This window comes from Kineothrix sp. MSJ-39 (assembly GCF_018917935.1).
In the GTDB taxonomy this organism is placed as follows: domain Bacteria; phylum Bacillota; class Clostridia; order Lachnospirales; family Lachnospiraceae; genus CAG-194.
Window position 1 is genome coordinate 1 of record NZ_JAHLPN010000005.1, and the last position, 56,016, is coordinate 56,016.

Annotated in this window: 68 protein-coding genes and 1 pseudogene (1 of these 69 only partly in view); 11 read left to right on the forward strand and 58 right to left on the reverse strand. The window is 43.8% G+C overall.

Going from position 1 to position 56,016, the window contains the following annotated elements:
- The first annotated feature begins 206 nt into the window (after positions 1-206).
- The 5 genes from KQI22_RS04635 to KQI22_RS04655 all read left to right on the forward strand — a co-directional run bounded on the left by KQI22_RS04635 (position 207) and on the right by KQI22_RS04655 (position 3,759).
- Entirely contained in the window at positions 207-1,352 is a 1,146-nt protein-coding gene (locus KQI22_RS04635; protein ID WP_216550921.1) for a M56 family metallopeptidase, read from the forward strand.
- A gap of 1 nt (position 1,353) precedes the next feature.
- On the forward strand, positions 1,354-1,767 hold the full coding sequence (locus tag KQI22_RS04640; RefSeq protein WP_216550922.1) for a BlaI/MecI/CopY family transcriptional regulator: 414 nt from the start codon (positions 1,354-1,356) through the stop codon (positions 1,765-1,767).
- Positions 1,768-2,170: 403 nt separating this feature from the next.
- Positions 2,171-3,088, forward strand: a complete 918-nt coding sequence (locus KQI22_RS04645) for a M56 family metallopeptidase (RefSeq protein WP_216550923.1) — start codon at positions 2,171-2,173, stop codon at positions 3,086-3,088.
- Positions 3,085-3,327 (forward strand): hypothetical protein, encoded by a 243-nt coding sequence (locus KQI22_RS04650; RefSeq protein ID WP_216550924.1) that lies wholly within the window; start codon positions 3,085-3,087, stop codon positions 3,325-3,327. Before KQI22_RS04645 ends, KQI22_RS04650 begins: the two co-directional genes overlap by 4 nt.
- Before the next feature lie 15 nt (positions 3,328-3,342).
- Positions 3,343-3,759, forward strand: a complete 417-nt coding sequence (locus KQI22_RS04655; RefSeq protein WP_216550925.1) for a BlaI/MecI/CopY family transcriptional regulator — start codon at positions 3,343-3,345, stop codon at positions 3,757-3,759.
- 654 nt (positions 3,760-4,413) lie between these two features.
- Here the strand turns inward: KQI22_RS04655 and KQI22_RS04660 are convergent.
- The 3 genes from KQI22_RS04660 to KQI22_RS04670 all read right to left on the reverse strand — a co-directional run bounded on the left by KQI22_RS04660 (position 4,414) and on the right by KQI22_RS04670 (position 7,343).
- The gene (locus KQI22_RS04660) at positions 4,414-5,667 is read right to left on the reverse strand and encodes a C40 family peptidase (RefSeq protein ID WP_216550926.1); all 1,254 of its coding nucleotides are present in this window, start codon (positions 5,665-5,667) and stop codon (positions 4,414-4,416) included.
- 152 nt (positions 5,668-5,819) lie between these two features.
- Complete coding sequence (trxB, locus tag KQI22_RS04665; RefSeq protein ID WP_216550927.1) at positions 5,820-6,740, reverse strand: thioredoxin-disulfide reductase; 921 nt, start codon at positions 6,738-6,740, stop codon at positions 5,820-5,822.
- A gap of 138 nt (positions 6,741-6,878) precedes the next feature.
- A complete protein-coding gene (locus tag KQI22_RS04670; protein WP_216550928.1) occupies positions 6,879-7,343 on the reverse strand; it encodes a ferritin-like domain-containing protein in 465 nt (154 codons plus the stop codon).
- 196 nt (positions 7,344-7,539) lie between these two features.
- Between KQI22_RS04670 and ymfI the strand changes: the two genes are divergently transcribed.
- Positions 7,540-8,259, forward strand: a complete 720-nt coding sequence (gene ymfI / locus KQI22_RS04675) for an elongation factor P 5-aminopentanone reductase (RefSeq protein WP_216550929.1) — start codon at positions 7,540-7,542, stop codon at positions 8,257-8,259.
- 2 nt (positions 8,260-8,261) lie between these two features.
- On the opposite strand, the gene KQI22_RS04680 is transcribed toward ymfI, so the two are convergent.
- The 11 genes and pseudogenes from KQI22_RS04680 to KQI22_RS14115 all read right to left on the reverse strand — a co-directional run.
- Positions 8,262-9,194 carry an alpha/beta hydrolase gene (locus tag KQI22_RS04680; protein ID WP_216550930.1) on the reverse strand — a complete coding sequence of 311 codons (933 nt, stop codon included), beginning with the start codon at positions 9,192-9,194 and terminating at the stop codon, positions 8,262-8,264.
- Entirely contained in the window at positions 9,191-9,862 is a 672-nt protein-coding gene (locus KQI22_RS04685) for a DUF6320 domain-containing protein (protein ID WP_216550931.1), read from the reverse strand. The genes KQI22_RS04680 and KQI22_RS04685 overlap by 4 nt, the downstream gene beginning before the upstream one ends.
- Positions 9,849-11,138 carry a hypothetical protein gene (locus KQI22_RS04690; protein ID WP_216550932.1) on the reverse strand — a complete coding sequence of 430 codons (1,290 nt, stop codon included), beginning with the start codon at positions 11,136-11,138 and terminating at the stop codon, positions 9,849-9,851. The genes KQI22_RS04685 and KQI22_RS04690 overlap by 14 nt, the downstream gene beginning before the upstream one ends.
- A gap of 18 nt (positions 11,139-11,156) precedes the next feature.
- A complete protein-coding gene (gene hydF, locus KQI22_RS04695; RefSeq protein WP_216550933.1) occupies positions 11,157-12,365 on the reverse strand; it encodes a [FeFe] hydrogenase H-cluster maturation GTPase HydF in 1,209 nt (402 codons plus the stop codon).
- Positions 12,366-12,389: 24 nt separating this feature from the next.
- Positions 12,390-13,808, reverse strand: coding sequence for a [FeFe] hydrogenase H-cluster radical SAM maturase HydG (hydG, locus tag KQI22_RS04700; RefSeq protein WP_216550934.1), 1,419 nt, complete (start codon positions 13,806-13,808; stop codon positions 12,390-12,392).
- Positions 13,809-13,942: 134 nt separating this feature from the next.
- Complete coding sequence (locus KQI22_RS04705; protein WP_216550935.1) at positions 13,943-14,785, reverse strand: bacteriohemerythrin; 843 nt, start codon at positions 14,783-14,785, stop codon at positions 13,943-13,945.
- 119 nt (positions 14,786-14,904) lie between these two features.
- Positions 14,905-17,586, reverse strand: coding sequence for a translation factor GTPase family protein (locus KQI22_RS04710; protein ID WP_216550936.1), 2,682 nt, complete (start codon positions 17,584-17,586; stop codon positions 14,905-14,907).
- Between the two features lie 58 nt (positions 17,587-17,644).
- The gene (gene tsaA / locus KQI22_RS04715) at positions 17,645-18,322 is read right to left on the reverse strand and encodes a tRNA (N6-threonylcarbamoyladenosine(37)-N6)-methyltransferase TrmO (protein ID WP_253293510.1); all 678 of its coding nucleotides are present in this window, start codon (positions 18,320-18,322) and stop codon (positions 17,645-17,647) included.
- A 47-nt stretch (positions 18,323-18,369) separates the two neighbouring features.
- A complete protein-coding gene (locus KQI22_RS04720; protein WP_216550937.1) occupies positions 18,370-19,149 on the reverse strand; it encodes a class I SAM-dependent methyltransferase in 780 nt (259 codons plus the stop codon).
- Between the two features lie 122 nt (positions 19,150-19,271).
- Positions 19,272-19,889, reverse strand: coding sequence for a GNAT family N-acetyltransferase (locus KQI22_RS14110; protein ID WP_216551039.1), 618 nt, complete (start codon positions 19,887-19,889; stop codon positions 19,272-19,274).
- Between the two features lie 129 nt (positions 19,890-20,018).
- Positions 20,019-20,963: pseudogene (locus KQI22_RS14115) on the reverse strand (NUDIX domain-containing protein); the annotation flags it as partial.
- Between the two features lie 179 nt (positions 20,964-21,142).
- On the opposite strand from KQI22_RS14115, the gene KQI22_RS04735 reads away from it, so the two are divergent.
- Positions 21,143-22,471 (forward strand): sensor domain-containing diguanylate cyclase, encoded by a 1,329-nt coding sequence (locus KQI22_RS04735; protein WP_216550938.1) that lies wholly within the window; start codon positions 21,143-21,145, stop codon positions 22,469-22,471.
- A 52-nt stretch (positions 22,472-22,523) separates the two neighbouring features.
- Here the strand turns inward: KQI22_RS04735 and KQI22_RS04740 are convergent, their stop codons facing one another.
- The 10 genes from KQI22_RS04740 to KQI22_RS04785 all read right to left on the reverse strand — a co-directional run bounded on the left by KQI22_RS04740 (position 22,524) and on the right by KQI22_RS04785 (position 30,664).
- On the reverse strand, positions 22,524-23,216 hold the full coding sequence (locus tag KQI22_RS04740; protein ID WP_216550939.1) for an LrgB family protein: 693 nt from the start codon (positions 23,214-23,216) through the stop codon (positions 22,524-22,526).
- The gene (locus KQI22_RS04745; protein WP_216550940.1) at positions 23,209-23,583 is read right to left on the reverse strand and encodes a CidA/LrgA family protein; all 375 of its coding nucleotides are present in this window, start codon (positions 23,581-23,583) and stop codon (positions 23,209-23,211) included. Before KQI22_RS04745 ends, KQI22_RS04740 begins: the two co-directional genes overlap by 8 nt.
- 27 nt (positions 23,584-23,610) lie before the next feature.
- On the reverse strand, positions 23,611-24,978 hold the full coding sequence (locus tag KQI22_RS04750) for an MATE family efflux transporter (protein ID WP_216550941.1): 1,368 nt from the start codon (positions 24,976-24,978) through the stop codon (positions 23,611-23,613).
- 93 nt (positions 24,979-25,071) lie between these two features.
- Positions 25,072-25,470, reverse strand: a complete 399-nt coding sequence (rpsI, locus tag KQI22_RS04755) for a 30S ribosomal protein S9 (RefSeq protein WP_216550942.1) — start codon at positions 25,468-25,470, stop codon at positions 25,072-25,074.
- 28 nt (positions 25,471-25,498) lie between these two features.
- Positions 25,499-25,927 carry a 50S ribosomal protein L13 gene (rplM, locus tag KQI22_RS04760; RefSeq protein WP_022004211.1) on the reverse strand — a complete coding sequence of 143 codons (429 nt, stop codon included), beginning with the start codon at positions 25,925-25,927 and terminating at the stop codon, positions 25,499-25,501.
- Positions 25,928-26,130: 203 nt separating this feature from the next.
- Complete coding sequence (locus tag KQI22_RS04765; RefSeq protein WP_216550943.1) at positions 26,131-27,075, reverse strand: Rpn family recombination-promoting nuclease/putative transposase; 945 nt, start codon at positions 27,073-27,075, stop codon at positions 26,131-26,133.
- Positions 27,076-27,264: 189 nt separating this feature from the next.
- Positions 27,265-28,041, reverse strand: a complete 777-nt coding sequence (gene truA, locus KQI22_RS04770; protein WP_216550944.1) for a tRNA pseudouridine(38-40) synthase TruA — start codon at positions 28,039-28,041, stop codon at positions 27,265-27,267.
- Between the two features lie 20 nt (positions 28,042-28,061).
- Positions 28,062-28,877, reverse strand: coding sequence for an energy-coupling factor transporter transmembrane component T family protein (locus KQI22_RS04775; protein ID WP_216550945.1), 816 nt, complete (start codon positions 28,875-28,877; stop codon positions 28,062-28,064).
- A 67-nt stretch (positions 28,878-28,944) separates the two neighbouring features.
- Positions 28,945-29,796, reverse strand: a complete 852-nt coding sequence (locus KQI22_RS04780; RefSeq protein ID WP_216550946.1) for an energy-coupling factor transporter ATPase — start codon at positions 29,794-29,796, stop codon at positions 28,945-28,947.
- A 1-nt stretch (position 29,797) separates the two neighbouring features.
- Complete coding sequence (locus KQI22_RS04785; protein ID WP_216550947.1) at positions 29,798-30,664, reverse strand: energy-coupling factor transporter ATPase; 867 nt, start codon at positions 30,662-30,664, stop codon at positions 29,798-29,800.
- A gap of 162 nt (positions 30,665-30,826) precedes the next feature.
- Between KQI22_RS04785 and KQI22_RS13800 the strand changes: the two genes are divergently transcribed.
- Positions 30,827-31,798: a M15 family metallopeptidase gene (locus KQI22_RS13800; RefSeq protein WP_253293511.1), complete on the forward strand. Its 972-nt coding sequence runs from the start codon at positions 30,827-30,829 to the stop codon at positions 31,796-31,798.
- 48 nt (positions 31,799-31,846) lie between these two features.
- Here KQI22_RS13800 and KQI22_RS04795 read toward each other — a convergent pair whose 3' ends face one another.
- From KQI22_RS04795 to KQI22_RS04960, 34 genes are all read right to left on the reverse strand, one after another.
- Entirely contained in the window at positions 31,847-32,383 is a 537-nt protein-coding gene (locus KQI22_RS04795) for a bL17 family ribosomal protein (RefSeq protein WP_216550948.1), read from the reverse strand.
- Positions 32,384-32,513: 130 nt separating this feature from the next.
- Positions 32,514-33,473 (reverse strand): DNA-directed RNA polymerase subunit alpha, encoded by a 960-nt coding sequence (locus tag KQI22_RS04800; RefSeq protein ID WP_022003874.1) that lies wholly within the window; start codon positions 33,471-33,473, stop codon positions 32,514-32,516.
- A 70-nt stretch (positions 33,474-33,543) separates the two neighbouring features.
- Positions 33,544-34,137 carry a 30S ribosomal protein S4 gene (gene rpsD / locus KQI22_RS04805; protein ID WP_216550949.1) on the reverse strand — a complete coding sequence of 198 codons (594 nt, stop codon included), beginning with the start codon at positions 34,135-34,137 and terminating at the stop codon, positions 33,544-33,546.
- Between the two features lie 96 nt (positions 34,138-34,233).
- A complete protein-coding gene (gene rpsK, locus KQI22_RS04810) occupies positions 34,234-34,629 on the reverse strand; it encodes a 30S ribosomal protein S11 (RefSeq protein WP_022003876.1) in 396 nt (131 codons plus the stop codon).
- A gap of 42 nt (positions 34,630-34,671) precedes the next feature.
- Positions 34,672-35,040: a 30S ribosomal protein S13 gene (gene rpsM / locus KQI22_RS04815; protein WP_022003877.1), complete on the reverse strand. Its 369-nt coding sequence runs from the start codon at positions 35,038-35,040 to the stop codon at positions 34,672-34,674.
- Between the two features lie 258 nt (positions 35,041-35,298).
- A complete protein-coding gene (rpmJ, locus tag KQI22_RS04820; protein ID WP_178922805.1) occupies positions 35,299-35,412 on the reverse strand; it encodes a 50S ribosomal protein L36 in 114 nt (37 codons plus the stop codon).
- 81 nt (positions 35,413-35,493) lie between these two features.
- Positions 35,494-35,712 (reverse strand): translation initiation factor IF-1, encoded by a 219-nt coding sequence (gene infA, locus KQI22_RS04825; RefSeq protein WP_016293483.1) that lies wholly within the window; start codon positions 35,710-35,712, stop codon positions 35,494-35,496.
- Position 35,713: 1 nt separating this feature from the next.
- Positions 35,714-35,989 (reverse strand): hypothetical protein, encoded by a 276-nt coding sequence (locus KQI22_RS04830; protein WP_216550950.1) that lies wholly within the window; start codon positions 35,987-35,989, stop codon positions 35,714-35,716.
- Positions 35,990-36,032: 43 nt separating this feature from the next.
- The gene (gene map / locus KQI22_RS04835) at positions 36,033-36,788 is read right to left on the reverse strand and encodes a type I methionyl aminopeptidase (protein WP_216550951.1); all 756 of its coding nucleotides are present in this window, start codon (positions 36,786-36,788) and stop codon (positions 36,033-36,035) included.
- A 2-nt stretch (positions 36,789-36,790) separates the two neighbouring features.
- A complete protein-coding gene (locus KQI22_RS04840) occupies positions 36,791-37,435 on the reverse strand; it encodes an adenylate kinase (RefSeq protein ID WP_022003881.1) in 645 nt (214 codons plus the stop codon).
- Between the two features lie 103 nt (positions 37,436-37,538).
- Complete coding sequence (gene secY / locus KQI22_RS04845; protein ID WP_216550952.1) at positions 37,539-38,858, reverse strand: preprotein translocase subunit SecY; 1,320 nt, start codon at positions 38,856-38,858, stop codon at positions 37,539-37,541.
- The gene (rplO, locus tag KQI22_RS04850; RefSeq protein ID WP_022003883.1) at positions 38,858-39,298 is read right to left on the reverse strand and encodes a 50S ribosomal protein L15; all 441 of its coding nucleotides are present in this window, start codon (positions 39,296-39,298) and stop codon (positions 38,858-38,860) included. Before rplO ends, secY begins: the two co-directional genes overlap by 1 nt.
- A gap of 21 nt (positions 39,299-39,319) precedes the next feature.
- Complete coding sequence (rpmD, locus tag KQI22_RS04855) at positions 39,320-39,505, reverse strand: 50S ribosomal protein L30 (protein ID WP_216550953.1); 186 nt, start codon at positions 39,503-39,505, stop codon at positions 39,320-39,322.
- 13 nt (positions 39,506-39,518) lie between these two features.
- Positions 39,519-40,028, reverse strand: a complete 510-nt coding sequence (gene rpsE, locus KQI22_RS04860) for a 30S ribosomal protein S5 (protein ID WP_216550954.1) — start codon at positions 40,026-40,028, stop codon at positions 39,519-39,521.
- Between the two features lie 17 nt (positions 40,029-40,045).
- Complete coding sequence (gene rplR / locus KQI22_RS04865; protein ID WP_022003885.1) at positions 40,046-40,414, reverse strand: 50S ribosomal protein L18; 369 nt, start codon at positions 40,412-40,414, stop codon at positions 40,046-40,048.
- A gap of 17 nt (positions 40,415-40,431) precedes the next feature.
- A complete protein-coding gene (gene rplF, locus KQI22_RS04870) occupies positions 40,432-40,974 on the reverse strand; it encodes a 50S ribosomal protein L6 (RefSeq protein ID WP_216550955.1) in 543 nt (180 codons plus the stop codon).
- A gap of 53 nt (positions 40,975-41,027) precedes the next feature.
- Positions 41,028-41,429: a 30S ribosomal protein S8 gene (gene rpsH / locus KQI22_RS04875; protein WP_022004014.1), complete on the reverse strand. Its 402-nt coding sequence runs from the start codon at positions 41,427-41,429 to the stop codon at positions 41,028-41,030.
- 25 nt (positions 41,430-41,454) lie between these two features.
- Positions 41,455-41,640 carry a type Z 30S ribosomal protein S14 gene (locus tag KQI22_RS04880; protein WP_022004013.1) on the reverse strand — a complete coding sequence of 62 codons (186 nt, stop codon included), beginning with the start codon at positions 41,638-41,640 and terminating at the stop codon, positions 41,455-41,457.
- Between the two features lie 14 nt (positions 41,641-41,654).
- Positions 41,655-42,194, reverse strand: coding sequence for a 50S ribosomal protein L5 (gene rplE, locus KQI22_RS04885; RefSeq protein WP_022004012.1), 540 nt, complete (start codon positions 42,192-42,194; stop codon positions 41,655-41,657).
- A gap of 23 nt (positions 42,195-42,217) precedes the next feature.
- The gene (gene rplX, locus KQI22_RS04890; protein ID WP_216550956.1) at positions 42,218-42,538 is read right to left on the reverse strand and encodes a 50S ribosomal protein L24; all 321 of its coding nucleotides are present in this window, start codon (positions 42,536-42,538) and stop codon (positions 42,218-42,220) included.
- Positions 42,539-42,548: 10 nt separating this feature from the next.
- Entirely contained in the window at positions 42,549-42,917 is a 369-nt protein-coding gene (gene rplN, locus KQI22_RS04895) for a 50S ribosomal protein L14 (protein WP_022004010.1), read from the reverse strand.
- A gap of 28 nt (positions 42,918-42,945) precedes the next feature.
- Positions 42,946-43,203, reverse strand: coding sequence for a 30S ribosomal protein S17 (gene rpsQ, locus KQI22_RS04900; RefSeq protein WP_022004009.1), 258 nt, complete (start codon positions 43,201-43,203; stop codon positions 42,946-42,948).
- 25 nt (positions 43,204-43,228) lie between these two features.
- Entirely contained in the window at positions 43,229-43,438 is a 210-nt protein-coding gene (gene rpmC, locus KQI22_RS04905) for a 50S ribosomal protein L29 (protein WP_216550957.1), read from the reverse strand.
- Complete coding sequence (gene rplP / locus KQI22_RS04910) at positions 43,428-43,865, reverse strand: 50S ribosomal protein L16 (protein ID WP_216550958.1); 438 nt, start codon at positions 43,863-43,865, stop codon at positions 43,428-43,430. Before rplP ends, rpmC begins: the two co-directional genes overlap by 11 nt.
- Entirely contained in the window at positions 43,865-44,521 is a 657-nt protein-coding gene (gene rpsC, locus KQI22_RS04915; RefSeq protein ID WP_216550959.1) for a 30S ribosomal protein S3, read from the reverse strand. The genes rplP and rpsC overlap by 1 nt, the downstream gene beginning before the upstream one ends.
- 11 nt (positions 44,522-44,532) lie before the next feature.
- On the reverse strand, positions 44,533-44,919 hold the full coding sequence (gene rplV, locus KQI22_RS04920; RefSeq protein WP_216550960.1) for a 50S ribosomal protein L22: 387 nt from the start codon (positions 44,917-44,919) through the stop codon (positions 44,533-44,535).
- A gap of 21 nt (positions 44,920-44,940) precedes the next feature.
- Positions 44,941-45,222, reverse strand: a complete 282-nt coding sequence (rpsS, locus tag KQI22_RS04925; RefSeq protein ID WP_216550961.1) for a 30S ribosomal protein S19 — start codon at positions 45,220-45,222, stop codon at positions 44,941-44,943.
- A 15-nt stretch (positions 45,223-45,237) separates the two neighbouring features.
- Positions 45,238-46,083: a 50S ribosomal protein L2 gene (gene rplB, locus KQI22_RS04930; RefSeq protein ID WP_216550962.1), complete on the reverse strand. Its 846-nt coding sequence runs from the start codon at positions 46,081-46,083 to the stop codon at positions 45,238-45,240.
- Positions 46,084-46,155: 72 nt separating this feature from the next.
- Complete coding sequence (rplW, locus tag KQI22_RS04935) at positions 46,156-46,455, reverse strand: 50S ribosomal protein L23 (RefSeq protein ID WP_022005371.1); 300 nt, start codon at positions 46,453-46,455, stop codon at positions 46,156-46,158.
- Positions 46,455-47,075 (reverse strand): 50S ribosomal protein L4, encoded by a 621-nt coding sequence (gene rplD, locus KQI22_RS04940; protein ID WP_022005370.1) that lies wholly within the window; start codon positions 47,073-47,075, stop codon positions 46,455-46,457. Before rplD ends, rplW begins: the two co-directional genes overlap by 1 nt.
- A gap of 25 nt (positions 47,076-47,100) precedes the next feature.
- Positions 47,101-47,784 carry a 50S ribosomal protein L3 gene (gene rplC, locus KQI22_RS04945; RefSeq protein WP_216550963.1) on the reverse strand — a complete coding sequence of 228 codons (684 nt, stop codon included), beginning with the start codon at positions 47,782-47,784 and terminating at the stop codon, positions 47,101-47,103.
- 148 nt (positions 47,785-47,932) lie between these two features.
- On the reverse strand, positions 47,933-48,253 hold the full coding sequence (rpsJ, locus tag KQI22_RS04950) for a 30S ribosomal protein S10 (protein ID WP_022005368.1): 321 nt from the start codon (positions 48,251-48,253) through the stop codon (positions 47,933-47,935).
- 661 nt (positions 48,254-48,914) lie between these two features.
- Positions 48,915-50,471, reverse strand: coding sequence for a sodium/proline symporter PutP (gene putP, locus KQI22_RS04955; protein ID WP_216550964.1), 1,557 nt, complete (start codon positions 50,469-50,471; stop codon positions 48,915-48,917).
- Between the two features lie 167 nt (positions 50,472-50,638).
- On the reverse strand, positions 50,639-52,996 hold the full coding sequence (locus KQI22_RS04960) for a leucine-rich repeat protein (RefSeq protein WP_216550965.1): 2,358 nt from the start codon (positions 52,994-52,996) through the stop codon (positions 50,639-50,641).
- 300 nt (positions 52,997-53,296) lie between these two features.
- On the opposite strand from KQI22_RS04960, the gene KQI22_RS04965 reads away from it, so the two are divergent.
- The 3 genes in view from KQI22_RS04965 to KQI22_RS04975 are tightly spaced (at most 49 nt apart) and all read left to right on the forward strand, a layout consistent with a single transcriptional unit that may run on beyond the window.
- Positions 53,297-54,352, forward strand: a complete 1,056-nt coding sequence (locus tag KQI22_RS04965; RefSeq protein ID WP_216550966.1) for a PD-(D/E)XK nuclease family transposase — start codon at positions 53,297-53,299, stop codon at positions 54,350-54,352.
- A gap of 35 nt (positions 54,353-54,387) precedes the next feature.
- Positions 54,388-55,269, forward strand: coding sequence for a class I SAM-dependent methyltransferase (locus tag KQI22_RS04970; protein ID WP_216550967.1), 882 nt, complete (start codon positions 54,388-54,390; stop codon positions 55,267-55,269).
- 49 nt (positions 55,270-55,318) lie between these two features.
- Positions 55,319-56,016 carry the 5' end (the start) of an alpha-amylase gene (locus tag KQI22_RS04975; RefSeq protein ID WP_253293513.1) on the forward strand. The gene runs 745 nt beyond the window's last position, so 698 of the gene's 1,443 nt are visible here — the first part of the coding sequence; its start codon is at positions 55,319-55,321; its stop codon lies off the right edge, out of view.

Sequence of the window (56,016 nt, forward strand, 5' to 3'; positions counted from 1 at the left end):
CGCTTTATAATCGTAGAGATTACAACAATTTCCCTATGCACCCATTAAACTGGAAAACTCCCAAACAAGTGCTTATGGATTATCTTGCGTCAATGTAACACATGTTTGACAAACCTACATTTCTTGTTATCTTCCTGTTTTTATTGTTTTTTCAGTTCTTTCTCACTATAATCTTATTAGATAATATGAAAAGAAGGTTTTTCGACATGGCTATGGCTGACACACTCAGATTACTGATCACGATTTCCGTATGCTGCTGCATCACCGGATTTCTGATGTGGCTTTTTTTACTATATAATAAGAAAGCTTCCATTCGCATACTCCTGCTTTGTAGCAGTCTGCTCATTATTCGTTTTCTATATCCTTATGAATTTCCATTTACACATTCTTTTTATATCACGAGAGGATATCCAGAGCTGAATGAATTTTTTAGCAAGACGCTCCCACTCAGCAGCACCGGACTTTCTGTAGCAGGTATTCTACTTGGCATATGGATCGTCGGAAGTCTTTGGAACGGTTTCCGGTTTTTGCGGCATTACCTTGCATTGCAAAAATCGATTTCCCTGCTTCCTGCCTGTACAAATGAAATAATTCTTTCCCAGCTTGACCGGATTCTGGAAGAAAAACATTTTAAAAGATCCGAATTTTCCATTAAGGAAAATGACACGCTGGAATCTCCTTTTGTAACCGGCTTTTTTCATCCGGTCATTGTAATTCCGGGATTGTCTCTATCAGAGAAAGAATGGTATTTTATACTATCCCACGAAACCGCTCATTACAGACACGGTGACACCTTATACAAGATACTCATTGAAATACTGCTCATTGTATTCTGGTGGAATCCTCTCTTTTATGTATTTCGCCATAAAATATCTGTCTGCATCGAGCAATCCGCCGATCTGCTTGCCATAGAAGATCTGTCGGCTTCTGAAAAACTGGACTATCTGGAATGCCTCTTGAAGGTCGCCCGCCAAAGCCAGCATAACCCTCTGCTTACTTCTGCAATACCCGCCTTTGACGGTTACGCAGATTCAGAGCTGCAAAAGCGCTTTGCCTGTATTACCAAAAGTATTTCCAATGGTGCTGCCTTTGGAAACCGTATCACAAAATACGGCTTTATAGCAGCCATGCTTCTAGCCACTTTTCTGTCTTACGGCATTATTGTAGAACCAAGTTCTACGGAGATACCGGCCGACGAACCGGACTCCTTCACGATACATACGGACAACAGTTATGCAGTCAAAATAAACGATTCACTTTTTGAACTATATGTAAATGATACACTGATAGGAACTTTTAAAGATCCGGAAAATCTGCCGGAAATACCCATTTATGAAAAGGAGACCAGATAATATGCCTAAAAAAAACCCCTTTCAAAAAATTACAAACCGCGAACTGGAGATCATGCAATTTTTATGGCATGCAGACCATCCGCTCATTGCCTCAGAAATTGCGGCTATGAAACCGGATCTGACTGTCAACACTGTACAATCCGTCCTTCGCAATTTACTGAAGCACAAATATATTGAAGTAGCAAAGATCGTATATAGCGGTACTGTTCTGACACGCAGCTACAGACCGCTTATCACGGAACAGGAATTTGGTATTGATCAGGTGATCCAGGATTTTCATTCTTTCAAAGGACTGTCTCTGTCACATCTTGTGGCAGGTCTTTTAAACGAACCGGTTCCGGCTTCTGAAATTGATGAGCTGGAGGAAGTAATTAGAAAACAGCGGGCTCTGTTACAGGAAAATCAATCTGAATAGTAAAGATATGTACAGGCATTGGTTTTGGAGCCAATGCCTGTTGTATTATAGGATTTAGATATTTATATTATATTTACATTATTGTTACAAGGTTTGTTTTTTTATTATCAGAATAATTTTAGTTTGATTATTCTACGCATACGTATTATAATTTTCCCATAGCAGGAAAAGAAAGAGGTGATATATGGACGATTATGTTCGGCTTTTGATAATGATTTCTATTTGCTGTTGTATTGTCGAGTTTTTGATGTGGTTATTTTTGAAATGCTATAAGAAGGCTTCCATCTGGATACCACTACTCTGTACCACCCTTCTTTTGATACGATTTCTATATCCACACGAATTTCCATTTACACATTCTCTATATTTAACCAAGGGATATCCCACATTAAACCGCTTTTTTATGTTGTCCATTGTAGTTGGTAAAATTCACTTTTCCATTGCACACATCATAATAAGCATTTGGATACTTGGCATTATCGTGTCGGCTTTTCTCCTGCTCTTTCATTATTACAGACTGCACAGACTCATTCACCAGTTTCCCGCTGCACAGGATATGGTCGCTCTTTCACAGTTTGATCGTATTTTGAAAGAAAGGCATTTTGCGAGTTCCAGATTCCGTGTCAAGGAAAGCAGTGCACTCAGCTCTCCTTTTGTGACCGGATTCATTCATCCGGTAATCGTTGTTCCGACACTTGCATTGTCAGAAAAAGAATGGTACTATATTTTATCTCATGAAGCGGCGCACTATCTGCATGGTGATACTCTTTACATGTTACTGATTGAGCTGCTCCGTGTTATTTTCTGGTGGAATCCACTGTTTTATCTGTTCCGCAGAAAGATAGGTATTTACATGGAAGAATCCGCAGATCTGCTAGCAACTGAACATCTGAATGCTATTGAAAAGATGGAATACCTGGAATGTCTGGTCAAAGTAGCAAAACAGAGTATACATAACCCTCTGCTTTCTTATACCGGGCTTGCCTTTGACGGTTATGCAAAGTCTGAATTGATGCAAAGATATCGAAGTGTTATGGCTAGTATTGATACACCAAAAACTTCCCAGAAAAAGCATGGTCAATATGGATTCATTGCTATGATGCTTCTTGTTACCTTTTTGTCCTATAGTATTATTATAGAGCCGGATTCTCAGCCTGTTAATGAACCAAATACCTTTTCTATACCAACAGAAGGTAGTTATGCTATTAAAGCAGGAGACTCTCTTTATGAACTCTATATAGACAATACATATATAGGTACTTTTGAAGATCCGGCGAATTTACCGGATATACCCATTTATGAAAAGGAGGATTTACCATGAAAAAAACACTTTTTGCATTACTGATCTGTGGCACTCTGACGGTGTCTCTTCCGTCTCTATGTGTCACCAGCTATGCAGCCCCTGCTGTAACAGGAGATACAGCCGTTGAAGCTGCTTCTGACGTAATTGCCAGAGCACCTATGACAAGATGGTACTACAAAACAATCAACGGTCAGATTTACAAAAGATTATATGATTGCACTCATGAGAAATGGCTTACTGATTGGATCAAATGTTAGAAAGGAATAATAATCATGCCAAAGAAACAACCTTTTCAGAAAATTACAAACCGTGAGCTGGAGATCCTGCAATTATTATGGCATACAGATCATCCACTCATCGCATCTGAGATTGCTGCATTGAAACCGGATCTGACGATCAATACGGTACAGGCGGTACTGCGGAATCTGTTAAAATACAAATATATTGAAGTCGCAGATATCGTATACAGCGGAACGGTTCTGACACGTAGTTACAGACCTGTGATCACAGAACAGGATTTCGGTGTCTCTCAGGTGATCCGTGATTTCCATTCGTTTGACGGACTTTCCGTACCACGTCTGGTAGCAGGCTTATTAAACGAGCCGATTACATCAGACGAAATCTCACAGTTGGAAACTATGATTGCCCAGCAGAAAGAGCGTCTCAAACAGCGTGAATCTGAAAAGTAGGATAACGACAACTGAATACAGTTTTTTATTTGACGCACGTCAAATATGATTCAAATGCATGAAAGCATGATAAAATGCTCCGGGATTTTCCCGGAGCATTTGTTATTACATCCAGCTCTTATACTACCAAGTTCGTCTGATACATACTGTGGTATTTCGTCTATTTTTCGGATATATAGGCTATCCTGTGCACATTTTCAATGTGTCAACTCCAGGAACCTCATTTCATCTTTTGCTCATTACTTGCACCATTTGGTATGTTATTTTGTTCATTATTTGCACCATTTTGTATGTTATTTTTATTATTATTTGCACCTTTTCGTATGTTACTCCGTAGCGGCACAGCTATGCTGCTTCTGTTTTTCTCTCCGTGAACCCCAGCCCATGCATAATCACCTGAGGTGATGGGCTGGGGCTACATCACGCATCTTTGATGCATGACATTGTACGCTCGGTTGAAATCAAATGCCGGCTTCGTCGTCGCTTGATTTCCTTACCTCGCTACAGAGACGAAACACGCTTCGCGAGTTTCGCTCTGATTAGCGGTCGTCAAATGCACCGCATAAATGCGTGCATTTTCCTCGTCGCCATAACAAAAAAGGAGCAGTTACCATGTGGTAACTGCTCCTCAGCATTCATCTTATTTTATTCAGATTAGAAAATTCTTCTGACTGCAAGTACGCTTCTGTAATCTGCATTGGAAACCTTGATACCGGTTGCTGCTGTAGAAGCATGTACGATCTGTCCGCCACCGATGTAAAGACCAACGTGACCACTGTAGCATACCAGATCGCCAGGCTGTGCATTTGCAAGACCGCCTACATCATAACCACAGCTTCTCTGTGCACCGGAAGAATGTGGAAGGCTGACACCGAAGTTAGCGTATACGCTCATTGTAAAACCGGAGCAGTCTGTTCCGTTTGTCAGGCTTGATCCACCATATACATATGGGTTACCGACAAACTGGAGTGCGTAGCTTGCTACGCTTGCGCCTGCACCGCCGCCGGATACAGATGCGGAAGATCCGCTTCCTGAAGAGGACTTACCGCTCTTCTTGCTGGCTGCTGCATTGGCTGCTTTTCTTTCTGCTTCTTCCTTTGCAAGTCTGGCTTCTTCTTCTGCCTTGGACTCAGCTTTTACAAACTCTGTATGAAGCTCCACAAACTCTGTGGATACATATCCTTCACCTTCTTCGATCGGAACCTTTACCCAACCGTCCAGATCATCTTCCTGTAATACGGAAAGATCATCTTCCAGACCAACCATACCAAGTACGGCCGAATCAACTGTAGGCTCTTCTCTTACGAATAATGTAGTTGTTGTAACGGTTGCGATTCTGTTACCAACTTCTTTGGCAAGTGCAATGGCATCTTCTCCTGTCACGCAGTACTCTGCTTTGACATAACCTGTTACACTGCCTGATGTGATCTGATACCAGCCGCCGTCTGCCTCTGATACGAAATCACCAACGGACTTATTATACAGCTTGCCGACGATCTCTGCTTCTTCGCTCGGCTCCTGTCTGACATTGACATAATCATTACATTTTGCAATAACGAGATTTGCGTATTGTGCTTCTGCACTTTCTGCAACTGCATCTTCACCGGAAATTGTGATGTCTGCCTGCTCTTCTGCAACTTCCGCTGCAACATCCAGAACTGTTTCGCCGCCTGCTTCTGCTTCCTGCGGCTGTGTTGCCTTTTCCAGATTATCTGCTACGACTGCACCTGCTGTCAGCTTCAGATCTCCATTGGAAGCAACTGTAACGCTGCTGCCGTTTAATGTAGCTGCTGCTCCTGCAGTTGGTAATGTGCTTGAAAGAGATGAAGCAGATACCGGAATTACTGTATTTATTGTCATTGCAGCCGCAAGTGCGAATGCAACCATTTTTCTGTTTTTGTTTAACATACTTCCTCCAAAATTGTTGAGTATTTCTTACATTTGTTACAAATTTGTTAAATCTGTAATAAAATATAACACCATATAAGGCACTTGTCAACCCGATTGGAGAAAATGGGCAAAATTTCCTTTAACGATTAAGTTGGCGTATTTGCGCGGTTTTACAGAGTGAACAGATCCTCCTGTACGCTTGTTACCGCATTGGCACCGTCTGCCGCCGCCGTTAAGATCTGGCGCAGTGCTTTTGTCCGGACATCCCCGGCCGCGTAGATGCCTTTTACGGATGTTCTGCAGTCTTCCCCTGCGATCAGGCAGCCTTTTTCATCCTGCTGAACAAGTCCTTTTACAAAATCCGTATCCGGAATCGTACCGACTGCAATGAAAACACCATCTACCGGAAGCACTTCTTCTCTGTTTTCTTTATTATAGAAGAGTGTCACCTGTTCTACCTGTTCCTCCCCCGCAATTTCCTTTACCTCTGTGTTCCAGAGTACTTCCACATTGGAAAGAGCAAGCATATGCTCCTGCAGCAGCTTTGCTGCACGCAGGTTGTCTCTTCTGTGTACCAGATATACCTTCTTACAGAAACGTGCCAAAAAGATCGCATCTTCCACAGCCACATCACCGCCGCCAACGACTACGACTGTACGGTTTCTGAAAAATGCACCATCACAGGTGGCGCAATAAGAAACCCCCATGCCTGCCAGTTCTTCTTCTCCCGGAACATGCAGCTTTGCATGATGCGCACCTGTAGCGATCAGAACCGTCTTTGCTTCCATACATCCCTGATCTGTTTCCAGAATCTTTGTCGCGCCCTGATCTATTATATTTTTAACCTCTGCAGTCCGGATCTCCGTGCCCAGATGCAGTGCATGCTCCTTAAACTTTTCACTCAGGTCAAACCCGCTGATTTCAGGAAGCCCCGGGTAATTATCTACTTCATAGGTCGTCAGAACCTGTCCACCGCTGATACCGGTCTTTTCTAAAACAGAAGTCTTTAAACCCGCACGCTGTGCATAGATGGCTGCTGCCATGCCTGCAGGGCCGCTTCCGATAATTAACAGATCATATATTTGTGCCATAACTTTTATCCTTTCGCTTATATCATTCCTACATGTTTCTTACTCAACATGTATTATATTACCATACATTTTCCAAAACGAAAACACATCATAAAATAAACCGGTGCCCCATCAGGAAGCACCGGCAAACTGTACGTTTTATGCCATGGCATTTGCCATTTTGTATTTAAACAGCATCTCTGCATGATTCTGTTCTTCGATCTGGATGTCTGCGAGCAGCTTTCTCACACACGGCTCTGCAAACACAAAGACATTTGTATTGTATTCGCCCGATACAAGCTTCTCCGTTCCGATCGCATCCGTTGCCAGAAAGCTGTCGCTTTCCTTATCCTCCGGGCTGCTCATGGAAGTGTAGGTTGCCTTTGGGTTATAATTTTTGCCGTCCGCATCGTTGCAGTCACAGTCCGGGCAGTTACCGGAAAGCAACTGTCCAAGAGAATCAAAATGTTTTTTCTCTTTTATATGCAGCTGATGGAACAGATCCTTTAACACCGGATCCTTGGCTTCCTGCTCATAGCGTTTGTATTTTTCCATACAGCTTTTTTCCTGTGTCTGCAGATCCTCGATCGCCGTCTTTTCTTTTTCTTTTAATGTTACATTCATACTCATGTCTCCTTTTCTTCTTTTACTTTCAGTATGTCTTTTTTGCTGGAAAAATATGCAAGGGAAATGCCGGAAAAGTATCTCTTTTACAAGTGACAATCTATACCGGATGATGTAAACTGTTTATATAAATGATGTAAACTGTTTATATAAAAAAAGAAAAGATTATTGACATTATCATAGAGGAGAGATTACTATGCCAAAATATGCTTTTATCACAGGTGCTTCCCGCGGTATCGGAGCTGCGATCGCGCATGAGCTTGCCGCACAGGGATACCACCTTTATCTGACCTGTCTGACAAACGGCAGAAGACTGCAGTCCCTGGCAGATGAGCTTTCACAGACCTACTCCGTTTCCTGTCAGTGTTTTGTCGGGGACATCGGAGATTACAGCTTTGTAGAGCGCTGCTTTTCAAAAATTGATTTCCTGGATGTCCTTGTTAATAACGCAGGTATTTCCTATGTCGGACTGCTATCCGATATGGAAGTCAGCGACTGGGATCAGGTCATGCACACCAATCTCTCTGCCAGCTTTTATACAAGTAAGCTGGCAATCCCTCTGATGCTGAAAAAACACGAGGGCAAGATCATCAATATTTCTTCTGTCTGGGGAAATGTAGGGGCTTCCATGGAGGTCGCCTATTCTGCCTCCAAAGGCGGACTGAACAGCTTTACGAAAGCACTTGCCAAAGAGTTAGCGCCAAGTAACATTCAGGTCAATGCACTTGCCTGCGGTGTAATCGATACGGATATGAATAAATGCTTTTCTGTTGATGATATGGAGATCCTGAAAGGAGAAATCCCGGCAGACAGAATCGGAACGACGCTCGAAGCTGCCAAAATGGTCAGCATGATCATTCATTCCCCTTCGTATCTGACGGGACAGATCATTACTATGGATGGTGGCTGGCAATAGCCTTACATACCGTCTACGACAGTAAAGAAGTGTTCTACTTCCTGCCACGCCCTTTTGGATTCCGGCAGATGCATCATCGCCATTTGGAATACGTGGAACATTCCCTCGTATTCCGACAGGCGCACATGTACGCCCTGCCCTTTTGCCTTGGCTGCTACCTGCCGGGAATCGCTGAGCAGCATTTCGTAAGTACCGACCTGAATCAGCATCGGCGGGAAACCGGTAAAATCTCCGAACAGCGGAGACAGATACGGATTTTTCGGATCGTGATCCTGCCTGTAATCTGTATTATAGATCAGACTGTCCCTTGTTTTGCCAAACAGGGGATCTTTTTCATAATTCTCATCATAAGACGCACCACTCGCCGTCATATCCGTCCACGGCGACATGGCAACGATTCCTCTCGGCAGTTTTCTGCCATGATCCTTCAGATAATGACAAAGCGCCATGCAAAGCCCCCCACCCGCGGAATCCCCACCAAGATAGATCTGGTCTTCCGTAAAGCCTTTTACTTCCCGCAGCCAGTCATATGCCGTCATGGCATCTTCAAGAGCCGCCGGGAACGGATTTTCCGGTGCAACGCGGTAATCTATGGAAAGCACATCCATTCCTTTTCCTGCCTCCGCATATAATACGGCAAAGTTTCGATAGGTATTATGGATCTTCCCCACATAACCGCCGCCATGCAGCTGCAACAGAACACGGTCTTCTCTTCGCCCTTCCGTTTTAGTCAAATATTCCATGGAAAAGAGCGGCAGACGGATTTCTTCCATCTCAAATCCCGCCGGGCATCTCCACGGCGGCTCTACAATCTTCTTTCGCATCTCTCCATTTTTAAATTTCTGTCCGATCAGGTGATCGCTTGTTACCCGTGCGATCAGTTCCCGTACAAGCTGACCTTTGAAGCTTGCTTCTTCTTCTGAAATTTTGATCATATGTGAAATCTCCTCTTTAATTCATTCTTTGCTCTTCGGTCACCGAACAAAATGGTTCCTAAAAACAATATGCCGCTGCTTACGACTGCGACCATGCTCAGAAGCGGTCTTGTTACAATATGCAGCGCATACAAAAGTATCTGGATATCTGCGATCACGATCATGCCAAGCTGCAGCAGGATATAGCTTTGCCAGTTCTGCATATTGACGATCATCAGCACGATAATGCCTGTATCCACCAGCAGAATCGCACAGGGGATGGCATAATTGACCGACCAGCCGCGATAGCCCAGAATATGATCGATCAGCACACAGAGCAGGATCGCTGCCAGGCTCTGCACCATGATCTTCATCGTATGCCCCTCATCCTGATTGAAAAGCGTGTAACGCAGTGTCAGCAAAAAGTAAAAAATACCTGCGTCACAGATAACCGACCACATCAGACCCGTGTAGGTCAGGTAATTGATCACACCAAGCAAAAGTATGGCGATCAGGGAAACAAACAGGCAGATCCGCATCAGGAATCTGTACTTTTTCTGCGGAATGGAAACCTGCGGATACATAGGCTCTGTCTGCTTTTCATCCACCTTTTCGAGTACACTTCTGCAAAACGGACAGACACTTGTCTGATCCAATATTTGAATTTTACACTGTTTACAATACTTCATAGGCTTCTCCATTCGTTTCGATGGTCACCGGTACACCCAGCTCCGACAGCGTGCGGAAAAAACACTTCTGGATCGACTGATCCTTTAACTTGGAGCTGATCGTATACACAAGTGTATCTCCATAAGAGCTGATGCTGCATTTCATATTCTGTCCCTTTGTCATGGAAAGCACGACATGCATTTTATCGATATACGGCCGGTAATCTTCCCGGATCTGCAGACTGCCTACATTCGTCACGGTAGAGGTATTGGCAAGTGCAGAACTGCGGTATACCCATTTCATGGCAAGATTTTTCACAAACAAAGGCACCATACGCAGCATCAGGTTTTTCTGGTTTGATACATTATAAGAGATCAGGCTGTCCATATTTTCCTTGGTGATCTGCTCCTTCAGACTCTCGTCGATCTTGGCGATCACTTCTTCCACCGTATAGTTTTCCCTGTCAGCCCGCAACACTGCTGCTGTCATGCCAAAGAAATTCTTCGTTGTGATCGAACCGTAAAACGGACGCAGATTGACCGGTACACAAATACTGATCGGTTTTTTATAGGGCTGGCTGTGCAGATGCTCTTTATAGATGCTGTAAGCAAAAATACCGGTCAGGAATGTGTTGATGCTGACACCATACTCCTTTGCTTTTGCCTTCAGGATCGGTATATTCAGGTAGCCATGGGTAACTGATAGTGCCTTTGGCGGCAGGAACTCCCCCGTCAGGCGGACTGCACGCTCTGTTTTATACTTTTTCTTATACTTCTTGCCGGTATAATTTTTGATATAACTGTCTTCTTTATTCAAAGAGGTATCACTGCACAATTCATCGCCCAGCTTTTCCATCAGATCATCGTGTGTCAGGCGCAGATATTCATAAACCAGCTCCCGCAGGAAGGTAATCCCTCCCATGCCATCTGTCAGGACATGGAACACCTCCAGATTGATCCGCTTTCGATAGTAAGTCACACGAAACAGATAATTGTTGTTCTGATACACCGGAATGTACAGACACGGATAAGTATCTTCCTTCCTTACTCTTGGTGCAGGCCGGTTATTCGTTTCAAAATAATACCAGAACATGCCTCTGCGCAGTCTGACATGGAATACATCAAACTTCGGAAGCACTCGGTTTAATGCTTCCTGCAGCTTTTCTTCTATGATATCTTCTGTCAGTGTCACGGAGATCCGGTAAACACTGCTCATGCTTTCATTGGCAATGACCGGGAAAAGCAGTGCGGTATTATCCAGCTTGTCCCATCTCATTTCTTTTTCTGTCAGGCTCATTCTTTTTCTCCTGCTCTTTTAAATAATTTCTGTCTGAAATACAGCCAGGCTTCTTTTCAGAATACCATTCATATGGGCGATCGCCATGCCATAGTTAGTCATGGGTACCCCTGCCTGCAAGCAGGCTTCTTTGCGGTACTGCATTTCTCTTTCATTCAGCATACAGCCGCCGCAGTGGATCACAAGCGCGTATTTCGTCAGATCCTGTGCAAACTCCGTTCCACTCGTCCATGTAAATGTCAGTTCTTTTCCCGTGTGTTTTTTCAGCCATGCAGGCAGCTTCTGCGTTCCGATATCGCCGCATTGCCTGTGATGGCTGCAGCCTTCGGAGATCAGCACCTGATCGCCGTCCTTCAGACGGTCGATACAGCCTGCTGCGGCTTTTGCCGTCTCAAGCTGACCTTTATATCTGGCAAACAGCACGGAAAATGACGTAAGCGGCATTTCCGGCGGTACAATTTCCTTGACGTAGCCAAATGCCTGGCTGTCCGTAACAACCAGGGCAGGCTTTACATGGGAAAGTGTTTCAGCAAGCTCTGTTTCCCTCGTCACAACTGCGATCATGCCATGATCCAACAAATCTCTGAGCACCTGCTGCTGTGGCAGGATCAGACGTCCTTTCGGTGCTGCTGCATCGATCGGTGTTACAAGCACAACCAGATCTCCTGCCTGCACCAAATCACTGACGATCGGCTTTTCACGGTTTAGAGGCTGTGCCAGCTTTCCGATCATATCTTTCAGTTCTTCTATATTTTTCTTTTCTCTGGCACTGACCAATATTTTCGCCATCTCCGGCGCAAAATGCTTCCATTTTTCAACATCCTGTTCAAATGCCAGATCGATCTTATTGATCGCCAGTATGGTCGGTACTTTTCTTTCCTGCAAAAGTGCAAGCAATTCCTTTTCCTGCTCCGACGGTTCTTTGATCGCACTCATGACAACGACCGCCACATCCGTCTTGCGCAGGATCTGCTTTGTCTTTTCCACCCGAAGCTTCCCAAGCTCCCCTTCGTCATCCATACCCGGCGTGTCGATGATAAGCACGGGGCCGATCGGCAGAAGCTCCATGGATTTTTGCACCGGATCGGTCGTCGTTCCGAGCACATCCGATACGACAGACAGTGCCTGTCCGGTCACTGCATTCACAAGGCTTGATTTGCCGCTGTTTCTTCTGCCGAAAAAACCGATATGCACACGCTGCGCGCTGCTTGTATCATTCAGTCCCATACCTGTCACTCCTTTTTTTCTTTATCAGAATCTGAAATCACGCTGTCCGTTTTCGATATTGACCAGATTCTTTTCTACGATCTCACGTACCTTTTCCCGCGGGATATTGGCAAGCTGCTCCCGGATCAGCTTTTCTCCTTTTTCTCTCGTTTCCGGAGAAGCATAATCGATCAGGTATTCCTGCAGTGTCATCAAGGCATTCGGCAGACAGCAATTGGAGATCTGTCCGCTCTTGCAAAGAGACATAAACCTGTCGCCGGTTCTGCCTTCCCGGTAGCAGGCGGTACAAAAGCTCGGGATATAACCGCCGTCAATCAGCCAGCTTACCACCTGATCGAGCGTTCTCGTATCGCTGACATCAAACTGCTCGCTGCATTCCTCCGGGAGCTCCGGCTCCGCATAACCGCCGACGCTCGTTTTGGAACCGCCGCTGATCTGGGAAATGCCAAGACCAATGACTTTTTCCCTGCACGCCTGACTTTCTCTTGTGGAAATGATCATGCCCGTGTACGGAACACTGATCCTGATGCAGGCAATGATCTTGGCAAACGTATCATCATCAATCCCGTTGTCAAATGCGGACGGGTCGATATCATCTGCCTTTTTGATACGCGGAACGCTGATCGTATGCGGTCCCACGCCATGTACAGCCTCCAGATGCTCTGCATGCATCAAAAGTGCCGTGAACTCATATCTGTATAATTCCAGACCGAATAAAACACCCAGTCCAACATCATCAATTCCGCCGTCCATGGCACGATCCATGGCTTCCGTATGGTAAGCATAATTGTGCTTCGGCCCGGTCGGATGCAGTTTTTCATAGCTTTCCTTATGATAGGTTTCCTGAAACAGGATGTAAGTACCAATGCCTGCTTCTTTTAATTTATGGTAATTTTCTACCGTAGTCGCTGCAATATTGACGTTGACACGGCGGATCGATCCATTTTTATGTTTGACACTGTAGATCGTTTTGATACAGTCCAGAATATATTCGATCGGATTGTTGACCGGATCCTCTCCTGCTTCGATCGCCAGTCTCTTATGTCCCATATCCTGCAGGGCAGTAACTTCCTTTACGATCTCCTCCTGCGTCAGCTTCTTTCTGGCGATATGCTTATTCTTCATATGATAAGGGCAGTATACACAGCCGTTCACACAATAGTTGGATAAATACAGCGGGGCAAACATGACAATACGATTTCCGTAAAAATCTTCCTTGATCTGTTTTGCCAGTGCATAGATCTCTTCATTCTTTTCCGGGATATCGCAATCCAGAAGCACTGCTGCCTCTGTGTGGGATAAGCCCTTTCTCAGCTTTGCTTTCTCCAGAATCGTGTCGATGAGCTGTTCATTATGTCTGTTTTTCCAGGCATAATCCAGTGTCGCCATGACCTCATCATGGTCAATGAATTCTTCTGCCTTTAATGATTTTGCATTATACATGATATGCCTTCTTTCTACGTGTCTGTATGCTATTTGTTCTCTTCCTTATATTTCAGGTTGCTATACGGATACAGTATAGCACAAAAACAGAGGTCATGCCATGCATGACCTCCTCGTCATTCTTCTTTTTGTACTTATCGCAGTGCTTCCTTTAACTGCTGATAAATTTTATCATATTGTGCCTCATCTGTCTGCAGACACGGTCTGTCCAGTGTCTGTGGCACGCCATAGGTTCCATTTTCCTTATATTTCGGGATCACGTGAAAGATCAGTCTGTCACTGTAATCCTCACTGTCAAAATAATTGATCGCATCCGGTGCAAACAGCTTTTTGAGCGTTTTTGCCGTTTTGGCAATGTCCGCAAAAAACATGTTCCGCTCCAGAGTTGACAACCTGCAGAGTTCTCTTGCCGACTCCTTAAATACAACTGCCACCCTTCCCTGACAGGTCTGATCCCGGTACAGATACACTCGTGAAACATCGAGATCCGCTACATAAGCGCCGTAAATCTCTTCCAGTTCTTTTCCGGTTGTCCTCTGCTTACCAGCCTCCATTGTTTTCCGGTAAGCCAGATAGGCTCTTGCCATTTCCATGTCCTCACTGAGTACATGGTTCATGACCCAACTCTGTACTTCTTCCTTGATCTTGCGCAGCTCCGTCGCCGGCTCCTGCTTCAGCTTCGGAATATTGATCTGCATGATATAATCCGAACATTTCTTATGAAACTGCTTGTGCTTTGTGATCTTTGGATAAGACATTTCATCCATGATCATTTCTTCTGCATAAAAATGATAAGCAGTAAAATCTCTGAGTCCGCAGACGATATCCAGAAGCTGCTTATCCGTCACCCCAATACATTGCATACGCAGCAGTTGTTCCATATCTCTGCCCAATTTAAACAACTGCTTATGCTGTACATCGATACTCTCAATACTGGTATTCAGGTTCTTCTCCCAATCGAACTTAAAGTCAAACATAACTAGCCTCCATTTGCCATATTGTAGTATCCCCATCATCTTCTCTTCGTTCACTACTATGTTATCATGGATCGCTATGTACCGTAAACCGACAAAAACACGGTTTTTCAGCAGTTTCTTTATTCACTTTTTTGAAGCGCATCCGCCATTCTGTTCGTTGCGCTGACCGGTTTTTCAAGGTATTGCTCCCGAATCTGCAATTTTGACCTGTTTACTTCCTCAAACAGCTCTCTTGCCGACCAAACAAGGCATTCCTGCCCCCAGACAATAAGCTGCACCAGTCCGTCCGAGGTTGCTACCGTCACATTGTAGTTTTTGCCGATCGTATGCGCTGCTTTGGCAATATACTGATCTGCCGTCTCCGCTTCCTTTGTATACACGACATCTATATTGTGATAATGCTGCATCTGTCCGATACCGCCTCTGACCTTGTATGCATCAAACACCAGAATGACATGACAGCCCTTGCTGCCCTGATAGTCACAGAGAATATCCATCAGTCTGCCACGCGCCGCATCGATATTGACCTGTGCCAGCTCCTTCAGTTCCTCCCAGGCAAATACGATGTTATAGCCATCTACCAGCAGATAGCTTTCTCTTGGCTCTGTCTGCTTCTTTTTTGTTTTTTTCCATGCTTCTGCCGCTTCACTCTGTGCAGGACTGATGACCTTCCTGGTCTGCTGCGGAAGTCTTTGCTTCACAGGCCCGTAGGTGCGCTCAAAAATAGCTGCCAGTTCTTTTTCTTCACTGCCGTATTTTGCCGATTCCCTGCGGTTTTGTTTTTCCTGTTCCCTTCGGATCTGCTGGGCGGTAAAGGCTTTATAATCTTCATCGCTGTTTGTATCAAAAATGCTTGGCAGATGCATATGTTCTTTGACTTCATCCCATGGCACGACAAATCCTGCGCCATGCTCGCAGAATACGGAATCTGCCGGATTGCGCAGATCATGTCCCGGATCATATGCCCGCTTCTCCATGACTGCCTCGGGATCATGGCAGATATCATAGCCTGCTGCCACAAGGGAGATCCGTCCCTTGCCCTTGGAATAGGACAAAAGCTCTTTGGCATAATTGCGCATTGTGGAAACAGGTGCTTTTCCTGTCAGGATCGTCTGCTCCATCGTCTGCTGCGGCGGATCGCATTTTCCGTCCATCCGCTGTACATCCGTCATGACACGTCCGGTCAGTTCCGGTGCAACGGCGATACGGAAGCTGTAATACGGCTCTAACAAGACGCTCTGCGCCTGCATCAGTCCCTGTCTGAGCGCCCGGTAAGTTGCCTGCCTGAAATCACCGCCCTCCGTATGCTTCGTATGGGCACGTCCTGCCACAAGGGTGATCTTCATATCCGTGATCGGTGATCCGGTCAGTACACCTCTGTGCTGTCTCTCCTTTAAATGCGTCAGCACCAGTCTCTGCCAGTTCAGGCTGAGGTCATCCATGCTCACATCCGAAGCAAACACAAGTCCCACTCCTCTCGGCTGCGGTTCTAACAGAAGATGCACCTCCGCATAATGGCGGAGCGGTTCAAAATGTCCCACACCTTCCACCGTATCTGCGATCGTTTCGAGATAGACCACTTCTCCGTCATCAAAGGAGATCTCAATGCCAAAGCGGTCTTTTACCACACATTTCAATATTTCAATCTGCACCTCGCCCATGAGCTGTGCATGGATCTCCCCCAGTTCTTCATCCCATACGATATGGAGCTCCGGGTTTTCTTCTTCCAGAAGCTTCAGCTTTGCCAGCAGCGTATGCGCATCCATTTCCGCCGGTCCCTGCACGCAGTAATTCAGCACCGGTGAAAGTACCGGCGCGATCTCATAATTTTCAATACCGAGTCCTTCTCCCGCAAAGCTTTCACTCAAGCCTGTAACGCAGCAGATCTCTCCTGCGTTTACCTGCTCTGCTGTTTCATATTTTTCACCGTTGTACAGGCGGATCTGATTGACCTTTTCTTCCTTCGACCAGTTAGCAGAGGATAACATGTCACGCACATGCAGTTGACCGCCTGTGATCTTCATATGGGTCAGTCTGTTGCCCTGCTGATCTCTTGTGATCTTGTACACTCTGGCACCAAATGCAGAAGGATAACGCGGCGTTTCTATATAAGAAGCAATGCCCTCGACCAGTTCTGTAATGCCTTCCTGCTTCAGTGCGGATCCGAAAAAGCACGGAAATACACTGCGGCAGCTGACCAGCCTTGCGATCTCCTCCTGTGGCAGATCTCCATGCTCTAAAAAGTATTCCAGTGATTCCTCCTGTGCCACAGCGATGCTTTCCCAGAACGCCGTATCGCGCTCCGCGCCAAAATCGATACATTCACTGCTGAAGGTCTGCTGCAGCTGCTGCAGGATCTTGTCATGATCTGCAAGGGGCTGATCCATTTTATTGATGAACAGGATCGTCGGGATCTGATACTTCTTAAGCAGATTCCAGAGCGTCTGCGTATGTCCCTGTATCCCATCAGAAGCACTGATCAAAAGCACTGCTGCATCCAATACCTGCAGCGTTCTTTCCATTTCCGCCGAAAAATCCACATGTCCCGGCGTATCCAGCAGAGTCACATCTCTTCCCTGCATGGAAAGTCTTGCCTGCTTGGAAAAGATCGTGATACCACGTTCCCGCTCCAGCGTATCCGTATCCAGAAAAGAGTCCTTATGATCCACACGCCCTACCTTTCGAAGCGCCCCACAGGCATACAGAAGGCTTTCGGATAAGGTTGTCTTTCCCGCATCTACATGTGCCAGAAGAGCAATGCATATATGATTATTTTTCTCCTGCTTTGTCTGTTGTTCCATCGGATCTGTCCTCATCTTTCTATTCTACTGCATTTTTTCTAATGCAGTGTGTCTGCCCTTACTTTATTTCCACATCCAGTACATAGGCTGTTTCATTTTCCACCCGGAACCGGATATTATACTGCTGATAAGAAAGCCCCCAGATTCTTTCTGCATCCTGTACATAAGCTGTACGTGGATCCTGTGCAAGAAGCTGTTTTACCGTTTCCCGCTCATTTTCTTTAATCTTTACAAGTACCTCTTCCGGAATGCTGACCGCAATCTGGTTATCCCGGACTCTGCCTGCAAAGCCATCTGTTGCATCAGGGTAACTATCTGCATAAGGCAGGTAGGGCTTGATATCATAAACAGGCGTTCCGTCCAGCATATCGACGCCGGATACATGCAACACCGGCCCCAGTGCAGCATGGTATTCTATTGCATCCAGCTTCAGTGCGGAAAGTCCGATCGGATTCGGGCGGAACGGGGAACGTGTTGCAAATACACCCATCCGCTTATTTCCGCCAAGGCGCGGCGGTTTTACGGTCGGGGACCAGTTCTCCCTCTTTGCCTGAGAAAACTCCCAGAGCACCCAGATATGAGAATATTCCGTAAGTCCCCGGAATGCTTCCCTGTTCCGGTAATCCGGTTCAAATATGATCTTTCCCTTGAGCTGATCAACCAGTCCGCTCTGCCTCGGAATCCCGAACTTTTCCGGGAAATCCGTATGGATCGTTGCAATCTGTTTTAGTTCCATTTTTATTGTCCTCTGCTTACTGCCATAGCAATCTGCAAATGGCTTCCCTAGATTCTGATAATATCAACCGTATGCGAACTTGCACCGATCAGATCCTGCCTTTCACAGGTTGCCAGATGATATTGCAGGAAATAGGCAAATTCTTCTTCCGACATGGCATTGATGACCGGGCGCATATGATCTGCCGGCCCATCTGCCGCAATGATCTGGATCCGGCTTAGTCCCACCGTTTCGTTCAGGCGGTTGATATCTTCCAGCCGCACAACACTGTACAGCTCGTTTGCTTCCTCTTTGCAATGGAAATCTTCTGTCAGAAGTCCCTTCTCCATGCTTTCGAGTATATGTCCTTCCCGGAAGGCATACGTCAGCACGCTGTATTCATTCATACAGTAAGCAACCAAAAGCACGCCGCCCTTTTTCGTCACTCTTTTGGCTTCCGATAAAGCCCTGCATTTTTCTTCAAAGGTATGCAGGTGATACAGCGGACCAAATAAAAGCGTTACATCAAAGGTCTGATCCGCAAATCTGGAAAGCTTCAGGGCGTTTCCCTGATATGCCTTCACCGTACTGCCTTTTTTCTTCAGCACGCCAAGATTGCTTTTGACAAGCTCTACCGCTGTCACATCCAGACCCATTTCGGCAAGTGCCACACTATAGCGGCCTGTGCCCGCTCCAATGTCCAGAACACTGCAGCCTTTCTCCCAGTCCTTTGGCAGATATTTTTGAATGTAGCGCATCGTCGTCTGGAACTCTACCTGTCCGTGGCGGGACAACAGTCTTTTATCTTCGTTAAATTTATTATAATATGCGATCAGTTTTTCCTGCATATCTTATCCTTTTCTTTTTTTCTTTTCTGTTCTTTTATTTTCTGTACATGGTGTCCGGTGTTTCGTGCGCCACCAAACGCAGATCCGGTTCTGCCCGGTCTGCTGCCTGTCCACATATCGATTTATCTATGAGATGCTGCCCACTCGGTCTCTAAAAACGGGATTACGGGAGCAGGATCCTCCGTATGCTCTCCCAGCATCTTTTCCATCCAGATCATATCATACCATCTGCCAAACTTATAGCCGCTGTCATGGAATGTGCCCACCAGTCTGTAACCCAGCTTTTGATGAAACTTTTCACTGTCTTTCGTTAAATATTCGTCTTCATTTCGCGGATAACCGATGCAGGCATTTAAGTTCAGGATATGTTGAACACGTAAAGCATCTTCCAACGCCGCATACAACTTCCCGCCGATTCCCATCCTCTTCTTCTCCCGATTTACATAAATCGACATTTCTACTGACCAGTCATATGCTGCACGTGCTTTAAATGTACCTGCATAAGCATAACCTACGATCTCACCATCTGCTTCCGCAACCAGATACGGATACTTTTGCAAAGTGTGCTCTATTCTGCCTGCAAATTCTTCCACAGAAGGCACCTCGTATTCAAAGGTAATCGCCGTGTGCTCCACATAAGGGGCATAAATTTTTAAGAGTGCAGGAGCATCCGCCTTTGTTGCGACTCTGATCCGGATTTTATTTTCTTTCTCCTTTTCTGCTGTTTTTGGGATTGGCATATCATATTTTGATGCTTCCTGTCTTGGTTCTCCCTGTTTTGGTGCTTCCTCTCTTGCTACTTCCTGCAACATATCAAGTTCCTCCATATAAATACAGTGTTTCATACTGTTTGCTGCCACCGTCTCACGCACTGCCCCATATTCCATCCAGCGCACCGACTCTACCTCCGATGCCTGCAAAGTCAGGGTGTTTTCGTTAACCGGTTCTTCATATATAAATACATAACTGAGTTCTTCGTCTTTAAAAGACTGATCCTTGCCTGACAGATGATGCACACGTCTTTTGCCTGCATAGTGAAGCTGCGCTGCATCTGCCCGGATACCAAGCTCCTCGAAAAGCTCCCGCAGAGCCGCCTGCCTGTAATGATCCGTCTCCGGTTCTCCCGCATCCACATGTCCCGCCGCTGAAATGTCATAACAGCCTGCATATGAATCCTTGATGCTGCTCCTTTTCTGCAGCAGCAGATCAAAGCTGCCATCCTGTCGTTTCCGTCTGACCCAGATATGGACGGTTGCATGCAGTGTTCCTTCCCGATGCGCCAGGGAACGTTCCTTGACCTTTCCGGTTTTCTGTCCGTTTTCGTCGATCACATCAAAAAATTCAAGCGGCTTTCCATCGACCGCTACCTGTCGCAGCTCGCCATCCTCACTGTATACCAGCTTCATGGAAAAGAATGGATGATTCTCTAAAAGGAGCTGTAAAAACAGCTTATCTCCTTCCCAGAGATTCAGCTTCCAGATCTCCTCCTTCGGAACCCATTCCAGAACACCTTCGTCGCAGGCAATGGGCTCCCCCGTAAAGCCATCTGCTGTGAAAACAGAAATATATTCCATCTCTTCCCCACAGATAAAAGTGAGCTGTCCACGATAGTGAAAAGAGGTCAATGTATAGCCTGTCTCTTCTTTGACCTCCCGCAGAACACATTCCTCCGGGCTTTCGCCTTCCTCAAAATGTCCGCCGACTCCGATCCATTTTCCTTTATTGACATCCTTTTCCTTTACCACTCTGTGCAGCATCAGGTATTTACCGTCTTTTTCGATATAACATAATGTACTGAGTTCAGGTGCTTTCATTTTCCTCTCTTCCTTTTCACAATGATCTTTCTTATTATAACATACTCCGCCGGAAAAAGAGAATCCTGACAGAAATCGTCAAAAAAATACTGTATCCAACAATTTCTTTGACATTTCTTATTCTCTCCTATATACTTGACACCAAGAGCATTTTATTTGCATAGGGAGGTGCGTGCACCATGGGGAAGATTTGGGAATTCTTTGATAATCTGAATGAATATGTATATGTTGCTGACATAGATACGCATGAGCTGATCTATATGAATCAGACTGCCTTAAAAACATTTGGTATTTCCTCCCTTGAGGAAATCAAAGGACAGAAATGCCATGCGCTGCTGCAGAACTGCTCTGCGCCCTGCACCATATGTAATAACGACGATCTGAAACCCGGTTCTTTCCTGAAATGGAGCTACTATCACACCGGATTGCAAAAGTTCTTTTATCTGTTTGACACAATGCTCGAAGAAGACGGCCACCGTTACCGCATGGAAATTGCCATTGATGTAAGCGAACCCAAGCAGGCCAGCGCAGACAGTCATTATCTGAATCTGGAAATGCTTGTAAATGAAGGACTTCGTGTTGCACTTCAGCAACCGACTCCCGATGATACACTGAACTTTTTACTGGAATATCTCGGCAAACTCTTAAAAGGTGACCGTGCTTATATTTTTGAACAGAATAAAAAGGGCGGCGACGACAATACTTATGAATGGGTTGCAGCAGGTGTCACACCCGAAAAAGATGACCTGCAGGATCTTCCACCTGAAGTATGCGCCGGCTGGTATCAGAAATTCAGTGAAAACAAACACATTATAATAGAAGATCTGGAAAAGATCAAAGATGATGATCCGACCTTATACCGGGTGCTTCACAAACAGAATATTTCTTCTCTGGTTGTTGTTCCGCTTTACGACAACGGAAAGGCATTTGCCTTTTACGGCATTGATAATCCGCCTCCTTCCTCTTTGGAATATACTTCCGGAATGCTCCATATTATGGGACATTTCATTGTGGCAGCACTCAAGAGACGAAATCTTGTCCGTCAGTTGCAGGATATGAGCATGCGTGATGAACTGACCGGACTTGGCAATCGTCATGCATTGCATCAGTTTACTGTAGATACCGATCACTATACAAGCGTTGGTGTTGTGTACTGTGATATTACCGGACTGAAAGCAGCCAATGATTCAAAGGGACATCTGTTTGGCGACAAGCTGATCTATAACGCCGGAATCTGCCTGCAGAAAGCATTTGAAGGCTATGGGCTGTTCCGTGTGGGCGGCGATGAGCTGCTTGTGATCTGCCCGGATATTTCACATGACCTGTTTGAAGAAAAGGTTGCACAGCTGCATCAACTGACCAAAGAGTATGAAGTAAATCTTGCGATCGGTTATTGCTGGGATGACCGGGATGCTTCCAATATCAACACCTGGATGGCAAAAGCCGAATCCGCCATGTATCAGGAAAAAAGTGCATACTATAAAGCAAAAGGGATCGAACACAGATAGTGTTCCATCCCTTTTTTCTTGCCTTTCTTTTCCATTTTATAATGCATGACATTTACAGGAAGCTCGCAAACAGCGAAGCCAGTACAACCGTCATAATGCCGGTTACTGCGATCGCCAGACTGCTCATGGCACCTTCTATTTCCCCGATCTCGATCGCCTTTGCCGTTCCGATGGCGTGTGAGCTTGCACCCAGCGCCAGCCCTTTGGAGATTGGCTCTGTGATGCGGAAGATCTTGCAGATCAGTTCTCCGAAAATATTTCCAAGCACACCAGTGATCACAATGACCGCTACCGTGATCGTCACATAACCGCCCAGTTCTTCCGATACACCCATTCCGATCGCCGTCGTAATGGATTTTGGCAGCATCGTCACATACATCTCATGAGAAAGATTCATCAGCTTACATAATATAAGTACTGTTCCAAGGCTCGTCAGTACACCTGCGGTGATCCCCAGAATGACTGCTCTGTGGTTTTTCTTTAAAAGCTCCCACTGCTCATACAAAGGAATTGCCAGGCAGACTGTTGCTGGTGTCAGGAACCAGCTTAAATAAGCAGCTCCCTGATTATATGTATCATATTCAATGCCTGTGCATGCCAGAAATACGATCGTCAATACGATCGAGATCAGCAACGGATTAAAGATCCCCAGCTTCAGCTTTTTCTTTAAAAACATACCAAGGGCATATGCCAGAAGGCTGATCGTTACACCTGCAAACAGGGAATTCTGATATAACTCATTCATTTGCCGCACCGCCTTCCTGCTTTTTTTCTTTCCGGATCACCCATTGTGAACAGATCCCTGTTGCTGCCATGACCGTTACGATCGTAATAACGGTAATGACGCTGACCGGCAGTACAAACGGTTTCAGCGTTCCCCAGGACTCCATCAGACCAACACCCGCCGGAATGAACATCACAGGCATGATCTCGATCAGGAACTTCCCCACGTCCTTTACCTGTTCCAGTTTGATCAGCCCCGTCAAAAGACCGACAAACAAAATGACCATTCCGTAAATACTTGCCGGAATCGGTAACGGCAATACATATTTTAAGAATTCTCCCACAAATGAAATACACAAGATGAGTAAAAATTGCTGCAGATATTTCATTTCTGCCTCCCTCGTATTCAGCTGCGCCTACTGCGTAACCAGATTTGTGACCCAGACGCCTTTTTTCACCAACACATATCCTACACAGACCTTGATGATATCTGCACACTGTACAAACAGATATACTGTTAAAACCGGTAATGCCGTAAACCGACATAATGTAAATGCCAGACTGACTGACACTACCCAGGTAAACACACTGTCAAATAAGAATGTGATGACTGTCTTTCCGCCGGACCGCAGCGTAAAGTATAATACATTCAAAAATCCTTGTAAAGGGAAAAATGCTGCTGTGATGATAATAAACCATCTGCCCAGGTTGCGGATCTCATCCGTCGTATTATAGGCACGTGGGAATACGTCGGATAAAACGATCAATATAGCGGTCAGACCGACACAAAGTGCTGCTGTAAACCACATGAGTTTGTTGGCATTTTTCTTTGCTTCCTCAAATTTGGAAGCACCGAGGAACTGCCCCATGATAATGCCGACCGCATTTCCCATGGCAATAAATACTACATTCAGCAGGTTACAGATCGCGTTGGAAATATTCAGCCCCGCGATCACCTCAAGTCCCTTCATGGAATAACACTGTGTCAGCACTGCCATACCACCTGCCCATAAAAACTCATTAAAGAAAATAGGCAGTCCTTTGATGATGACAGGCATCATTTCCTGCAGAGAAATACGAAGTGTCCGGTAAACATTCTTTAAGAAACTGTATTTTTCGATCTCTGCATGTGTCCATATGATGACAACAAACATTTCCGCAAACCTTGCCATAACGGTTGCGATCGCCGCGCCTCGTACTTCCAGCCGTGGGAAACCGAATTTGCCGTATATCAGGAAATAGTTAAATACGATATCCACTATAACGGAAACCAGTCCTGCCAGCATTGGTTTCATACTTTCTCCCATTTCACGCAGGCTGCCCGCATATACCTGTGTAATTGCAAACGGTACAAGACCGATCAGCATGATATGCAGATAAGACAGTGCACTTTCCAATGTCAGCCCTGCATCCAGATTTCCACCGGAACCTTTCAGGTAAAGACCGATCAGCCATTCTCCGCCAACCAAAAAGACGGCTATTCCGATCACTGTCAGCAGAGCTGTGATCCATACTTTCAGGCGGAAGATCTTCTGATACCCCTCTTTATTTCCCTGTCCGAAATACTGCGCACTGTAAATACCCGGTCCTGACAGTCCACCAAATACAGCAAGGAAAAATACAAAAAAGAGCTGTCCTGCGATGGAAACCGCGGTCATCTTTTCTGTGCCCAGACTTCCTACCATTAAATTATCTACCAGACTGACCGCATTTGTGATCCCGTTCTGGATCATCATGGGAACAGCCAGATAGAGTGCTTTTTTATAAATAGAATTTTGTTGCATGAGTTCCCTCCGTTCCAATTTCTTTTTATACATGAAAACGCCCAGGACAAATATCCTGGGCGTAAAACTGTCGTATAAAATCTGACAAACAGATTAACGTTTGCTGAACTGTGGTGCACGACGAGCTGCTTTGAGACCGTATTTCTTACGTTCTTTCATACGAGGATCACGTGTTAAGTATCCTGCTTTCTTCAGAACCGGTCTGTAATCAGCATCTACAGTCAGAAGTGCTCTTGCGATACCATGTCTGATGGCACCTGCCTGACCTGTATATCCGCCACCCTTTACGTTTACAAGGATGTCAAACTTATCAGCTGTATCAGTTGCTACTAAAGGCTGACGAACAATAACCTTTAATGTCTCTAATCCAAAATATTCATCGATTGATCTTTTATTAATTACGATATTTCCTTTTCCAGGTGTTAAATATACTCTGGCGATAGATTTTTTTCTTCTTCCAGTTCCGTGGAATTTTGTTGCTGCTTTAGCCATTTTAACTTTCTCCTTTCAGTTCCTCTAATTAGAATGTTAATACTTCAGGTTTCTGAGCTGCCTGCTCATGTTCCGGTCCTGCGTATACATGAAGCTTTGTGTACATCTGTCTTCCTAAAGGTCCCTTTGGAAGCATGCCCTTAACAGCAAGTTCAACAACCTTCTCTGGCTTCTTATCTAACATTTCTCTTAAAGTTGCTTCTTTCATACCACCTACATAATCTGAATGATGGTAGTATACTTTCTGATCTAACTTCTTACCTGTTACTTTAACCTTTGCAGCGTTCACAACGATTACATAATCACCTGTATCGATATGTGGTGTAAAGATTGGTTTGTTCTTTCCTCTTAATACTTTAGCTACTTCTGAAGCTAAACGTCCTAATGTCATGTCTGTAGCATCTACTACATACCATTTTCTATCGATTGTAGCTGGACTAGCCATAAATGTTTTCATCGTATTACCTCCAAACTGATATCTACTGTGTTTCTGCCTCTCTCCGGGGCTAATCGGAATCGAAAGGTATTTTACTCTGGCTTCCATTATCTGAATTGCCGGGGCAGGTCAATTCTTCACAGGTCGCCACTGTGAATTATTATATGATACGCATCCGGGTGTGTCAAGCCTTTTTTTGCTTTCATTTATCACATATCGCATAACTAATCTTCTATTGCAAGCCCCATCTGTTTACGAGCCTCTTTTTCAGTTATGTGCATACTTTCTGCATACAATCTTACAGCCTTCTTGAGGTCTTCATTCTTCTTCTCCAGAGTCTCTTTCTGAGCCTCGATTACCGCTTTACTTTCTTCAAGCGCAATCCTTGCTTCCTCCAGTCTCTTCTGGGTGCCACGTTCATGATTGTAGTAGTCCTGCCTTGCACGGCATTGTTGTTTTATTATTTCATCTTGATTGTAAACATATAATGCCTCAGTGGCTTCCTGTAATTCCTGATTTCTTTCTGCCATCTGTCTCAGCTCCTCCCACGTTTTCGCCTTGAAGATTTTTGTCCAATATACAAGTCCTGATTCCCTGTCTTCTTCTGTTGCCAGTTTTATTTGTGTTAAGTCTACCACATACAGGTTAAATTTTGTAGTATATACATTGTGATTTTTGATGTTCAGCATCTGATATTTGGCAAAAAATTCCGGGTATTCCGGGAAAAGTGTATAGTTTAAAAATCCGATATGATATACCGGCTTGACATTCATGTATTCATCTCCCTTTGCCACATTGTCATAGCTTCTAGCAAGATAAGACAAAGACCTTTCCGGCCAGTCTTTCAGATCAAGCACCTGCATTTCCAGATTGATGATCGTATTGTTATTGAGAAGTACATTGATATCCAAGATAAATGTTTTGTCATCAATCGCTTCCCCAAATTTGATCGGATTTTGCACAACAATGTCCTGTACCTCTTCTGTTTCCAGCTTTAAACAGGCACATACAATGGATCGCAACACATTTTTATGCTTCTGCAAGATCACCCGAAACATGTAATCATTTAAAAATGTATACGGAATTACACCCGTTGCTTTTTTCAGTGCCTCCGCCGCCTCTGACAATTTCACAGTTTCCAAAGTATTTACTTTTTCTTTTTGCGACATATAAAGTCCTCCCTATGTAATTTAATTGATAAGATAATAATGGAAAATCCGGGCGAAAAGCCCTTTGAAGATAAGCCGAAGCTCTAAGATTGCTGCCTGAACAGCAGCCTTTATATAGTTGAATATGGTTATCATAACAGAGGACAGCCATGGCGTCAACGATAACTGTGATATACTTCCACAGGCTATCTATGATACGTCCTGGCTGTCCAGAATTTCATATTGCATCAGCATAAGGCCCTGCGCAGGCGCTGTCGGTCCTGCCAGTTCCCGGTTTCCGGTCTCAAGTGCCTGCTCCATACGTTCTATGCCCATTTGCCCGCGTCCGATCGCAACAAGCGTTCCCACAATGATGCGGACCATATTATATAAGAAGCCGTTTCCTGTCACACGGATGCGGATCAGCTCACAGTCCTGCTTATCCCATGGATGTTCTGTCAGGATCTGTATGTTTGTGATCGTCCGGATCGTATTGGTCACTTCCGGCTTGTAAGTGGAAAGCCCAGCAAAATCATGCGTACCGACCAACATTTCCGCTGCCTGTTCCATCTTTTCAAGATCCAACGGCACATAAACAAAATAGCTGTATTTTTCCAGGATCGGATTTGCAAATTTTGCATGATAAATACAGTACTCATATGTTTTCCTTGTTTCTACCTTACGCGGATGAAAATCCTCTGCCACTTCTTCGGACTTCTGAATGCGGATATCCTGTGGCAGTCTCTGGTTCAGCGCATATGAGATCTTCTCTGCAGGTATTCTGGCATTTGTGGAAAACACAGCGAGATTGCAGAGTGCATGCACCCCCGCGTCTGTTCTGCTGGCACCAATGACCGTGATCTCCTCTCCCAGAAGCTCACGCAGATGCTTATTCAGTTGTCCTTCTATCGTATCCGCATTTGGCTGCACCTGCCAGCCACTGTATGCACTGCCATCATATGCAACCGTCAGCATGACCCGTTTCATACGCCTGATCACTCCCTGTCTTACAGCATTCCGATCGATATCGTCTTGCCAAGTGCGATGATACCTGCCAGATAGACGAGCAGGATCACATAAGAAATGCTGTCACGCTTGTGATATTGCAGCGGTTTCATCTTTGTCCTGTTGTCGCCGCCCTGATAACATCTTGCTTCCATTGCCATTGCCAGATCATTGGCACGTCTGAAGGCTGATACAAAAAGCGGAACGAGAAGTGGGATCATTGCTTTGATCTTCTTGATCAGATTGCCGCTTTCGAAATCAGCACCTCTTGCCATCTGCGCTTTCATGATCTTATCTGTTTCTTCCAACAAAATCGGAATAAAACGAAGTGCAATGGACATCATCATGGATATTTCATGCACCGGTACTTTGATCTTTGTCAATGGATGCATGAGTTTTTCCATCGCATCCGTCAACTGATTCGGTGTTGTTGTCAGTGTCATAAGAGATGAACCTATGATCAGAAGCACCAGACGGATCGCAATAAACACTGCATTGATCACGCCTTCTTTTGTGATCGTAAAGATCCATACCTTTGCCAGCGGTTCACCGCTTGTCAGGAAAATATTAAACGCCGCTGTGATGAACAGCAGGATCATAATCGCCTTCAATCCACGCACCATATAGGAAAACGGTACTTTGGATAAAGAAATGACCGCTGCCAGAAATATAACTGCCAGCACATATGGTGCTGCCTTTTTAAATAAGAATAAAGATACAATATAAAGAATTGTTCCAACCAGTTTTACGCGTGGGTCCAGTCTGTGGATGACAGAGTCAGCCTGATAGTACTGTCCCAATGTAATTTCTCGAATCATAATTTCTCCTGTTTATCTGATCTGCCTCGTCTTATGTATCTGTCATACATAAGCTCCGATTCCCAATTCAGTCTGCTCGATGCAGGACGCGCAGGATTTCCTCCTTCGCTTCCTCTATTGTCGTAGCATCTGTAGATACGGCAAATCCGTTTTGTTTTAACTGCTGCATAATGTAAGTTACTGCCGGTGCTGCCAGACCGACTGCTTCCAGCTCCTTGTAATGTGCAAATACATCCTTTGGCACACCATCCAGCATGACACTGCCCTTGTTCATGACAATGATCCTGTCCACATAATTGGCAACATCTTCCATGCTGTGGGATACCAGAATGATCGTCATGCCTGTTTCCTGCAGCCCCTTGATCAGCTCTAAGATCTCGTCCCGTCCTTTGGGATCCAGTCCCGCCGTCGGCTCATCCAGGATCAGCACATCAGGCTCCATCGCAAGCACACCTGCGATCGCCACACGACGTTTCTGTCCGCCTGACAGATCAAACGGCGACTGGTAAAAATACTCATCCGGAAGCCCTACCATTTTGAGTGCCTTATACGCTCTCAGCTCTGTTTCTTTCCGGTCAAGCCCCAGATTCTTCGGCCCGAAACAAACATCCTTAAATACATCTGTTTCAAAAAGCTGGTGCTCCGGATACTGGAATACCAGTCCCACCTTGCTGCGCAGCTTTTTCCGGTCATAATCCTTATCGTAAATATCCTCTCCGTTAAAATAGACCGTTCCGCTTGTTGCTTCGATCAGTCCGTTCAAATGCTGTACCAGCGTCGATTTACCGGAACCGGTATGTCCGATCAATCCGATAAATTGTCCGTCCGGTATGACAAGATTGACATCTTTGAGGGCTGCCACTTCCATGTTGGTGCCCTGTTCATATATACAATTCAAATGATCTACAATGATCGGCATATTATTGTACCTTCTTTAATTCTCGAATCAGTTCATCAGTTTCCAATATTCCGTCCGGCAAAGGAACACCTGCCTTTTTCAGTTCATACGAAAGGAGTGTTACCTGCGGTACAGAAAGACGCAGCTGCTTCAGCTTCTCTACCTGTGAGAAGATCTCCTTAGGAGTTCCCTGCATCTTCACGCTTCCTTTGTCCATGACATAGACATGGTCTGCATGGATGACCTCCTCCATATAATGTGTGATCAGGATTACCGTGATTCCTTCCACATCATTTAAAGCCCGCACTGCGCGGATCACTTCTTTTCTGCCGTTCGGATCAAGCATCGCCGTCGGCTCGTCTAAAATGATACATTTCGGATGCATCGCAAGCACGCCCGCGATGGAAACACGCTGCTTCTGTCCTCCTGACAGACGGTTTGGTGATTTCTTGCGGAATTCATACATACCGACTGCTTTCAGGCTTTCCTCTACACGTGCCCAGATCTCTTCTGTCGGAACACCGAGGTTTTCCGGTCCAAAGCCGACATCTTCTTCCACGATCTGCCCGATGATCTGGTTGTCCGGGTTCTGGAATACCATTCCCGCTTCCTTACGGATCTCGATCAGACTGTCCTCATCCTTGGTATCCTTGCCATCTACCCAGACCGTTCCTTCCGTCGGATATAAGATAGCGTTCAGATGCTTTGCCAGCGTTGATTTGCCGGAACCGTTATGCCCGAGGATCGCCACGAAATCTCCCTGTTTGATGGAAATATCCACATGATCGACTGCGGTTGTGATCCCTTCCACATTACCGTCCTCGTCACGTCTGATATATTCAAATACTAAATCATCTGTTTTTACGATATTATTCTTTTCTTTTCCCATAGATAATCTTTCCACGTACAGCCCATTATCTCGTCCTTTTCCGGTGCTGTCGTTTTTTACTCGCGTTTTATTGTACATGGTTTGTCCGATAAATACAAGCTATTTCCTTTTTTTCTGCGCTTTGCTATACTTTTGCTATACGCTTGAAACAGGAGGCATGTCATGCATAAAAAACATTCTTTTTTGCCGTTGATTCATATTTTGCTTCTGCTGCTCATACTTATATGTATCATACTGATGCTGTACGGATACACAAAACAGCCAGCCCCCTCTACGCCGCCACAACCGGAGCAGACCGATCTTGCTGATCCATCTGTCGATTTGGCAGAACCAGAACAGATACAGTCTGACAATACAACTGATCCACAAAAGACGCAGCATACAACTACCGGAGTACAGGCATCAGATCTGTCAGAGGACGCTGCTCAGGAGAAAGCTGCCACTGCGCAGACACCTGACACAGAACCGGAAAATGCAGAAATAACAGACCAGGAGGCTACCGATATGACACAGACCTCAAACGGAACAGGCATGGATCGCATCACATATCGCGACGGATTTTATCAGGAGACACTCTCCGATACTTTAATAGAACGTATTACAGGAAGCTCCTATCACGAAAATGATGACATCTCTATAGATCAGCTACGTTTTCTACATGTACTGTATTATGATTTCAATAATGAGATAAAAGAGGGAGAACTGATCTGCAATAAACTGATCGCAGATGATCTGCTGGAAATCTTCAGCACGTTATATGACAATGCCTATCAGATTGATAAGATGCAGCTGATTGATGTGTATGATGCAGACGATGATCTTTCCTGCGCGGATGATAATACCGCCTGCTTTAACTACCGTGTGATTGCAGGAAGCAAAACATTATCAAAGCATGCCCTTGGCATGGCGATCGATATCAATCCGTTCTACAACCCTTATGTGACTTATCCGGATGGAAAAGAACGGATCTCTCCTGCAGGCAGTGAGATCTATGCTGACCGCAGCACTGATGATCCGCATATGATCCAGAAAGGAGATCTCTGCTACCAGCTGTTTATCGACCACGGCTTTACCTGGGGCGGTGAGTGGAAATCACTCAAAGATTACCAGCATTTCCAGAAAGCCATCAATTAATGTAAAAAAGGGACATCCGACCGGATGTCCCTTTTATTTGCTCTGAAATTATACTAACTCAAGTAATACTTCCATTGCGCCATCGCCTTTACGCTGACCAATCTTTACGATACGAGTGTAACCACCCTTGCGGTCTGCATATTTAGGAGCGATTTCGTCGAACAGCTTAGCTGCCATATCGATTTCTTTTGTTCCTTTTTTCTTACCAGCGTTTGCTGTAGGAACTTCCTTTACAGGATAAAGAACCTGAAGCATCTGACGTCTTGCATGAAGTCTGGAAGGCATATCTTTCTTGATTTCCTTTTCTACTTCATCGTAAACTGTAACTTTCTTTCCGTCTACAACTTCTTTTACTCTCTTGCCATCTTTGTCCTTACGGGCAACCTTAGCTGTAACCTTAACTGTTTCGTAGTTATCTTTTTCTTTTACTGCTAAAGTGATAAGCTTTTCAGCGATCTTCTTTACTTCTTTCGCCTTAGCTTCTGTTGTAACGATCTTTCCGTTGTATAACAGATTTGTTACCTGATTTCTAAGTAATGCTTTTCTCTGGTCAGATGTTCTGCCAAGTTTTCTGTACTTTGCCATGTTTACGTCCTCCATTCATGGTGAATCCGGCATTGCTCTTCGGGCTTACATACCGAACCGTTAATTTGTTCCATGTCAGACAGGCATGCAAATGCTCATCGGGCTTACTTCGCATGTCGCTCTGCATTTATTATTCCTCAGCGTTATTCAGCTCTAAACCGAGCTCTTTCAGCTTCGCTAAAACTTCCTCTAATGACTTACGTCCGAGGTTACGAACCTTCATCATATCATCGGAAGTTTTATTTGTTAATTCTTCAACCGTATTGATACCGGCTCTCTTTAAGCAGTTGTATGAACGAACGGATAATTCCAGTTCATCAATGCTCATTTCCAGAACTTTTTCTTTCTCGTCGTCTTCTTTTTCTACCATAACTTCTGCAGTCTTGGCATTCTCAGACAGATCGATGAAAAGTCCTAAATGCTCACTAAGTACCTTAGCTGCAAGGCTTACCGCCTCATCCGGAGCCAACGTGCCATTCGTATAAACATCTAATGTCAGTTTATCATAGTCTGTTACCTGTCCGACACGGGTATTTTCTACAGTCATATTGACTCTTTCTACAGGTGTGTAGATAGAATCTACTGCGATAACTCCGATTGGCAGATCTTCTGATTTGTTCTTTTCAGCACTTACATATCCTCTGCCCTTTGTAATGGTCAGTTCCATGTATAATTTGCTTTCTTTGCCACCACTCAGTGTAGCAATGACCTGATCGGAATTAACGATTACGATATCCTGGTCACACTGAATATCAGATGCTCTGACAACGCCTTCGCCTTCAAACTCGATATAAGCTGTTTTCGGCTCGTTTGTGGAACTCATGTTCTTGATAGCAAGACTCTTTAAGTTCATGATGATTTCTGTTACATCTTCCTTAACACCAGGAATTGAACTGAATTCGTGCAGAACGCCTTCGATCTTAACGCGGCTGACAGCAGCGCCAGGTAATGAAGACAGCATGATTCTTCTTAATGAGTTGCCAAGTGTGATTCCATAACCACGCTCTAATGGCTCAACTACGAATCTGCCATATTTTCCGTCATCTGAGATTTCAGCAACCTCGATATTAGGTCTCTCAAAATCAAACACTGTAAATACCCTCCTTACAATATAATTGTAATATAGCGATCCAGTACAGGAACGCTTCCATGCCTACGAATTATTTAGAATATAATTCGACGATAAGCATTTCGTCAACAGGTACATCAATCATTTCTCTTGTAGGAAGTGATTTAACAGTTCCTTTTAATCCTTCGATATCCTGATCTAACCATTCCGGAACTAATCTTCCTTCTGTTACTTCTACGATATCTTTGTATCTCTGTAAGCTCTTGGATTTCTCTCTGATTTCGATCACATCACCAGCTTTTACAAGGTAAGATGGGATATTTACACACTTACCGTTTACCAGTACATGCTTGTGATCAACAACCTGTCTAGCTTCTCTTCTTGTTCTTGCAAAGCCAAGACGGAAAACAATGTTGTCTAATCTTCTTTCCAGAAGAATCATTAAGTTTTCACCAGTCTGACCTTTCATAAGATCAGCTTTTGTATAGTAATTTCTGAAAGGTTTCTCTAATACGCCGTAGATGAATTTAGCTTTCTGTTTCTCACGAAGCTGCATTCCATACTCACTGACCTTTCTGTTTGCTCTTACAAGCTGACGATTTGACTTCTTGTCATATCCAAGATAGCTTGGCTCAAGACCAAGGGATCTACATCTTTTTAAAACAGGGACTCTGTTTACTGCCATTTATTTTTCCTCCTGATATTGTTTACAGTACATAACTGTACTTTCTTCCAACATATTTAACTTTATTCGTTAACAAATCCAAATCTAGTCTTAGTACTACACACGACGACGCTTTGGTGGACGGCAACCATTATGAGGTACCGGTGTTACGTCACGGATGCTGGTGACTTCAAGTCCACAAGCCTGTAATGCACGGATAGCTGCTTCACGTCCTGAACCAGGACCTTTTACCATAACATCAACAGTCTTTAAACCATGTACTAATGCTGCCTTTGTAGCAGTTTCTGCTGCCATCTGAGCTGCATAAGGAGTAGATTTCTTTGAACCTCTAAATCCCAGACCACCGGCACTTGCCCAGCTAAGAGCATTTCCTTCGTTATCTGTCAGTGTAACAATTGTATTGTTAAAAGACGCCTGGATATGTGCCTGTCCGTGTTCAACGTTTTTCTTTACACGCTTCTTTGTTACTTTTTTTGCAACCTGTTTAGCCATAATTAAACTAACCTACTTTCTCTCAAACTAAATCCTTATGGATTATTTCTTCTTATTTGCTACTGTTCTCTTTGGACCCTTACGTGTTCTTGCGTTAGTCTTTGTCTTCTGACCACGAACCGGAAGTCCTTTTCTGTGACGGATACCACGATAGCATCCGATTTCCTGTAATCTCTTGATGTTAAGAGCAACTTCTCTTCTTAAATCACCTTCTACTACCTGTGTAGCGTCGATTACTTCACTGATTCTCTTTACTTCGTCGTCTGTTAAATCTCTACAACGAGTATCTGGATTAACTTTTGCTTCTGCTAAAATACGATCTGCACTTGTTCTACCGATTCCGTAGATATAAGTTAAACCGATTTCAACACGTTTGTCTCTAGGTAAGTCAACACCTGCAATACGAGCCATTTTCAATTCCTCCGTTTTCCGGGTACTTTTTGTACCTAAACTTAATGTTACTAATTGACTGGGGCATAAACACAAAAATGCCCAACCGGAATACTCCGGTCTTTCCGATACTAAGCTTCTGAATTCTCGGTATCAATAAGTAATTCTCCGTAGGCTCACTACGTAAAATTATCTTAATCAGCCTATCTTTTGACGGAAAGATAAGCTGTCAGCCGCTAAATCTTGATACTGGATAATCCTGGTCTGTTTATTATTGGATTAGCCCTGTACCTGTTTGTGTTTTGGGTTTTCACAGATTACTCTGATTTTTCCCTTTCTTTTGATGACTTTGCACTTTTCGCAAATTGGTTTTACTGATGATCTAACTTTCACGTTAAACCCTCCTTTCAAAAAAGACCGTTTTACATTATAGCATGGCAAATTTGCATTTGCAATACTTTCATAAAATAATTTTTATTTATCTCTCCAGATGATTCTTCCCTTTGAAAGGTCATACGGGGATAACTCCAGTGTTACTTTATCGCCCGGTAAGATACGGATGAAATTCTGACGCAGCTTACCGCTGATATGTGCAAGCACCTTGTGTCCATTTTCCAGTTCAACCTGAAACATGGTGTTTGGCAGCTTTTCCACTACTGTTCCTTCGATTTCAATGACATCTGCTTTTGACATTTTACTCCTCCACTTGACCACTCTTTATCAGTTTAATTGTTCTCTTGATCTCCTCATCTCTGACAGGCTCTTTTGCTTCCAGCTTCTGTCTGAGCTCTTTCAGTGCTTCATTTTCCTTTTTCCAGATCTGGATATGCTTTTTGTTTTTCTTTTTCGGCTTTGCGACCGGTCTGTATTTTCCATCCGTAAGCCATACATATTCGTCTGTTTCTTCTATTATGATATATAAGGTATCTTTATCGTGTCCGGCTTTCGCCGCAGCTAACATTCCTACCATATGATCCGTTCCTTTTTTCATTGTATTGTGACCGGAATATTTATCATAACAGTGTCAGGATCTCAGGCTCACCGTCCGGTGTGATGGCGATGGTGTTTTCATAATGAGCGGAATAGGTTCCGTCCTCTGTTACAACTGTCCAGTCGTCATCCAGCCATTCCACATCGCTTCTTCCGATATTGATCATCGGTTCGATCGCAAGTGTCATACCTGCACAAAGCTTAATGCCTTTTTTCTTCTGTCTGAAGTTCGGGATCTGTGGATCCTCATGTAAATGAGTTCCGATTCCGTGTCCGACCAGATCTGTTACGATACCATAGCCGAACTGGCTGATATAGTCATCGATCCGATTGGAAATATCATACAGATGATTTCCGGCAACTGCCATTTTTATTCCCTCAAAAAAGCTCTGTTTTGTTCTGTCGATCAAAAGCTGTGCTTCCTCACTGACCTTTCCGACCGGATAGGTTCTGGCTGCATCGGAATGATATCCCTTGTAGATCAGACCTGCATCCAGGCTGACGATATCGCCTTCCTGCAGGATCCTGCTTGCCTTCGGGATTCCATGTACAACCTCGTCATTTACGGAAACACAGATAGAAGCCGGATATCCGTTATAATGTAAGAAATTCGGCACACAATCATAACCTCTGATCAGCTTTTCTCCAAGCTGATCGATCTCGAGAGTAGAAATACCCGGTTTCACAAACTCTCCAAGCTTTGCGTGAACCTCTGCCAGGATCTTTCCTGAGTCACGCATTAAACCAAGTTCTCTTGCGGATTTTACTGTAACTGCCATTTTTATTCTCCTAAAATTGCAACGATAGCTTTGAATACATCCTGCATATCGACTGTTCCGTCAACTGTTTTCAGCACACCCTTCTTTGTATAGAAGTCGATCAGTGGCTGTGTCTGTTTGTGATAAACATCCAGACGGTTCTTAACTGTCTCCGGCTTGTCGTCATCACGAAGGATCAGCTCGCTGCCACATCTATCACATATTCCTTCTTTCTTTGGTGGAACATGTACAACATGATAGGTAGCTCCACAGGAAACACATGCACGTCTGCCTGACATTCTCTTTACAATGTTTTCGTCCGGTACATCTACATCGATCGCATAATCGATAGATTCACCCAGCTCAGCAAGTGCCTTATCCAGTACTTCTGCCTGTGGGATCGTTCTTGGGAAACCATCCAGTACATAACCGTTCTTGCAATCCGGCTGTGAAACTCTGTCAAGCAGGATCTTTACTGTCAGTTCATCCGGAACTAAAAGTCCCTGATCCATATACTTCTTAGCTTCCATACCAAGCTCTGTACCGTTTTTGATGTTTGCTCTGAAAATATCGCCTGTTGATACGTGCGGAACACCGTATTTATCAGCGATCATTTTAGCCTGTGTTCCTTTTCCTGCGCCCGGAGCGCCTAACATAATGATTTTCATTTTTCTCCTCCACTTGTCTTTAAGCACTATGACGAAAAACGACTCATGGGACAAGCGAATACTCACCTGTCCCAGAATACATTTGTCGTTTCGACTATTTCATTTAAGCATTTAAAAAGCCTTTATAATTACGAACCAGCATTAAGGACTCGATCTGTTTGATTGTCTCTAAGATTACGCTGACAATAATGATGAGACTTGTTCCGCCGAAGGAAACATTTGCACCAAATACTCCGTTGAAGAAGAACGGAATGACAGCGATAATGATAAGGCCAACAGCCCCGATAAAAATAATATAGTTCAAAATACCTGTCAAGTAATCTGTCGTTGGCTTACCAGGTCTGATACCCGGGATAAAGCCACCCTGCTTTTTAATGTTATTGGATACTTCTAACGGATTAAATGTGATCGATGTGTAGAAGTATGCGAAGAATACAACTAATACAACGTAGATCGCCAATCCGATGTTATAAATCGGAAGAGAAGGATTACACCAGTTACCCTGATTTAATACCTTTAATACCTCTCCCCAGAAGCCTGTTCCCTGATAACCTGCCAGCTGACAGATCACGATCGGGAACTGCATCAGTGATGATGCAAAGATGATCGGAATAACACCTGCTGTGTTAATCTTCAGTGGAATGCTTGTTGTCTGTCCGCCATATGTTTTATGACCCTGAATCTTCTTTGCATACTGAACCGGGATTTTTCTGACGCCATCATTTAAGATGATAACAAGGACAACCATTCCTACGATAATTGCCATGATCACAACTGCTGAGATCACAGACAATGTAATAGTAGATGCACTCTTTACGAACTGCTCATATAATGTAGCAAGATCGGATGGCATACGGGATACGATGTTGATCGTCAGTACGATTGAAATACCGTTACCAACGCCGTGCTCTGTGATCTGCTCGCCGATCCACATGATAAATGCACTACCTGCTGTCAGCGCTACGATGACTACGATGTAATCGAGTACAACGGAATCCTTCTGCAGAAGACCACTGTTACCGAATCCGATCGCCATAGCTGCTGCTTCGATCAAAGAAAGACCAACTGTCACATAACGTGTGATCGTTGCGATTTTCTTTCTTCCATCTTCTCCATCCTTCTGCATTTCTTCCAACTTCGGAATTGCGATCGTCAGAAGCTGCATGATAATGGAACTAGTGATATATGGTGTGATATTCAACGCAAATACTGACATGTTCATGAAAGAACCACCGGTAAATGCATCGAAAAAATTAAATGCTCCATTTGACTGAGCTGCAAACCAGTCAGCAAAATAAGTACGATTGACACCCGGAACAGGCAGCTGTGATCCAAAACGGATCACAACTAACATTGCCAGTGTAAACAACAGTCTGTTACGAATATCTTTGATCTTAAAAGCATTCTTTAAAGTTGTTAACATTAGATCACCTCTACTGTTCCACCAACTGCCTCAATTTTTTCTTTAGCAGATGCGCTTACTGCATCAACTTTAACATTGAGCTTCTTGGTTATTTCTCCATTTCCGAGGATTTTAACTCCATCACGTGGGTTCTTAACGATACCAGCTTCCATTAAAGCTGCTACATCAACAGTAGCTCCATCTTCGAATTTATCTAATGCTGAAATATTAATACTAACGATGTCTTTCGAATTGCGGTTCTTGAAGCCTCTCTTAGGAAGTCTTCTGTATAATGGCATCTGTCCACCTTCGAAACCAATTCTTGGTGCTCCGGAACGAGCCTTCTGTCCTTTGTGACCCTTACCAGCTGTCTTACCATTTCCTGAACCGTGTCCACGACCTCTTCTAAAATTATCACTGTGTTTAGAACCTGCTGCAGGCTGTAAATTTGATAATTCCATTATGACACCTCCTTATCTGTTTTATGCTTCTTCAACTTTTACTAAGTGTCTTACCTGCTGAACCATACCTCTTGTGCATGCATTGTCAGGTAATTCCACTGTCTTATTAACTTTCTTTAAACCAAGTGCTGCTACAGTTGCTTTGTGCTTTGGGATCGCACCGATTGTAGATTTCACTAAAGTTACTTTTAATGTCTTTTCTGCCATTTCTATCTCCTCCCTAAGCCATGATTTCGCTGACAGATTTGCCGCGGTTCTTAGCTACTTCTTCTGGAGTTTTGAGCTGGCTAAGACCTTCAATAGATGCCAGAACTACGTTCTGCTTATTGTTAGATCCTAAAGATTTTGTACGAATATTCTTAATACCTGCAAGTTCACAAACGATACGTGCAGGACCACCAGCGATGATACCAGTACCTTCAGGAGCTTTCTTCAGAAGAACAGACGCACTTCCGAATTTACCGATATTGTCATGTGTAACACTACCGAACTCGTCTAATGCTACAGAAACCATGTTCTTGATCGCATCTTCTTTACCTTTGCGGATTGCTTCCGGGATTTCAGTCGCTTTGCCGAGGCCAGCGCCTACATGTCCGTTACCATCTCCAACAACAACTAAAGCTGTGAAGCGCATGTTACGGCCACCCTTAACAACCTTAGTAACACGTTTAATGGAAACAACTTTTTCGTTTAATTCCATGCTGCTTGTGTCAATGATTGTACGTTTCATGTGTTCTTTCTCCCTTCCTAAAATTCTAAGCCAGCTTCTCTGGCTGCTTCTGCTAATGCTGCGATTTTACCCTGGTATATAAAGCCGCCTCTATCAAAGACTACTGTGTTAATACCTTTTTCTAATGCTCTCTTCGCAATTACAGTTCCTAAATATGCTGCTGCATCAACGTTGTTGGTTTTCTCAAGTTCTGCTTTGATGTCTTTTTCAAGAGTAGAAGCAGCTACTAAAGTGTTACCAACTGTATCATCGATAATTTGAGCATACATATGATTATTACTTCTGAACACAGCAAGACGAGGTCTCTCAGCAGTACCAGAGAAACGGTTACGCATTCTGTTGTGCTTCTTTACACGAATTTTCTGTCTAGATTCTTTACTAACCATTTTTACACTCTCCTTATCTATTTCTTACCAGTCTTACCAACTTTACGTCTGATAACTTCATCAGCATACTTGATACCTTTGCCCTTGTAAGGTTCAGGTCTTCTCTTGTCTCTGATTTCAGCCGCGAATTGACCAACTTTTTCTTTGTCGATACCTTTTACGATAATGATGTTCTGTCCGTCAAGAACAGTTTCAATACCTTCAGGATCTTCCATTTCTACCGGATGAGAGTAACCTAAGTTTAATACTAACTTTTTACCCTGTTTTGCTGCTCTGTAACCTACACCGTTTACTTCCAGTTTCTTTTCGTAACCATCAGTAACACCGATTACCATGTTGTTCAGCAGGGATCTTGTCAGACCATGTAAAGATTTCATTTTCTTTAAATCATTAGGTCTTGTTACAACGATATGTCCATCTTCTAATTTGATTTCCATCTCTGCAGGAAGCACTCTTTCCAGTGTTCCCTTAGGACCTTTCACGGTCACTTTGTTATTTTCTGCAATATCAACAGTAACACCTGCTGGTACCGCGATTGGCATTCTTCCTATACGTGACATGCCCGTACCTCCTATAAATTTTTACTAGGTTGCTTGTTTCCTTTGCTTCGTTATTACCAAACGAATGCTAATACCTCTCCACCGACCTGAAGCTCTCTTGCTTTCTTGTCTGTTACAACACCTTTGTTTGTAGAGATGATCGCGATACCAAGTCCTCCAAGAACTCTTGGCAGCTCATCTTTACCGGCGTAAACACGAAGTCCCGGTTTAGAGATTCTCTTGATTCCTGTGATGATCTTTTCGTTCTTATCAGCACCATACTTCAGTGCGATGCGGATTGTCTTGAAGTTACCATCATCAACCAGATCATATTTCTGGATATAACCTTCATCTACAAGGATGTCTGCAATAGCAAGTTTCATCTTTGATGAAGGAACATCAACTGTATCATGTTTTGCAGTATTTGCATTACGGATTCTTGTAAGCATATCTGCAATTGGATCGCTCATTGTCATTTTGAATTGCCTCCTTCTTCTAATCTTACCAGCTGGCTTTCTTTACGCCTGGGATCTGTCCTTTATAAGCTAATTCACGGAAGCAAATTCTACAAATTCCGTATTTTTTCAAAACTGAATGTGGACGTCCACAGATTTTGCAACGTGTGTATTCTCTGGTAGAGAACTTTGCAGGACGCTGCTGTTTTACTTTCATCGAAGTCTTAGCCATGAATTTACCTCCTATTATTTTGCAAATGGCATATTGAATAATCTTAATAACTCACGAGCTTCTTCATCAGTCTTAGCTGTTGTTACGAAGATAACATCCATACCTCTTACTTTATCTACCTTATCGTATTCGATTTCAGGGAAGATGATCTGCTCCTTGATACCAAGTGCATAGTTTCCTCTGCCGTCAAATGCGTTAGGATTAACACCTCTAAAGTCACGAACTCGAGGCAGTGCAAGGTTTACCAGACGATCTAAGAATTCATACATCTTTTCGCCACGAAGTGTTGTCTTGCATCCGATTGCCTGACCTTCTCTGATTTTGAAGTTAGCAACTGAATTTTTAGCCTTTGTAGTTACGACTTTCTGTCCTGTGATTGTTTCCATATCCTTTACAGCGGATTCCAGAGCCTTGGCATTGTCCTTAGCTTCTCCGACACCCATGTTCAGGACGATCTTATCGATCTTCGGAACTTCCATGATATTTTTATAACCAAACTTCTTGATCATAGCATCTACGATCTCGTCTTTATACATATCTTTAAGTCTGCTCACGTGTCTAGACCTCCTCTCTCCAATTAGTCGATTACTTCTCCTGTTGATTTTGCAAAACGAACTTTCTTATCGCCGTCCATCTTGAAGCCAACCTTTGTTGTCTTTCCTTTATGAACATACATAACATTGGAGATATCGATTGGAGCTTCCTTCTCGATGATTCCGCCGTTTGGATTAGCTGCTGAAGGTTTTGTGTGCTTTGTAACCTTGTTAACACCTTCTACAACAACTCTTCCGTTCTTATGGTCTACAGAAATGACTTTACCTTCTTTGCCTTTGCATTTTACTGCATCGCCGACCATAACCTTAACTGTATCGCCTTTTTTAATCTTTGATGTTGCCATAGTGAACCTCCTATAATACTTCCGGAGCTAAGGAAACAATTTTCATAAACTGTTTGTCACGAAGCTCTCTTGCTACTGGCCCAAAAATACGAGTTCCTCTTGGAGTCTTATCATCTTTAATGATAACAGCAGCATTTTCGTCAAATTTGATATAGGAACCGTCTTTACGACGAGCGCCCTTAACCGTACGTACAACTACAGCTTTTACGACATCGCCTTTTTTTACAACGCCGCCTGGTGTTGCATCTTTAACAGTAGCAACGATTACATCGCCAATGTTTGCATATCTTCTAGTTGATCCACCCATAACACGGATACAAAGAATCTCTTTTGCACCAGTATTATCAGCAACCTTAAGTCTGCTTTCCTGTTGTATCATGCCAATTCTCCTTCCAAATATTGTAAGATTATTTTACTCTTTCAACGATTTCAACAAGTCTCCATCTCTTATCCTTAGATAATGGTCTTGTTTCCATAACCTTTACGGTATCACCGATGTTGCATTCGTTGTTCTCATCATGTGCTTTCAGCTTGTATGTCTTCTTTACGATCTTGTTGTAAAGAGGATGCTTTACATGGTCTTCTACAGCAACAACGATAGTTTTCTGCATTTTATTGCTTACGACCTTACCGGTACGTGTTTTTCTTAAATTTCTTTCTTCCACGATCTATTCTCCTTCCTGTCGAGAATTATTCTGCAACGTTAGCTTTTTCTGTAATAACAGTCTGAATTCTAGCGATGTTCTTGCGAACTTCTTTAATTCTGCTGGTATTATCAAGCTGGTTTGTTGCGTTCTGGAATCTCAAATTGAAAAGTTCTTTTTTAGCGGAAACTAACTCTTCTGCTAAGTCTGCAGCTGATTTAGCTTTTAAATCTTCTACATATTTACTAGTTTTCATTTGACACACCGCCTTCCAAATCTGCTTTAGAAACAATTTTACATTTACATGGAAGCTTATGTGATGCAAGACGTAATGCTTCTTTTGCTGTTTCTTCCGGAACACCTGCAATTTCGAACATTACACGTCCTGGCTTAACAACTGCTACCCAGTACTCTAAAGTTCCTTTACCGGAACCCATACGTGTTTCTGCTGGTTTGTTAGTTACTGGTTTATCTGGGAAAATCTTAATCCAAACCTTACCACCACGCTTGATGTAACGAGTCATAGCAACACGGGCTGCTTCGATCTGGTTAGATTTGATCCAACATGGCTCTAAAGCCACGATACCATATTCGCCGTAATTGATCTTATTACCTCTCATGGCTTTACCTGCCATAGTTCCACGGAACTGTTTACGACGTTTTACTCTCTTCGGCATTAACATTATTTATCGCTCCCTTCCTTGTTTCCTTTAGTTGGAAGTACCTCGCCTTTGTAGACCCAAACCTTAACACCTACTTTACCGTAAGTTGTGTCTGCTTCAGCGAATCCGTAGTCAATATCTGCTCTCAGTGTCTGAAGTGGAATAGTACCTTCTGAATAGAACTCTGTACGAGCCATATCAGCGCCGCCCAGACGTCCTGAACAAGAAGTCTTGATTCCAAGTGCGCCAGCCTTCATTGTTCTTCCCATGCAGGATTTCATTGCACGACGGAAAGAAACACGATTTTCAAGCTGCTGAGCGATGTTCTCAGCAACAAGCTGTGCATCTCTGTCAGGTCTCTTGATCTCTTTGATATCTACTAATACTTTTTTATCTGTTAATTTAGCAAGTTCCTTCTTCGTTACTTCGATCTCAGCGCCGCCCTTACCGATTACAACACCAGGTTTAGCTGTGTAGATGATAACCTTTACGCGGTCAGATGCTCTTTCGATCTCGATCTTTGCGATTCCGGCATTGTATAATTTCTTTTTCAGGAAGTTACGAATGTTGTAATCTTCTACTAAGAAATCTGAAAAATCGCCTTCAGCATACCATTTGGAATCCCAATCTTTAATAACGCCGACTCTCAGGCCGTGAGGATTAACTTTCTGTCCCATTACTCTTCCTCCTATCTTTCATCAAGCACTACTGTAATGTGGCTCATTCTCTTTAAGATTCTATAAGCTCTACCCTGTGCTCTTGGTCTTACTCTCTTCATTGTCGGTCCCTGATTTGCATAACATTCTGCAATATAAAGGTTTTCTTTCTTCATGCCGTTGTTGTTCTCAGCATTTGCGATTGCTGATTCTACGATTTTCTTTACGACACCTGAAGCATAACGTGGATTGTACTCAAGGATTGCAAGAGCAGTTTCAACGTCTTTGCCACGGATCGCATCTAATACAAAACATGCTTTCTGAACAGGAATTCTAGCGTAAGATAACTTTGCGCTTGGTCTTGTATCCTTGTTCGCATTTCTTTCACGTTTAATTTGGGATCTATGTCCTTTTGCCATGGATTAAAACCTCCTTTCAAATTATCTCACTTTGGATTTCTTTTCGTCTTTTCCATGTCCTCTGTAAGTTCTTGTTGCAACGAACTCACCAAGTTTATGTCCAACCATATCTTCGGTTACATATACCGGAACGTGCTTTCTTCCGTCATGAACTGCAATTGTATGTCCCACGAATGAAGGGAAAATTGTAGAACGACGTGACCAGGTTTTGATAACCTGTTTCTGTCCAGCTGCATTCATAGCATCTACTTTTTTCAGTAAACTTTCGTCAGCGAAAGGTCCTTTTTTAAGTGATCTAGCCATTTTGTCTCCTCCTTATTATTTGATTGCCTTACCATCTCTACGTCTTACGATCAGCTTGTTAGAAGATTTTTTCTTCTTACGTGTCTTAAGACCAAGAGCAGGTTTGCCCCAAGGTGTACATGGGCCAGGACGACCGATTGGTGCTCTACCTTCACCACCACCGTGTGGATGGTCATTAGGGTTCATAACAGAACCGCGAACTGTTGGGCGGATACCCATGTGACGCTTACGTCCTGCTTTACCAATCTTAACAAGGCTGTGATCTCCGTTACCTACGATACCAACTGTTGCTCTACACTCGATTGGTACCATTCTCATTTCGCCTGAAGGAAGACGAAGTGTTGCGTACTTACCTTCTTTAGCCATGAGCTGTGCGCTGTTACCAGCACTACGAACCATCTGTCCACCCTTACCAGGATGAAGCTCGATGTTGTGAACCTGTGTACCTACCGGGATAGCTGCTAAAGGTAAGCAGTTACCGATACGTACTTCTGCTTCTGCTCCGCTCATAACAGTCATACCGTCTGTTAATCCTTCAGGAGCAAGGATATATGCTTTCTCGCCGTCTGCGTAGCAGATCAGTGCGATGTTAGCTGTTCTGTTTGGATCGTATTCAACGCCAACTACTGTTGCCGGGATACCATCTTTACCGTTTCTCTTAAAATCGATAATTCTGTATTTCTTCTTTGCACCACCACCGTGATGTCTTACTGTGATTTTACCCTGATTATTACGTCCGGAATGCTTTGGCATTGCTACACAAAGGGATTTTTCCGGTACTGTCTTTGTAATTTCAGAGAAATCAGATCCAGTCATGTTTCTTCTGGAAGGTGTATATGGGTTATATGTCTTAATTCCCATGATTGTTTCTCCTTTCAATCTGCGATTTGTTATCACACTTTACTGTGTTTATTGCCTGCTAAAGATCGGATCTTACAGTCCTGCGAAGATCTCGATATCTTTGCTTTCCTCAGTCAGCTGTACGATGGCTTTCTTTGTCTTAGCAGTTGTTCCAACTACCATACCACGTCTTTTCTTCTTACCGTCGTTGTTCATTGTGTTAACCTTTGCTACCTTAACACCGTCGAACATCTTTTCAACAGCTTCTTTGATCTGAGACTTGTTTGCTTCCGGATGAACCAGGAAAGTATATTTCTTCTCGCCCATAGCATTCATGCTCTTTTCTGTTACTACAGGTTTCAGAATTACGTCATAATATTTGATATCTGCCATTATGCGTACACCTCCTCAATCTTTGCTGCGGAGTCTTTTGTAAGAACAATAGTTCCGGCTTTCATAATGTCATATACATTGATCTGGCTTGTTAATGTTGTATCGATTGAAGCAAGGTTTCTTGCGGAAAGAACTGTGTTTGCATCGTTCTCAGCAAGGATTACAAGACCTTTTTCAACTTTGAGGTTATCCATAACCTGCTTGAAGTTCTTTGTCTTTACTTCGTCGAATTTCAGTTCGTCAACAACGATCAATTTGTTTTCCTGTAATCTGCTTGTCAAAGCGGATTTCAGTGCTAATCTCTTTTCCTTCTTATTTAACTTGAAGGAGTAATCTCTAGGTGTTGGAGCAAATACAACTCCGCCTCCTGTCCACTGTGGAGATCTTGTAGAACCCTGTCTTGCATGACCTGTTCCTTTCTGTCTCCAAGGTTTTCTACCACCACCGGATACTTCAGAACGTGTTTTTGCTTTCTGTGTACCCTGACGGTTGTTTGCAAGCTGCTGGACAACTGCAAGGTGAACTAAATGCTCGTTGACTTCTACGCCAAACACTGCATCACTCAGTTCCATTGTGCCAACTTCTTTGCCTTCCATATTATAAACAGATACGTTTGCCATCTGAATGGTCCTCCTTTCATCCTAATTAAGCTTCCACTCTAGTGGTTTCTTTGATTGTTACTAAAGCTTTTTTAGGTCCCGGTACTGAACCCTTTACTAAAAGTAAATTCTTTTCAGCATCAACCTTAACAACTTCAAGATTCTGAACTGTTACCTTTACGCAACCCATATGTCCAGGCATTCCTTTTCCTTTAAATACCTTTGAAGGAGAAGAACATGCACCGTTGGAACCCTGATGACGATGGAATTTAGAACCATGTGCCATAGGTCCTCTGTGCTGACCATGTCTCTTGATTGCGCCCTGGAATCCTTTACCCTTTGAAGTTGCAGTAGCATCGATCTTATCACCTTCAGCAAAGATATCAGCTTTGATTTCCTGTGCAAGTGCATACTCATCTGCGTTTTCAAACTTGAATTCTCTTACAAATCTCTTGGAAGAAACTCCAGCTTTTTCGAAGTGTCCTTTTTCAGCCTTTGTTGCGCCGTTTCTGTGGATTACTTCTTTCTTTCCTGCTTTGTCTTTGTTGACAATCTTGTCTTTCTTGTCTACAAAGCCGACCTGAACTGCGCTGTAACCGTCATTCTCAACTGTCTTGATCTGGGTTACTACACAAGGACCTGCCTGAAGTACGGTTACAGGAATTAAAGAACCGTCTTCATTGAAGATTTGAGTCATTCCGACTTTTGTTGCTAAAATAGCTTTCTTCATTCTGTTACCTCCTTGTTTCTACAGCGGAACGAGTCATCAGCTTTCGCCTCGTCGTTCATTCTAGATCCGGGTAATCGGTAAATATAAGTGGAACAATTTGTTACTTCTATATCAACCTTTCATAAAGGATCTAATCTGTTTGGTTTGACTAGTTGTTTTTCATCTTGATGCCGATGTACACACCTGCTGGCATCTCAAGTCTCTGCAGTGCATCAACTGTTTTCTGTGTTGGTGCAATTACATCGATCAGTCTCTTATGAGTTCTCTGTTCGAACTGTTCACGGGAATCTTTGTACTTGTGAACTGCACGAAGGATTGTAACTACTTCCTTTTTAGTAGGAAGCGGTACAGGTCCACTTACCTGAGATCCGTTCTTCTTAACTGTTTCGATGATTTTTTTTGCAGATGCATCAACTAATTGATGATCGTAGGCTTTCAATGTAATTCTCATTACCTGTTGATTTGCCATAAAAAAAGTCGCCTCCTTTTCGCACTTTTGTTTCTTAAGTACGACAAGCGGTGACTGTACACTCTCCCGTGTGTGTCCTAGACTCACACGTCGTTTCTGCTCTTCGGCAGACTTCTTATTTGGTACAGTGACTTGTCGTCAGTTTCCTAACTTGACATTCGCTCCACGGAAAACCTGCATAGAATGCAGCAACCTCACGCTTCATAGCTATCATGCCACAGCAATATTGAGTATAAACTAGGGTTTGCGGGATTGCAAGTATTTTTTTTGTGAAATTGTATTTTTTTTGTATTTTTTTTCGTACAAAGCAATTTTGAGGGTATTTATAATAAAAATACGAAAGAACTGTCCTGTATCAATGCAATCACGCTTGACTACCTTGCGATATGTGGCGGATTTGTTTACAAATCCGTCATGTAGCCACCACGCATCGGCGAAGCCGATTCTTCATGCGTGGTGGTTCCCGTTCGCAAAGCATATTTTGCAATTTTCGGTCGTCTACGCTATCGATTGCTTATGATACAGGACAGTTCTTTCTTGATATGCATATATATCCCCCTGGCGGGAACCTTCCATATTATATAAAGAATTTATGTATCGGCTAATTATGTTGCGTTTCTATGATACTGTATTGAGTTTCTTCTATATATAATAGAAGGGTTTATACGCGTTTGTTCTTGACGTCGTCGAACTCCTGGAGGATTTCTGCGTCAGGAGCAGGTGTCAGAAGGCTGACAACAACGATGCAGATCAGGCTGAGGGCAAAGCCGACTACTAAGGAGTAAAGTCCTGTGTAATCGCCGATCGTTATGCGGATCGCATTGCCTGCTTCATCTACTGTAGAGATGATCTTCAGGTAATCCCAGACGATAACGGTAATCGCACCGGATAAAACGCCTGCAACCGCGCCCTGCAGATTGGTACGTTTCCAGAACAGTGATAATACGACAAGTGGTCCGAAGGCTGCACCGAAACCTGCCCATGCATTGGATACGAGTCCCATGATGGAGCTGTTCGGATCAAGCGCGATCAGGTAAGCAAGTACCGCAATAACAAGTACTGTGATACGGCTGATCTTCAGAACTGTCTTATCATCCGCATCCTTCTTGAATACACCCTTGTAGATGTCTTCTGCTACGGAAGAAGCACTGACAAGGAGCTGGGAATCTGCTGTTGACATGATCGCAGCCAGAATACCGCATAAGAAGATACCACCGATCACCGGCAGATAATAGTTTTCCGTAAAGAGCTGCAGGATCATTTTAACAAATACTTTTTCTGTATCGCCGCCTTCCAGCGGAGTTGTCAGGAATGCTCTGCCGACTACACCGATGAAGCATGCAAAGAACAGTGAAAGTGCAACCCAGATGATCGCTACTGTTTTGGATTTCTTTAATTCTTTTTCATCACGGACTGCCATGAAACGTACAAGGATATGTGGCATACCGCAATAACCGAGTCCCCATGCAAGCTGGGAAATGATATCGATTGCTGAGTATGTTTTATCACCATTTCTGAACAGGCTCAAAAATGCAGAGGAACCGCCTGCAACGCCCTGTGCATCCAGTGCTGCATGCAGATCACCGCCAATAATGACATATGCCATGATTGGAACGATCAGAAGACCGATCAGCATCAGTGTTCCTTGGATAAAGTCTGTCAGGCAGACTGCCATGAAACCGCCAAGGAATGTGTATACCAGAATAACAAGTGCACCGATCGTCAGTGCGATACGGTAATCCACACCAAATACGGAGTTGAAAAGCTTACCGCCGGATGCCAGTGCGGATGCTGTATAAACAAGGAAGAAAATAACGATCGTGATCGAAGAGATCAGCAGAAGCACTTTCTTCTTATCATGAAATCTGTTTTCAAAGTATGTAGGCAGTGTCAGGGAATTGTTCGCACGGATCGTATAACGGCGAAGCGGTCCTGAAATTACCAGCCAGTTCATGACTGTTCCGAGGAAAAGACCGATCGCGATCCACGACTGTCCTGTTCCCAGCGCATATACGCCGCCCGGAAGTCCCATCAAAAGCCAGCCGCTCATATCCGATGCCTGTGCGGAGAGCGCTGCCACAAAGCCACCAAGACTTCTGCCTCCCAGGAAATAATCTTCTGCACTGTTATTCTTCTTTGCATAAGCAGCTCCGATCGCTACCATGCCCAGAAGATAAAGTACAAACGCTACAATGATCCAACCTAATGTATTACTCATATTCTCCTCCCATATGTAAGAATTTCGATTGTTTTGACTACTCTTTGCTACGGTAAAGTACAAAACTGTTTCCTATTATAATGTATCAGATAGCCTTTCGTCAAGGATACATGTATACAATTCTCAACAAACAGAAAGGTGTCTGCACCGCAAACACCTTTTCCGCTTTATTTTGTAACTTTTATTGTCTTTGATGCACCTCTCGCTTTAAACACTTTGCGATAGCTGCTTATCTTTTTCTTTGGTACTTTGAAGGCTGCTTTTTTATGAATGCCTTTGAATGCCTGACTGCCGACATTTTTCTTGGTCAGCTTGGTTGTTTTGACTGTGATATTCTTTAACTTGCTGCAGCCATAAAAAGCCTTTTTGCCGATCTTTGTGATGTTCTTTCCGATCACAACTTTTTTCAGCTTTTTATTATTTTTGAATGCGTTGGCTGCGATCGATGTTACCTTGTAAGTCACGTTATTGATTGTGACCGTGGCAGGGATCGTTACGGAAGCGCTCTGCTTTTTGCTTCCTGTGTAAGCCACCGTCGGATTCTTTTCTGCGGCACTTGTTACCTGGTAGCGGGCACCGTCTTTCGCCGTCAGTTTTGTACCCTTGGCAGGTACTTTTGTGTCCTGCCCCGGCTGCTCGCCCGGTGTCTGGCTTGGCTGTTCGCCCGGCTTTGTATTCGATGGCAGTTTCGGGATTGCAACTGCAGCCTTCTTTTCATGGCAGATACTGCATTCTTCATGTCTGCTTCCCTCTGCCTGCTCGGTTGCTTCCTTATCAATGATCCACGTAAAGCTGTGCCCCTTGGCAGGAATCACTACTGCCTCTGCTGACACTTCGTTGGTTCCCTCTTGATCTGAGTAAAACTTTCCGCAAACATTGCATTTGTAATAAGCTGTATTACCGGCTTCTGTACAGGTTGGTTCTTTGGCTTTTGTTTCCTGCAAGGTATATTCATAAACTGTCGGTTTCTGGTCATTCGTATATTCATAAATCGTATGCGCCTCATCCTTAGTACAGTCCTGATAGGTAATGTTCTGGTATACCCTCTTGCTGCCCAATACCGGATAAGCCTGCACATCATTTCCGGAAAGCGTCTGTCCCCAGACCGATTCCTCACGGTCTGCCTGCAGCAGATATGCGATCTCACCACTTTCAAATGCCTGCGAAGGTTTTCCTTCGGTCTTCTCGGTTGTTAATGCAGCATCCTTATAGCCAATTGCATCTCCTACATACAAATTTGAATCGTAGTATGTATTATGAAAAGTATCTTCTCTACCATCGCCACAAACACCACCAACATTTGTGTTTCCACTGACAGTTGCCTGACTGTAGCAATTTTCAACAAGACTGTAACCGATATATCCACCAATACCACCAATATATTTTGTATCCCCTATTACATTTCCTCTATTGTAACAATCTTTTATGTATATTATATTGCCATATCCGGAACTTTCTCCAACAATTCCGCCGACCCCATTATTTCCCTTTATACTCCCGACATTATAGCTGTTTTCTATTGTTGAAAAATTATCCCCACAAATACCACCAACACTCTTGCTAGTTCCATAAACCTGTCCTGCATTGTAACAGTTTTCTATTATACTATTACTTCGACTACGACCACAAATACCTCCTACGTAAGATTCCCCATATACAGCGGCAGTGCTATCGCAGTTTTGAATCGTTCCACCATCATTGCGTCCACAGATACCACCAATACAATAGTCTCCTCTCATATAAGAATCCAGAATTCCCAAGTTTCTGATCACTCCGGCAAAGAATCCAAATAACCCAAAGCAGATCACTCGTTCATCTGAAAGTTCAACCATATTCACATACAATCCACTGATACTATGTCCATCGCCATCAAAGGTGCCGGCATACTCCATTTGCCATTTACCATCAGTACTCAAAATTCCCATTGGTTGCCATGCTTTGAAAGAACTACCATTTGTAACATTTCCGTCTTCATCTGTCTTAATGCTTGTCAGCAGATCTTCATTCACTATGATATTTTTTGTCAAAACTGCATTGGCTTTCAGATTCTGCGCGGTTCCGTCTGTCAATGTTCCGTTTACGAGCCCAGCGAACCAGTAGAGCTGCCCTGCGTTTCCGATTTCGTAGGCTTCATCCATTTTCCCGTCGCCATTCATGTCATACTTATCAGTTGTAAGTATTGCTGGCTCGTATGCACTGCAGCCACTGTCTGTGCAGAAGCCGTTTTCATATGTATGTGCATCTGCTGTTTCTGCGTCCAGATCTGTGATTTCTGTGTCACTGTTCTCAGCTTCACTATTTTCTACTCCTGGCTCACCTGTATTATTTTCTGTATTGTTCTCTGCTTCTACTACTCTCGCTCCGTTTTCTCCTGTAACGGTATTCTCACTGACTGCCAGCACAGTTTCTTCCGCATTTACATCTGCGACATTTGCAGAGGTAACTACCAGCATTGCTGCCATAGCCGCTGCGATCATTTTTCGGACTTGTCTGCCGATTGCTCTGTTTTTGTTCTTTTCCGTCATTTTATTTTCCTTTCACACATTTCCGGCGTTTTTACCAAACACCATATTTTTCTCCTTAAACCTCTTTACACAATCGATACTTTTAGTATCAACATATGTAAAAATTATAAGAGATATCTCTCTGGCTGTCAATGTTTCCCAGTCTCCGCCACCGGGGTATCCATGGCGTTTCATTTCTGGATTTTGAGCAGAGTTTTCTTGCATTTTCCGTCATATTACGTTACAATGAGCTTCACAGTTATTTCTTTATATAATATCATTTCATTTTACAAATCTTATTTTCACATCAGGAGGTATTCTATGAACAACACATCCGGTATTTTCCCATCTCTTACGGACATATTGGGACAACCCATCAGCAGAGAACAGGCTCTTTCCCTGATTCCCAATGACTACACCACGCAGGACAGGCTAAAACAGCTTTCCCCCACTTCTTATGAAAAACTGCTTTCCTTTTTGCAGGGCACTTCCGGTCTTCTGATCACCTACGATAATTTTTTCAAGAAGATCTTTGATCCTTTATTGCATCCCAACCGTATTCAGGATTTTTTATCCTGTATATTGCAAAAAGAGATCAAAACACTTCAAATACTCCCTTTAGAAGGCGTTAAACTGTCTGACACCGGCACTTTTGTTATGATGGATATCGTTATCGAAACAACCGATGGCGAGATCATTGACGTTGAAATGCAAAAGATCGGCTATCATTTTCCGGGGCAGCGCAGTGATTGTTATGCTTCCGATTTTATCATGCGTCAGTATAACCGCATCAAAGCGCAGAAGGGAAAATCCTTTACTTATCAGGATCTGAAACCGATCTATATCATCATTCTGATGGAACAGAGCAGTTCCGAATTCAAAAGCACCTTTCCCGCTTATATCCATCGGGAAATCCGGTCTTATGACAGCGGCGCTGATGTCCGTCATCTGTCTAAAAACATTTACATATCCCTTGACGTTTTCAAAAGCGTAGTCCACAATATAACTAACAAATTAGATGCATGGTTAACTTTTCTAAGTTCTGATAAGCCGGAGGATATCATAAACCTTGTATCCGCCTATCCGGCATTTATCGACTTATATCACGACATAGCAGAATTTCGAAAGGATCCAAAGGAGCTGATCTATATGTATTCAGAAGCATTATCGATTTTAGACAGAAATACAGCCTTTTATATGATCGATGAAAAGCAAAAAGAGATTGAGGATCTGCAGGCGCTTGTAGCAGAGCAGACTACCTCGCTTGCCGAGAAAGAGAATTCCCTTACCAAGAAAGAAAATGCTCTTGCCGAGAAAGAAACTACGATCGCAGCTCTGCAGGCAGAGATCGCGCGATTGAAAAAGAACCAGCCATGATATCATGATATTCCGTTACAGAAAGGATTACACCCATGTGGATAGCAGATAATTGGAAAGATTATGAAGTACTGGACACCTCAGACGGCGAAAAGCTGGAGCGCTGGGGTGATTATATTTTGGTGCGTCCGGACCCACAGGTCATCTGGAGCACAGGACATGATGCCAAAGAATGGAAACAGAAAAACGGACACTACCATCGCAGTGTCAAAGGCGGCGGTCAGTGGGAGTTTTTTGATCTGCCAAATGAATGGACGATCTCCTACCGGGAACTGACCTTTCATCTCAAGCCGTTCAGTTTTAAGCATACGGGACTTTTCCCGGAGCAGGCGGTAAACTGGGACTGGTGTGCCCAGAAGATCCGGGCAGCAAAAGAAAAGGATCCGGGCAGAGAACTGAAAGTATTAAATCTGTTCGCTTATACCGGCGGTGCCACGATCTCCGCAGCAAATGCCGGTGCAAACGTCACACATGTCGATGCCTCCAAGGGAATGGTTACGTGGGCAAAGGAAAATGCGGTTTCAAGCAATATTCCCGGCGATAAGATCCGCTGGCTGGTAGACGACTGTGCCAAATTTGTAGAACGTGAGATCAGGCGCGGCAATACTTATGATGGCATTATCATGGATCCGCCGTCTTACGGAAGAGGCCCCAAGGGCGAGATCTGGAAGATTGAAGAAAGTATTTTTCCATTCATTGAACTGACTTCCAAGGTACTGTCCAAGGATCCGGTTTTCTTTTTGATCAATTCCTACACGACGGGACTACAGCCTGCAGTTCTCTCCTATATGTTAAATACAGTACTGACGAAGAAGCTCGGTGGTCACGTTGTTGCGGATGAAATTGGATTGCCGGTCACAAGATCCGGTCTGGTTCTGCCATGCGGTGCCAGCGGCAGATGGAGCAGGGATGCATAATTCCGGTTCGTTAAATAGTTTAGTGAAATATAGAGAAAAGAGGCAAATGATGAAAAACGGAACAATGATGCAATATTTCGAATGGTATCTGCCATCCGACGGTTCTTTATGGAAGCAACTTAGTGAAAAAGCGCCTGCCCTTGCAGAGGCAGGTATTACCGCAGTCTGGTTACCTCCGGCTTACAAAGATGCCTACGGATCAAACGGTGTCGGTTATGCAGTGTATGATCTGTATGACCTCGGTGAATTTGATCAGAAAGGCAGTGTTGCTACCAAATATGGCACAAAAGCTGAATATCTGGCTGCGATCCGCATCTGTCAGGAATGCGGAATTGATGTTTATGCTGATATTGTACTGAACCACAAGATCGGTGCTGACGGAACAGAAGTATTAAATGCCGAAGAATGTAATACAGGAAACAGAGAGCAGGAAACAACAGGCGAAGAACAGATCACGGCCTGGACAGTTTTTAATTTCCCGGGAAGAAAAGGTAAGTATTCGGATTTTGTCTGGACTTCCAAATGCTTTGACGGCGTAGACTGGGATGATAAACAGAAAAAAAACAGTATTTATCTCTTTGAGGGAAAAGACTGGGATAAGGACGTAGATTCCGAGAACGGCAATTATGATTATCTGATGGGAGCTGATCTTGATTTTGACGAGCCCGAGGTGATCAGTGAACTGACAAAGTGGGGCAAATGGTATCTGGATCAGACACAGGTAGATGGCTTCCGTCTGGATGCGGT

Excerpts from the sequence above, each read along its gene's own strand:
- KQI22_RS04635 (WP_216550921.1), top strand. The coding sequence starts at position 207 with ATGGCTATGGCTGACACACTCAGATTACTGATCACGATTTCCGTATGC.
- KQI22_RS04640 (WP_216550922.1), top strand. The coding sequence starts at position 1,354 with ATGCCTAAAAAAAACCCCTTTCAAAAAATTACAAACCGCGAACTGGAG.
- KQI22_RS04645 (WP_216550923.1), top strand. The coding sequence starts at position 2,171 with ATGTTGTCCATTGTAGTTGGTAAAATTCACTTTTCCATTGCACACATC.
- KQI22_RS04650 (WP_216550924.1), top strand. The coding sequence starts at position 3,085 with ATGAAAAAAACACTTTTTGCATTACTGATCTGTGGCACTCTGACGGTG.
- KQI22_RS04655 (WP_216550925.1), top strand. The coding sequence starts at position 3,343 with ATGCCAAAGAAACAACCTTTTCAGAAAATTACAAACCGTGAGCTGGAG.
- KQI22_RS04660 (WP_216550926.1), bottom strand. The coding sequence starts at position 5,667 with ATGTTAAACAAAAACAGAAAAATGGTTGCATTCGCACTTGCGGCTGCA.
- trxB (WP_216550927.1), bottom strand. The coding sequence starts at position 6,740 with ATGGCACAAATATATGATCTGTTAATTATCGGAAGCGGCCCTGCAGGC.
- KQI22_RS04670 (WP_216550928.1), bottom strand. The coding sequence starts at position 7,343 with ATGAATGTAACATTAAAAGAAAAAGAAAAGACGGCGATCGAGGATCTG.
- ymfI (WP_216550929.1), top strand. The coding sequence starts at position 7,540 with ATGCCAAAATATGCTTTTATCACAGGTGCTTCCCGCGGTATCGGAGCT.
- KQI22_RS04680 (WP_216550930.1), bottom strand. The coding sequence starts at position 9,194 with ATGATCAAAATTTCAGAAGAAGAAGCAAGCTTCAAAGGTCAGCTTGTA.
- KQI22_RS04685 (WP_216550931.1), bottom strand. The coding sequence starts at position 9,862 with ATGAAGTATTGTAAACAGTGTAAAATTCAAATATTGGATCAGACAAGT.
- KQI22_RS04690 (WP_216550932.1), bottom strand. The coding sequence starts at position 11,138 with ATGAGCCTGACAGAAAAAGAAATGAGATGGGACAAGCTGGATAATACC.
- hydF (WP_216550933.1), bottom strand. The coding sequence starts at position 12,365 with ATGGGACTGAATGATACAAGCAGCGCGCAGCGTGTGCATATCGGTTTT.
- hydG (WP_216550934.1), bottom strand. The coding sequence starts at position 13,808 with ATGTATAATGCAAAATCATTAAAGGCAGAAGAATTCATTGACCATGAT.
- KQI22_RS04705 (WP_216550935.1), bottom strand. The coding sequence starts at position 14,785 with ATGTTTGACTTTAAGTTCGATTGGGAGAAGAACCTGAATACCAGTATT.
- KQI22_RS04710 (WP_216550936.1), bottom strand. The coding sequence starts at position 17,586 with ATGGAACAACAGACAAAGCAGGAGAAAAATAATCATATATGCATTGCT.
- tsaA (WP_253293510.1), bottom strand. The coding sequence starts at position 18,322 with ATGGAACTAAAACAGATTGCAACGATCCATACGGATTTCCCGGAAAAG.
- KQI22_RS04720 (WP_216550937.1), bottom strand. The coding sequence starts at position 19,149 with ATGCAGGAAAAACTGATCGCATATTATAATAAATTTAACGAAGATAAA.
- KQI22_RS14110 (WP_216551039.1), bottom strand. The coding sequence starts at position 19,889 with ATGCCAATCCCAAAAACAGCAGAAAAGGAGAAAGAAAATAAAATCCGG.
- KQI22_RS04735 (WP_216550938.1), top strand. The coding sequence starts at position 21,143 with ATGGGGAAGATTTGGGAATTCTTTGATAATCTGAATGAATATGTATAT.
- KQI22_RS04740 (WP_216550939.1), bottom strand. The coding sequence starts at position 23,216 with ATGAATGAGTTATATCAGAATTCCCTGTTTGCAGGTGTAACGATCAGC.
- KQI22_RS04745 (WP_216550940.1), bottom strand. The coding sequence starts at position 23,583 with ATGAAATATCTGCAGCAATTTTTACTCATCTTGTGTATTTCATTTGTG.
- KQI22_RS04750 (WP_216550941.1), bottom strand. The coding sequence starts at position 24,978 with ATGCAACAAAATTCTATTTATAAAAAAGCACTCTATCTGGCTGTTCCC.
- rpsI (WP_216550942.1), bottom strand. The coding sequence starts at position 25,470 with ATGGCTAAAGCAGCAACAAAATTCCACGGAACTGGAAGAAGAAAAAAA.
- rplM (WP_022004211.1), bottom strand. The coding sequence starts at position 25,927 with ATGAAAACATTTATGGCTAGTCCAGCTACAATCGATAGAAAATGGTAT.
- KQI22_RS04765 (WP_216550943.1), bottom strand. The coding sequence starts at position 27,075 with ATGTCGCAAAAAGAAAAAGTAAATACTTTGGAAACTGTGAAATTGTCA.
- truA (WP_216550944.1), bottom strand. The coding sequence starts at position 28,041 with ATGAAACGGGTCATGCTGACGGTTGCATATGATGGCAGTGCATACAGT.
- KQI22_RS04775 (WP_216550945.1), bottom strand. The coding sequence starts at position 28,877 with ATGATTCGAGAAATTACATTGGGACAGTACTATCAGGCTGACTCTGTC.
- KQI22_RS04780 (WP_216550946.1), bottom strand. The coding sequence starts at position 29,796 with ATGCCGATCATTGTAGATCATTTGAATTGTATATATGAACAGGGCACC.
- KQI22_RS04785 (WP_216550947.1), bottom strand. The coding sequence starts at position 30,664 with ATGGGAAAAGAAAAGAATAATATCGTAAAAACAGATGATTTAGTATTT.
- KQI22_RS13800 (WP_253293511.1), top strand. The coding sequence starts at position 30,827 with ATGCATAAAAAACATTCTTTTTTGCCGTTGATTCATATTTTGCTTCTG.
- KQI22_RS04795 (WP_216550948.1), bottom strand. The coding sequence starts at position 32,383 with ATGGCAAAGTACAGAAAACTTGGCAGAACATCTGACCAGAGAAAAGCA.
- rpsD (WP_216550949.1), bottom strand. The coding sequence starts at position 34,137 with ATGGCAGTAAACAGAGTCCCTGTTTTAAAAAGATGTAGATCCCTTGGT.
- rpsK (WP_022003876.1), bottom strand. The coding sequence starts at position 34,629 with ATGGCTAAACAGGTTGCAAAAAAAGTAACAAAGAAGCGTGTAAAGAAA.
- rpsM (WP_022003877.1), bottom strand. The coding sequence starts at position 35,040 with ATGGCTCGTATTGCAGGTGTTGACTTACCTAGAGACAAACGTGTTGAA.
- infA (WP_016293483.1), bottom strand. The coding sequence starts at position 35,712 with ATGTCAAAAGCAGATGTCATTGAAATCGAAGGAACAGTAGTGGAAAAG.
- KQI22_RS04830 (WP_216550950.1), bottom strand. The coding sequence starts at position 35,989 with ATGGTAGGAATGTTAGCTGCGGCGAAAGCCGGACACGATAAAGATACC.
- map (WP_216550951.1), bottom strand. The coding sequence starts at position 36,788 with ATGGCAGTTACAGTAAAATCCGCAAGAGAACTTGGTTTAATGCGTGAC.
- KQI22_RS04840 (WP_022003881.1), bottom strand. The coding sequence starts at position 37,435 with ATGAAAATCATTATGTTAGGCGCTCCGGGCGCAGGAAAAGGAACACAG.
- secY (WP_216550952.1), bottom strand. The coding sequence starts at position 38,858 with ATGTTAACAACTTTAAAGAATGCTTTTAAGATCAAAGATATTCGTAAC.
- rplO (WP_022003883.1), bottom strand. The coding sequence starts at position 39,298 with ATGGAATTATCAAATTTACAGCCTGCAGCAGGTTCTAAACACAGTGAT.
- rpmD (WP_216550953.1), bottom strand. The coding sequence starts at position 39,505 with ATGGCAGAAAAGACATTAAAAGTAACTTTAGTGAAATCTACAATCGGT.
- rpsE (WP_216550954.1), bottom strand. The coding sequence starts at position 40,028 with ATGAAACGTACAATCATTGACACAAGCAGCATGGAATTAAACGAAAAA.
- rplR (WP_022003885.1), bottom strand. The coding sequence starts at position 40,414 with ATGGTTAGTAAAGAATCTAGACAGAAAATTCGTGTAAAGAAGCACAAC.
- rplF (WP_216550955.1), bottom strand. The coding sequence starts at position 40,974 with ATGTCACGTATAGGAAGAATGCCAATCGCGGTACCAGCAGGTGTTACT.
- rpsH (WP_022004014.1), bottom strand. The coding sequence starts at position 41,429 with ATGACAATGAGCGATCCAATTGCAGATATGCTTACAAGAATCCGTAAT.
- KQI22_RS04880 (WP_022004013.1), bottom strand. The coding sequence starts at position 41,640 with ATGGCTAAGACTTCGATGAAAGTAAAACAGCAGCGTCCTGCAAAGTTC.
- rplX (WP_216550956.1), bottom strand. The coding sequence starts at position 42,538 with ATGGCAACATCAAAGATTAAAAAAGGCGATACAGTTAAGGTTATGGTC.
- rplN (WP_022004010.1), bottom strand. The coding sequence starts at position 42,917 with ATGATACAACAGGAAAGCAGACTTAAGGTTGCTGATAATACTGGTGCA.
- rpmC (WP_216550957.1), bottom strand. The coding sequence starts at position 43,438 with ATGAAAACTAGTAAATATGTAGAAGATTTAAAAGCTAAATCAGCTGCA.
- rplP (WP_216550958.1), bottom strand. The coding sequence starts at position 43,865 with ATGTTAATGCCGAAGAGAGTAAAACGTCGTAAACAGTTCCGTGGAACT.
- rpsC (WP_216550959.1), bottom strand. The coding sequence starts at position 44,521 with ATGGGACAGAAAGTTAATCCTCACGGCCTGAGAGTCGGCGTTATTAAA.
- rplV (WP_216550960.1), bottom strand. The coding sequence starts at position 44,919 with ATGGCAAAAGGACATAGATCCCAAATTAAACGTGAAAGAAATGCGAAC.
- rpsS (WP_216550961.1), bottom strand. The coding sequence starts at position 45,222 with ATGGCTAGATCACTTAAAAAAGGACCTTTCGCTGACGAAAGTTTACTG.
- rplB (WP_216550962.1), bottom strand. The coding sequence starts at position 46,083 with ATGGGAATTAAGACATATAACCCATATACACCTTCCAGAAGAAACATG.
- rplW (WP_022005371.1), bottom strand. The coding sequence starts at position 46,455 with ATGGCAGATATCAAATATTATGACGTAATTCTGAAACCTGTAGTAACA.
- rplD (WP_022005370.1), bottom strand. The coding sequence starts at position 47,075 with ATGGCAAACGTATCTGTTTATAATATGGAAGGCAAAGAAGTTGGCACA.
- rplC (WP_216550963.1), bottom strand. The coding sequence starts at position 47,784 with ATGAAGAAAGCTATTTTAGCAACAAAAGTCGGAATGACTCAAATCTTC.
- rpsJ (WP_022005368.1), bottom strand. The coding sequence starts at position 48,253 with ATGGCAAATCAACAGGTAATGAGAATTACATTGAAAGCCTACGATCAT.
- putP (WP_216550964.1), bottom strand. The coding sequence starts at position 50,471 with ATGAGTAATACATTAGGTTGGATCATTGTAGCGTTTGTACTTTATCTT.
- KQI22_RS04960 (WP_216550965.1), bottom strand. The coding sequence starts at position 52,996 with ATGACGGAAAAGAACAAAAACAGAGCAATCGGCAGACAAGTCCGAAAA.
- KQI22_RS04965 (WP_216550966.1), top strand. The coding sequence starts at position 53,297 with ATGAACAACACATCCGGTATTTTCCCATCTCTTACGGACATATTGGGA.
- KQI22_RS04970 (WP_216550967.1), top strand. The coding sequence starts at position 54,388 with ATGTGGATAGCAGATAATTGGAAAGATTATGAAGTACTGGACACCTCA.